Raw genomic sequence first — 54703 nt, 5'->3', positions numbered from 1 at the left:
CTCGGTGCTGCTTCTGGAGGCTGGCGGCGGCGGTGACAGCCCGCTGATCCGCACGCCGGCCGGCGTCATCGGCATGCTGCCGACGCGCATCAACAACTGGGGCTTTGCCACCGTGCCCCAGAAGGGCCTTGGCGGGCGCATCGGCTACCAGCCGCGCGGCCGGGGCCTTGGCGGCTCCTCCGCCATCAATGCCATGATCTATATCCGGGGCCACCGCTCCGACTACGACCACTGGGCAAGCCTCGGCAATGTCGGCTGGGGCTTCTCCGACGTGCTGCCCTATTTCCTGCGCGCCGAGGGCAACGAGCGGCTGTCAGGCCCGCTGCATGGCCGGGACGGGCCCCTCAATGTCGCCGACCTGCGCTCCGACAATCCATTTCCGCAGCGCTTCCTGGAAGCCTGCCGGCAGCTCCAGCTGCGGGAAACGGATGATTTCAACGGCGAGGAGCAGGAGGGTTTCGGGCTCTACCAGGTGACGCAGAAGGACGGCCAGCGCTGGAGCGCGGCCAGGGCCTATCTCCTGCCGCATCTCGGCAAGCGGCCGAACCTGAAGGCCGTGACCCGCGCCCGCACCACGCGCATCCTGTTCGAGGGGCGCCGGGCGGTCGGCGTCGAGTACCGGATGGGCGGCGAAGTCAGGATCGCCCGCGCCCGCCGCGAGGTGCTGCTGTCGGCGGGCGCCTTCCAGTCGCCGCACCTGCTGCTCCTGTCGGGCGTGGGTCCGGGCGCCGCGCTGGCAGACCTCGGCATTCCGGTGGTCGCCGACAGTCCCGCGGTGGGCGCCAATCTTCAGGACCATCCGGACTTCATCTTTTCCTACAAGTCGCGCAACCGGAGCCTCGTCGGGGTGTCGCCCGCCGGTTCGCTCGCCCTGATGCGGGCGTTTGGCCCGTACCGGCGCGAGGGCAGGGGTCTTCTGACCACCAATTATGCCGAGGCGGGCGCGTTCCTGAAAACGCGGCCCGACCTGCCGGCGCCCGACGTGCAACTGCATTTCTGCATCGGGGTGGTCGACGACCATGCCCGCAAGCTGCATCTCGGGCACGGGTTTTCCTGCCATGTCTGCGTGCTGCGGCCGAAGAGCCGCGGAACGGTCACGCTCGGAAGCCCCGATCCGATGGCGGCACCGATCATCGACCCCAATTTCCTCGACGATCCCGACGATATGGCGACCATGGTGGAGGGTTTCCGCCTCACGCGCCGCATCATGGAGACCCAGCCGCTGTCGGTGGAGGTGGCAAAGGACCTCGTCGGGGTCGGCGTCGTCTCGGACGAGGAGATCGCCGCGCTTCTCAGGCGCAAGGTCGACACGGTCTATCATCCGGTCGGCACCTGCCGCATGGGCGCGGACGACGGCGCGGTGGTCGATCCGCAGTTGCGCGTGCGCGGCGTGGGCGGGCTCAGGGTCGTCGATGCCTCGATCATGCCGACGCTGCTGGGCGGCAACACCAATGCGCCCACGATCATGATCGGCGAGAAGGCGGTGGACATGATCCGCGCTGCGTGAGGCCGGCAAGGCTGTCCAGCCATCGACAGCCGGGGTCGCGATTGCCTATGGCTGGTCGCCGATGACCCGCATCGCCCACCTGTCCGACCTGCATCTCTCGCCCGTGCCGTTCCCGGCCGAATGGCCCTGGCGGCTCAAGCCGGTGCTGGGCTGGATCAACTGGCGGCGCCAGCCCGGAGCCCACGACAATGCGATGGCGGCCCGCACCATTGCAGCGGTCGCGGCAGCCGGCGCCGACCATATCGCGGTCACCGGCGACCTGATCGAACTCGGCCTCACGGCCGAATATGCCGCCGCAAAGGCCGCACTGGCCGGGCTCGGTCATCCGGCCCGTGTGGCCTGGGCGCCGGGTAACCATGACTGCTACACCACCGACACACGGAGGAGGATCCGCGCCGCGCTCGGCGACTGGCTGGCGCCCGGGCCGGCCGGCGGCGATCTTCGGGCGCAATTCCCGCGGCTGGACCTCGTTGGCCGGGCGGCTCTGGTGACGCTCTGCTCCGGCACGCCGACCTGGACCTTCTCGGCGGAGGGGGAACTGGGCCCCGCGCAACTCGACCGGCTGGACCGGCTCCTTGCCGGGCTGGACCGCACGCTGGTGCTGCCGGTCATTGCCATCCACCATCCGCCCGAGGCCCCCGGCCTGTCGCGCCTGAAGCGCCTGCGCGACGGATCGGCGCTGCTCGGCCTGCTTGCCCGCCATCGCTGTCCGCTGCTGCTGCACGGCCATCTGCACGAGGCCTGCCGGCGCGAGGTGGTCGTGGACGGCCAAACGGTGACCTGTATCGGCGCGCCGTCGGCGTCAGCCACCGGCCGCCATGGCGAGGATGCGGCCGGCTTCACCATTGTCACGGTCACGGACAGCCTGTCGTGGACCGCCGAGATGATCCCGACCGGCTGAGGCTGCCGGTCTGGCCTGCGCCATTTCAGTTGGCAGGAGGCCGGCTTGGTGCTCTTGATGGCGCCCCCCGGCACATCAACAGAAGAACCCGGCTGCATCGATGAACGCGCCCACGCCTTCCGCCATCAAGCCCGACCTGCTCGAAGCCCTCCGGGCGTTGCTCGGCAACCGGGTTTCGACCTCCGAATCCGATCGTGCGCAGCATGGGCGCGACGAGTCCCGCCATCCGGTTCACCTGCCGGATGCCGTCTGCCGCGCGCTGAGCACGGACGAGGTCTCGGCAATCGTGACGCTGTGTGCCACCCATGACACGCCCCTGGTCGCCTATGGCGCGGGCTCGTCGCTGGAGGGCGCACTGATCCCGGTGAAGGGCGGCGTCTCGCTCGACCTCACCGGCATGAACCAGATCCTCGCCGTGCGGCCGGAGGACCTCGACGCGACCGTGCAGGCCGGCGTCACGCGCAAGCAACTCAACGCGCATCTGCGCGACACCGGGCTGTTCTTTCCCATCGATCCGGGCGCGGATGCCACCATCGGCGGCATGGCGGCCACCCGCGCTTCGGGCACCAATGCGGTGCGCTATGGCACCATGCGCGAGAACGTGGTGAGCCTCACCGTCGTGCTGGCGGACGGGCGCATCATCCGCACGCGCTCCCGGGCCAAGAAGTCCTCGGCGGGCTACGATCTCACCGGGCTGTTCGTCGGCCAGGAGGGCACGCTCGGCATCATCACGGAGGTGACGGTGCGCCTCTACGGCATTCCCGAGGTGATGGCGGCGGCGATCTGCCCGTTCCCGACCGTGGAGGCTGCGGTCACCACCGTCATCCAGACCATCCAGATGGGCATTCCCATCTCCCGCGTGGAACTCATGGACGACCGCGCCATCGAGGCGGTCAATGCCTATTCCAAGCTGACGCTGCCGGTGACGCCGACCCTGTTCTTCGAGTTTGCCGGCAGCCAGTCTGCGGTCGAGGAGCAGGCCGGCATCGTCGAGGAGATCGCCAGAGGCGAGGGCGCGACGGGCTGGACCTGGTCCACCGATGCCGACGAACGCGCGAAGCTCTGGCAGGCCCGCCACGACATCCATTGGGCACTCAGGGCGCTGCGGCCCGGCGCGCGCGGCTGGGGAACCGATGTCTGCGTGCCGATCTCGGCGCTTGCCGAGGTGATCCGTGCCGTGCGCGAGGAGACCAGCCAGCAGAGCTTCTCCACGTCGCTGGTCGGCCATGTCGGCGATGGCAATTTCCACCTCGGCATGCAGATCGACCCGGACGATCCGGACGAGTGGGCCAGGGCCAATGCCATCAACGACCGGATGGTGAAACATGCCATCGCGCTCGGTGGCACCTGCACGGGCGAGCACGGGGTCGGCATCGGCAAGCGCAAGTTCATGCGCGAAGAGCATGGGGAGGCGATCGAGGTCATGCGTCTCATCAAGGATGCACTGGACCCGAAAGGAATCCTCAATCCCGGCAAGGTGCTGCCGGATTGAGATCAGGACGGCCGGGTCAGTCGATCTCGATGGGGCCGATCCGGCGCCGGCGGATCGTGTCCTTGGCGCGGGTCGTCACGTCGTCGATCTCGACCGGCTGAAACTCGGCTCCCAGTTCGTCTTCATTGCGCCAGACGAGCCGGCAAGCCCGCTGGACCGTTCGGGTGCTGGTCAGGGCCAGAACGAATTCTTCGGGCACGATGGTTTCCGGGTCGGTGGCCAGGCGCACCCCCGTGGTCGAAATGTCCAGCACGGAACAGCGGCCGAGCGGAACGGCGTCGACGCCCACCAGGGTTGCCACATAGGTCAGGTCGCGGCGGGCCGCCTTGCGCCTGTTGGGGCCAAGGGTTCGCCCGCGGGCGGGATGTGTCGTCATAGCTGTCGGTCTCGCTCGAGGTGATCGCGCGATGCCGGGCCGTTGCTGCAGCATTCTGTCGTTCGGTTCGGATCCTGCCGGTCAAAGCGGTGTCGCTGGCAGGCCGCGCCCGATACGGCAGGCGAGGGGGGTCAGTCAGAGGTCAGGCATGCACGATGCGATCACTCTTGCAGTAGGCCGCCTTAACGTAACGTAATTGTCGATGACGATTCACGGCATGCCGGCCACTACTTTGGTCGTTCACCGCTGTATTGTATCAGGCCTGGTCGCAAACTCTGGCGCGTGATCCATGCCATGTCTTCATCTTGCCCGATGAACGCCGTCGCGCCGTTCACTCGGCCGCCTGAACCGGTCGCAGCCCGCGCCGCCAGGCGTCCAGCGCCAGCGGGTCGCAGGCAAGGCGCGTGTCGAGGCCGCCTGCGAAAGTCTCCCAGGCTTCGGCAAACCGTGCCGGTACCCCGATGACCAGCGGCAGGCCGGCGGCCACGGCCGCGCCGATCTCTGCGTTGAGGCCGTTGCCCTCGGCTTCCATGCGGCCGAACTTGTTGACGATGACCACATCGACATCCTGTGCGAGGGCGGCCCTCAGCGCGCCGGCTGCCTCGGCGAGGCCCGACGGGTTGAGCCGGCAGGAATTGACGCTGCCCGAACCCAGATCCTGGCAGATGTTGAAGCGCCGGCCGCTTTCAACGGCCTCAAGCTCCATCTCCATGGTCTCGCAGCTTGCATCCCGGCCGTTGATCTGAACGAGGCCGACCACCTTCACGCCCTCCTTCAGCCAATCGTGGGCGAGGTCGGCCAGCATGCCGTCACAGTCCTCCTGCGGGCCGTAGATGATGGCGGCAATGCGCGACGTGACCATGAATTCTCCCGTTCGGACCGGCCCGGATCAGTCCCGTTGCAGAAGATGGGGCAGCGGCCGGCCAAGGTAAAGGCAGTGAATGGTAAGGCCTGGCGCGTAGAAGGGGGTGGGCAGGGTCGGCATCGGCGGTCCTGCCGTGCTTCAATGTCGGCCGTTTCACTGATTCCGGAGATCGTCCATGTTCAGGCTTGTCCTGCCGGCCACTGTCATGGCCACTGCCCTGCTTCTCGCGCTGCCCGAGCCGGCGGAGGCCAGACATGCCCGTTCCATGCACGGATGGTGTCGTGCGGATGCGGCCCAGATGATGGGAATCAGCCGAAGGGTCGTGTCGCTCGAGCGCCGCGTGGTGAGGATCGAAGGCGGCCGGCGGATCCTGCGCGGAATGGCCAGCCATGGTGCACTGGGCGTGCGGCCCTTCGCCTGCCATTTCGACCGGCGCGGCGTGCTCCAGGGCGCGGTCTAGGTCTCATCCAACCTTGCGGATGCGGAACACGAGCGACCCGCCCGCCTTGTCCTGGCTCTCCAGCACGTCGCCCGTCTCGCGGACGAGATTGGGAATGTCGATGGCCGCCATCGGATCGGTGCAGGTAACGACAAACAGGGTTCCGGCCGGTGCCCGCGACAGCGCCTTGCGCGTCTTCAGCGCGGGAAGGGGGCATTTCAGGCCCTTCAGATCGAGGGGCGTCTCGGTCATTGTCAGCATCCGGCCTTGATTGGGGCGGTCATTCCGCCACTTTGTGCTGACGATATAGAGCCGCACCCCGTTCCGTCCAAACCTGCCGCCAGATCCTGCCCCACGAACCCCCGCTGACCATGATCGCACGCCTGTTCCGCGCCATCGGCCTCGTCGCCTGCTGCCTTGCCGCCCCCTCGGCAGCCCAGGAGCTGCGCGGCCATGGCGGCCCGGTCCGGGCACTTGCCATATCTGCTGACGGCCGCATCGCCCTGTCGGGGTCCTTCGATACCTCCGCCATCCTCTGGGGCATCGAGACAGGTACGGCGCTGACGGTCCTGCGCCACCACGACGGTTCGGTGAACGCCGTGGCGGCGCTGCCGGGCGGGCTGTTCGCAACCGCCGGAGAGGAGGGGCGCATCGCCATCTGGCGCATGGGCAGGCCCGAGCCCGAGCGCGTGATCGAAGGCCATCGCGGTTCGGTCGCTGGCCTTGCCCTCTCGCCCGATGGCCGGTTTCTGGCCTCTGCATCCTGGGATGGAACGGCGCGGCTGATCCCGCTCGCAGGCGGTGAGGCGCGCGTCTTTTCCGGCCATCGCGGGCCGGTCAATGCCGTTGCCTTCACGCCGGACGGGCGCGCCATCGTCACCGGCGGTCATGACGCGACCCTGCGCATCAGCCCCGTCGACGGTGGCCCGGAACGCCAGGTGATGCTCGGCACGCCGGTGAACGGCCTGATCGTGGCGCCGGACGGCGAGATCGCCGCATCGGGCGCTGACGGCCGTGTCCACCTCCTCTCGCCCGAAGGCGAGGCGCGCGGCGCAGTTGCGGCCTCGGAGACGCCGATCGTCTCGCTCGCCATCTCCTCCGATGGCGCGATGCTGGCGGCTGCCGGTATCCGCGGCTCGGTGGCGATCATCGACCGGACGGCACGCCGCGTGGAGCGGGTGCTGGTGGGACCGGGCCTGCCGGTCTGGTCGGTCGCCTTCCGGCCGGGGGCTGAGGAACTCATGACGGGCGGCGGCGACCGCCTCGTGCGCCGGTGGCGCGTGGCCACGGGCGAACATCTCGGGGCCGTGGTCATGAGCCGGCCTAACGATGCCCTGACCCGCTTTGCTGATCATCCGGGCGCGGAGGTGTTCCGCGCCTGCATCGCCTGTCACACCCTGGATTCCGAAGGCGGCAACCGGGCAGGCCCCACCCTGCACGGGGTCATCGGCCGGCGCATCGCCACGGTGCCGGGCTACGACTATTCGCCTGCGCTGCGCGGCATGACCATCGTCTGGTCGAAGGAGACCATCGCCCGACTGTTCGAGGTCGGCCCGAATGCCTACACACCCGGCACCAAGATGCCCGAACAGCGGGTGACCGATCCGCAGGACCTGCAGGCACTGGTCGAGTTCATCGAGAAGGCCAGCCGGCCGAACTGATCGCCGGCCCGGTGCTCAGTTGAGCGGGTCCTTGCCCTTGGCTGCAGCCTCGGCGAGGTAATCCGCCGCGGTCCGCACCGGCGGCCGGCCCGGCGCGCCGTGGGGGTCGAAGCTCTCGTTGACGACCTTTTCCACGCGGCAGTCCTCGCACATGAACAGCGCATCACGGCGATGGGCATTGTCGCCGGTGAACATCCAGTGACCCTCCAGCCGCGCGGCCACCCGATCGATGGTGGATTTGGTGCCGAATGCCTTGCCGCAATGGGTGCAAAGCGCCGGCTCCTCGTCCTTGACGACGCGCTTCGGCTGGTCCCAGGCGGCGAAATCGACCTGCGCCTTCAGTGTGATGGCATCCTCCGGGCAGGTCGCCTCGCACAGACCGCACTGGACGCACAGGCTCTCGGTGAAGCGCAGCATGGGCCGGTCGGGATTGTCGGACAGCGCGCCCGTCGGGCAGGCCGAGACGCAGGCGAGGCACAACGTGCAGGCTCCCACATCCACGGCGGCGGTGCCGAAGGGCGCTCCCTTGTCCAGTGCCACGACATCGACCGGTGCGGGGGCCGCCCGATGCAATTCGCGGAACGACAGTTCCAGAAGCCCGCGCTTGGCACCCATGGGCATGAAGGTGGACGGCTTCTGGCTCGCCGTGCCGGCCGGCCCATCAGCCAGGGCTGCGGCGAGCGTGTCGGGATCATCGGTCTCGATAAGCCGGACGGGTCCCTGGCCGTAGCCCAGCCCCGCGGCGAGGGCGTTCGCCGTCCACAGGGTCGCGACAAGGCCGGCCGGGTCGTGCTTCGGCTTCGCCCTCCCCAGCATGGTGACACCCGCAGCGCCATAGGCGAGGGCGGCCGCGAAGAACTCGGGGCCGACCTGCGTGATCTCGTTCACCTGCAGCGGCAGGACATGGGCCGGCAGGCCGCTGCCGAACCGCGCCAGTGCGTCGATAAGCGGGCGGCCGTGGTCGCCATCGTGAACCAGCACCACGCCGTTGCGTCCGCCAGCCTCGCGCCATGTGGTGAGCAGCGCGCGCAGGCGTAACATCAGGGCATCGGCCGGCGGCAGGGCATAGGCAGCCGCACCCGTCGGACAGACCGCGGCGCACTGGCCGCAGCCGGCGCAGATTCCCGGATCGATCGCCACCGTCTCGCCGGCCGGCGTGATCGCGCCTGTCGGGCACAGGTCGAGGCAGCGCGTGCAGCCGGTGATCTTCGAGCGCGAATGGGCGCAAAGCTCGGCATGAAACTGGACATATTTCGGCTTGTCGAAGGTGCCGACCATGCTGCCGGCCTCGCCGATCAGCTTTTCCACCGCCGCGCGGTCGGCCGGATCGGCGCGGAAATATCCGGGCCGCAGGTCGGCGGCAGGGAACAGGGCCGGCCCGCCGGTGAGGTCGATCACCAGATCCGATGCTGACGAGGCCCCGTTGCGCGGGACCTGCCAGCGATAGGCGCGGCGCGAGGATGGCGATGGCAGGGCATAGTCGTCGATCGCGAGGTCAAAGGCGCCGAGAAGGCCGGTCGCACCGGTGATCGTGCCTTTCACGACCGGAAAATCCGTGGTCGCAGCCGGCGTCACGTCGCCGGGCCGCGTCAGCAGAACGGTGACGTCGAGGCTGTCGGCAAGCCGGCTCGCAACCTCGATCGCCGTCTCGTCGCGACCATAGATGAGGGCGACGCCCTTCGATTCCAGACTGGCGATCTGGATCGGCGGCATTTCGACTGACGCCGCGGCGATCAGCGCGGCGGTCTTGGGGCCGGCCTTGTCGGCCTCCGTCGACCAGCCGGCCAGTTCCCGGGTGTTGGCGAAAACCAGGCGACCGGCATAGCCCATATCCTCCGCCGTTTCCTGAAACAGCGGAGCCTCCTGCGTGCAGGCTACGGTCACCTGGGCTTCCTGGCCGAGGATGGCCCGGAACAGGTCAAGTTCCTTGCGGCAGAGGTGGTCGGCCGTACGCACCTTGGTGCGGCAGGCCTTCGCCACCGTCTCGCCATGCAGCGGCATGGTCTCCTCACAGGAACAGACGATGGTGGTGCCGCCGGCCATGCGTTTCTCCCGCCGGCGGGGTTTGGTCTTTCCGCCGGTTATCGTCCACATATATTGGAACGGATCGAAAGAACCAGACTTCGGCCTGCATCAGGGCCGGCTGACGCGGGAACGCCATGCCACTTGTCACATTCCGATCGCCTGCAACGCTCGACCTGCCGCCGGGGCTGAGGACGGTGGCGCTGCGCGAATCGGGCGATGCCTTTGCCCATGCCTGCCGGACCGCGGCGGAGGAGGGGGCCGGCGCCATCGTCTGGGTGCGGCGTTTCGACGTGGCCGAGTTTGCCGTGATCCTCGAGCCCGAGGATCCGCTGGCGGTGGCGCGCAAGGCCTTCTTCCTCGGCATGAACGCGCTGGCGGACGCCGTCGCGGCCCACACGCCGCCAGACCGCGGGGTCTCCATCGCCTATCCCGATACGTTGCGCTTCGATGGCGGGCTGGTCGGCGGGGGACGTCTCGGCTGGCCGAAGCGGGCCGCCGAGGACGCGCCACCGGACTGGCTGGTCTTCGCCGGCATCGTGCGGGTGGCCTTTTCCGATCAGGTGGAGCCCGGCAAGGTGCCCAATGCCGCGGCGCTCGACGAGGAGGGCTTCGAGGGCGGCGGCCCGGCCCTCATCGTGGAGGCGTTTGCCCGCCACATGATGCGGCAGGTGGACATCTGGCAGCATCAGGGCTTCGGTCCCGTGGCCGCGGACTATGTGGCACGGCTCGACAAGGAGAGGGCCGGCGACCGGCTGAGCCTCGACGATGACGGAAACCTCGTCACGCGCCGGATCGTCGGCGGCACCGAGATGCGCGCGGACCTGCTGGCCGGCCTGAGACAGGTCAACTGGCTGGATCGCGAGACAGGGGCGCCCAGGCTGTGAAGCTGCTGCGCACCATCCGGCTCGACCCCTCGGACGGATTCGTGTTCCCGCACGCGGCCGAACCCGGTGAATGGGCGGTGACCGGCACGTTCCTGTTCATGGGCCGCGACGTGGCGGCGCTGGAAGGCAAGGAGCGGGTCGCCTTCCGGTCCGGTTTCGTCGGCGTGGCGAGCCTCGGCTTCTCGACGCTGGTGGTGGCCCAGCCGGCACGCCAGGACGAGGTTTCGGCGGCAATCGCGAGCCTTGCCGGGCACCTTGTCGAACGCCTCGGCGCCCCCTCGATCGCGGCTGCACGGGCCGCTGCCGAAGAAGAAATCACCTTTTCCGCCTCGCTGGCCGATCATGACGAGGGCACATTGGTGGCGCTTCATCGCCGGTTCGAGGACGGCACGATCCGCGAACAGTTCCGAACCCTCAGACGGCGGGAGACGGCCCCCGGCGCCGATGCGCTCCATGCGGGCGCGCGCGCCTTCACTTTTCACGAGACCGTCGGCGAGGACGAGCCCGAGGAGCGGGTCGACCTCATCGGCCTGATGGACAAGCGCCCATGACCGCATCGCCGGCTCTGCCAACCCGTACGGCCAAGGAGTTCTGGGTCTCTTCGGGCCACCACATGACGCGCCCGACGGAGGGCGGCGGCCTGGCCGTGACCGACGAACTGATCCTCGCCTATCTCGCCCGTCCCGAGCTTGTGCCTCCGGCCGAGGCCTGCCAGGCCGAACGCGACCTCCATGCGCTGCTGATGGCGGAGCCGCGCCGACCGGTGACGGCTGCGATGATCGCGGCGATCGCCGACGAGGATGCCCGCGAGAACTGGCGGTTCATGCTCGGCTTCCGCGACCGGCTTCTCGCCCATCCGAGCATCGAGGCAGCCTATCTCGCCATCGTGCGGCAGGGGTCCGGCAGCCTGCCGCCGCTTTTTCTGGCGCAACTGGTTCACCTGATCCTGCGCAATGCCCTGGACGGCTGCGAGGATCCCCATGTGCTGCGCGCTGCGGAACTGTTCTTCCGGCCGCAGAAGGCATCGCTCCGGGACGAGACGCTGCTGCTCGCCGATGCCGAACTGGTCGAAGGCTTCGAAGACGAGCGGCGCGCGCTGATGCATTCCTCGCCGCTCGCGGCCATGATGGGCAACGATCCGGTCGCAGACCTCGAAGTGATGACCGATGAGAATGCCGGCACCTACTGGTCCAGGTCCGATGCCTTCTCGATGGTGATGAACCTTGGCGGCAGCCCTCGGGCCCGGGAGGCGCTGGCCCGTGTGATCGAGACCTTTGTCGGCCATCTTCTGGGCGTGACGGTCGCGGTCGAGCCGATCGAGCGCATCGACGATGCCGACTGGCGCTGGTTTGTCGGCCTCGATGCCGAGGCGACCGCGATCGGCAACCGGCTGTGGAAGGGCGAGACAGTCGGCCCGGAGGATACCGCCCGGATCTGCGCGCTGTTCCGGCTCACCTTTGCCGATCCGCGCGATGCGGATCCCAAAATGGCCGGCAAGCCCGTCTATCTCATCGCGGCCCTGAGCGACGACATGATGCTGAGGATGAAGCCGCAAAACCTCGTCGCAGGCCTGCCGCTCGCCGCCCGGCGCGCGGCCTGAGGAGAAGCCGATGCCCGTAGCCCATCTGCAGGTCGGCGTGGTCGCAGTGAAACGGCGGCTGACCAATCCCTGGATCGACCACGAATGGGTGCCCTCGGCCGTGCTGCCCGGCGTGCCCGACACACCGCCGCGCACGCTGATCGGGCGGGAGGACGAGAGCGAGATCTGGTACCTCGGCCCCGAGACGATCACGCTGCATTCGGGCGAGACGGCGCATTACCGCGACAATCTCACCTCCGCGCGGCCATCGGTCTGGGTGGCGTTGCGCGAGGATGGCGAGGGGCTCTGGCGGGTGGCGGGCGTGACGGTCGACCCCTACGAGGGCGAGGCCTATGTCGACCAGATCGGCGACCGGGTGGAAGCGCTGACGATGCCTTCGGAGATCGCGGCCGAGATGCAGGCGTTTTTCGAGATCCACCACGTCGAGCAGACGTTCTTCAAGCGCAAGCGTGACCGGCAGGACCCGGACAGCCTGGGCACGCGCGGCATCGGCCATCCGCTGAACCGGCGCGGCGGGCCGGGCAGGGGCGGGGCGGAGGGAGACGGGCGATGAGCGGCGGTGAGGGGGGATTCCTGTCACGCTGGTCGCGGCTCAAGCGGGAACAGGCGGAACAGGAGGCGACGCAAGCGGATTCAGCGGGATCAACCCCGTCCGATCCGGACGCGGGGGCGGCCGGGCCGGACCCGGAGCGGGCAGGGGAAAACCTGGCACCGCAGACGCCGCTCGAGGACCTGATCGAAAGCCTTCCGAAGATCGAGGACCTGGTTCCCGGGCAGGACGTGTCGGCCTTCATGCAGGCCTGGGTCCCTTCCGACCTGCGCCATGCCGCGCTCCGGCGTATGTGGCTCGTCGACCCGGCGATCCGCGATTATGTCAGCCCGGCGCTCGACTATGCCTATGACTACAACAACCCGTCATCGATTGCCGGGTTCGGCCCGATGGAAACCAGCGCCGACCAGATTCGCGAGGTCATGGACATGTTCGACCGCGCGGTTGCCGGCAAGGGTGCCGACGAATCGCAGGACCCCGATCCCAAATCGCCGGAAGTGGATGAAACTAAAGTCGTAGAAGCGGTGTCGCAGGCTGACGCCGCAACGGGCGATGCTGCCGCACCTGCCTCGCCGCCCATTCGATCTGTTGCTGCGTTGCGGGAGGGTGATCCGCCCGACGATGAGACCGAACCAGCCCCGACAGGGACAGGTTCCGCGGAACGCCGTCAGGAAGCCGGAATCCCAGTCGATGGACGCCCGCCATCACAGCCGCGTGATGCTGCACCGCACGAGAAGATGCCTGACACATCAGAGATTTCTTCGCGCCGTCGGCGGCATGGCGGCGCTCTTCCCGGCTGAGGCCTGCGACGCCGTCGACCCTTGCCAAGCCATAGCTTGTAGCTATTCTAAGGCAAAAGAAGCATCACAGCATCCGGCTATGGACGCAGCCGAAGCGTCCGGGGCCTGGGGAGATCAAGTCGGCATCATGCGCGAATGGGGACTGGAAGAAGCGATCAAGGCGGTCGGCGGGGTTGGCGCCCTGGCGAAGGGCCTTGGCATTTCCCAGCCCTCGGTATCGAACTGGCGCAAGGTGCCACCCGAGCGGGTGATCGCGGTGGAGCATCTCACCGGTGTCGGACGCCACATCCTGCGGCCCGATCTCTATCCGGAAGCTCGCTCGTCCATCGCCATGGCCATGGAATCCGCGCGCGAGGACAAGGCGCAGCGCGAGGCCGGAAAGGCCGGTCCCGACGAAATGGACCGGCTGCGTGCCGCCGAATATGGCTTGCTTGCTCTCCTCCTGTTCAAGGCCCCGACCGCTTCCGTGCTGGACGAGGTTGCCTCGCTGAAGGGCGATGCCTCTCCACTGGGCATGGCCCATGTGGAGCTTGCTGCGGCAGCCGAGGCCGCGACTGAGGAGGCTGTTGGCCGTGAGTTTTTTGACCTCTTCATCGGGGTCGGCCGGTCCGAACTGCTCCCTTACGCGTCCTACTATCTCACCGGCTTCCTGCATGAGCGGCCGTTGGCGGATATCCGCGCCGATTTTGTGAAGCTCGGCATCGTGCGCGAGGACGACACCCGCGTCTCCGAGGATCATGTCGCCCTGCTGTTCGACGTGATGGCCAATCTTGCCCTTGGCGAGATAGGCGATGGCTATGATAGCGAGAAGCTGTTTTTCGAGACCCATCTCAAGCCCTGGGTCCGACGCTTCTTCGCCGATCTCGAAACGATGGAGACGAGGCCGTTCTACCGGGCTGTTGGCCGGGTGGGCAGCGTCTTCATGGACATTGAATGCGAGGCTTTTTCCTTCGCCGCATGACGGCTGGGAAGAATGGAATTCTGAAGGAGGTTGTCATGCCGACCGACACCAAACAGACGAAGCGCCCGACGCCCCCCGACGCGGATCGCGCCGTGGCCGGTCGCCGTGACTTTCTGAAGGCCATGACGGGCGCATCGGCGGTGGCCGCGGCTGCCGTTGTCGGCGCCGAGCCGGCCGAGGCACAGGCCCAGACCCCGCAGCGCGAGAGCCGGGAGGAGCGCATCAAGGCGCGCTACCAGGCCAATTCCGCGCATGTTCAGGCCTTTTACCGCACCAATCGCTACTGAGGAGCGCGTCCCATGCTGATCAGGCGCAAATCCGCGGAAGCCACCCGCACCCGCCTCGGTGGCCTTGCCGCAGGGCTCACCTCCGGCGTCATGGACCGCCGCACCTTCCTCGCCCGCTCGGGTCTCACGGTCGCCGGCGCCGTTGCCGTCGGCTCGCTGACGCTTGGCGCCGTGCGCAGGGCGGAAGCCGTCTCCCCCCCCCAGCCAGGGGTGGCGATTACCATCCGCAAGAACATCTGCACCCATTGCTCGGTGGGCTGCACGGTGAAGGCCGAGGTGCAGAATGGCGTGTGGACCGGCCAGGAGCCGGCCTGGGAGAGCCCGATCAACCGCGGCACGCATTGCGCCAAGGGTGCGGCCGTGCGCGAACTCGTCCATGGCGAGCGCCGGGTGAAGCATCCGGTCAAGCTCGTCAACGGCCAGTGGCAGCGGATCTCGTGGGACCAGGCGTTCAACGAGATCGGTGACAAGATGATGGAGATCCGCGGCAAGTCGGGCGCGGACTCGGTCTATCTGCTCGGTTCGGCCAAGTTCACCAACGAAGCGGCCTATCTGTTCCGCAAGTTCGCGGCCTTCTGGGGTACGAACAACGTCGATCATCAGGCCCGCATCTGCCACTCCACCACGGTGGCCGGCGTGGCGAACACCTGGGGCTACGGCGCCCAGACCAATTCCTACAACGATATCCGCAACTCGAAGACCGTCTTCTTCTTCGGCTCCAATGCGGCCGAGGCGCATCCGGTGTCGCTGCAGCACATCCTCTCCGGCAAGGAGCAGCAGCGCGCCAATGTCGTGGTCTTCGACCCGCGCTTCACCCGTACCGCCGCCCATGCCACCGAATATGTCCGTTTCCGGTCGGGCACCGACATCGCGGTGATCTGGGGCCTGATGTGGCACATCGTGAAGAATGGCTGGGAGGACAAGGACTTCCTCGCCAAGCGCGTCTACGGCATGCCGGAGGTGCTGAAGGAGGTCGAGAAATACGACCCCAAGACCGTTGAGGACATTTCCGGCATTTCGGGTGCCCAGATGGAGCGGGTCGCCAAGCAGTTCGCCACCGAGAAGCCCTCGACCTTCATCTGGTGCATGGGCGGCACGCAGCACTCGGTGGGTACTGCCAATGTCCGCGCCTATTGTGCGCTGCTCCTGCTCACCGGCAATGTCGGCGCCCAGGGCACCGGCGCCAACATCTTCCGCGGCCACTGCAACGTGCAGGGGGCGACCGACTTCGGCGTCGATGTCGGCAATCTGCCGCTCTATTACGGGCTGGTGGAGGGTGCCTGGCGTCACTGGGGTCGTGTCTGGGAGGTGCCGTACGACTATTTTGTCGACCGCTTCGACGAAGTGCCTGCCAAGGGCGGGCGTGCGGCCCGCACGAAAAAGCAGAACATGGAGGCCTCGGGCCTGCCATCGACCCGCTGGTTCGACGCGACCGTCCTGCCGACCGAACAGGTCGATCAGAAGGACAATCTCAAGGCCATGTTCGTCATGGGCCATGGCGGCAACACGATCCCGCGCATTCCGGGCGCTGTCGAAGGCCTTGGAAAGCTGGAACTGCTGGTGGTCGTCGATCCGCATCCCACCAATTTCGTTTCGCTGGGCAACCGGCAGAACGGCACCTATGTGCTGCCGGCCTGCACGAGCTTCGAGACGACCGGATCGCGAACGGCCTCGAACCGGTCGGTCCAGTGGGGCGAGAAGGTGGTCGAACCGATCTTCGAGTCGGCCAACGACTACTGGATCATGTACAAGCTCGCCCAGAAGCTCGGCTTCGCCGACCAGATGTTCAAGAATATCCGGATGGTGAAGGGCAAGTATGGCGACGAGCCGGAGCCGGAGTCCCTGCTGCGCGAGATCAATCGCGGCGCCTGGTCGACGGGCTATACCGGCCAGTCCCCCGAGCGCCTCAAGGCGCATATGGCGAACCAGGACAAGTTCGATCTGGTCACGCTCCGTGCTGCGAAAGAGGTGGCCGATGTCGGCGGCGACTATTACGGCCTGCCCTGGCCGTGCTGGGGCAAGCCGGAGGTTCGCCACCCCGGATCGCCGATCCTCTACAACACCAACCTTCGGATGATGGATGGCGGCGGCGCCTTCCGCCCGCGCTTCGGCCTGGAGCGCAACGGACAGACGCTGCTCGCCCAGAACTCCTGGAACGAGGGGTCGCCGATCCAGGACGGCTATCCGGAGTTCACCTATGCCGTCTTCCAGCGGCTGGGCTGGGATGCCGACCTGACGGCCGAGGAAAAGGCACAGATCGAGCGGCAGGGCGGCGCCAATCCCGGCGCGGTCAGCTGGGCGACCGATCTGTCGGGCGGCATCCAGCGGGTGTGCCTCGAGAAGAACGTCTGTCCGTTCGGCAACGGCAAGGCCCGCGCCTATGCGTGGAACCTGCCGGACCCGGTGCCGACCCACCGCGAGCCGATCTATTCGCCGCGCCCCGATCTGGTCGCAGCCTGGCCGGCCCGCGCGGATGAGCGGTCGCTGCGCATGCCAAACCTCCACACCACCTACCAGAAGGGTGCCGTGGAGAAGGGCGTCGCCCGCAACTTCCCGATCGTGCTCACCTCCGGACGTCTGGTGGAATACGAGGGCGGCGGCGAGGAAACGCGCTCCAACAAGTGGCTGGCCGAGCTGCAGCAGGACATGTTCGTGGAGATCAATCCGCGGGATGCCGGGCAGCGCGGCATTGCCGATGGCCAGGTGGTCTGGGTCTCCGGGCCGGAAGGGGGCCGCGCACGGGTGAAGGCGCTTGTGACCGAGCGCGTCGGACCGGGTGTCGCCTTCATGCCGTTCCACTTCGGTGGCTGGTATCAGGGCGCCGATCAGCGCGGCAATTATCCGCCCGGCACCGATCCGATCGTGCTCGGCGAGAGCGTCAACACAGTGACCACCTACGGCTATGACCCGGTGACGGGCATGCACGAAGGCAAGGCCACGCTCTGCCAGATCGCGGCAGCGTGAGAGGGAGGACCTGAACAATGGCCCGCATGAAGTTCCTCTGCGATGCCGACCGTTGCATCGAGTGCAACGCCTGCGTCACCGCCTGCAAGAACGAGCACGACGTGCCCTGGGGCATCAATCGCCGGCGCGTCGTGACCATCAACGATGGCAAGCCCGGAGAGAGATCCATCTCCATGGCCTGCATGCACTGCACCGACGCGCCCTGCGCGGCGGTGTGCCCGGTGAGTTGCTTCTACACGACCGCTGATGCGGTGGTGCTGCACTCCAAGGAGCTGTGCATCGGCTGCGGCTACTGCTTCTACGCCTGCCCCTTCGGAGCGCCGCAATATCCGCGCGTGAGCAACTTCTCCTCGCGCGGCAAGATGGACAAGTGCACCTACTGCGCCGGCGGCCCCGAGGCTGACGGAACGCGGGCGGAATATGCCTCCTACGGCGCCAACCGCCTCGCCGAGGGCAAGCTGCCCATCTGCGCGGAAATGTGCTCCACCAAGGCCCTGCTTGCCGGCGACAGCGAGATGATCACCACGATCTACAAGGAGCGGGTGCTCAAGCGCGGCTATGGCTCCGGTGCCTGGGGCTGGCAGACGGCGTACAAAGAGACCATCGCCATCTGAGCCATCGATTCATGCGGCGGCGGGCTCGTCCTGCCGCCGACCTGATCACATCCGGACGGGTTGCCCGAGGGCCCCGTCTGCAGGAGGACCCTCCGATGCGCGTCTCGCTTCGGTCTTTTGCCTCGCTCCTTGGCCTGTTTGCTCTGGCACTGGTGTTGCTCGTCGCTCCGGCGGCCCATGCCCAGCAGCCGGCAACGGTCAATCCGACCGCATCGGCTGCGCAGGAACGCCAGCTGATGGAGGCGCTCAGGGCGGGAACGCCGGGCGCCGGCACGACGCTGTCCGGCCGGATCACAATCCCCGACGCCAGCGCTGGCAACCTCATCCAGCCGCAAGGACAGGCGTGGCGGGTCTTCCACCAGGGCACCATGCTCTGGCTCGGCGCCATCGCTATCCTCGGTATGACGGCGGTTCTGGCGCTGTTCTATCTGATGCGTGGCCGGATCATGATCGAGGCCGGCCGTTCGGGCGCGACGATCCTGCGCTTCTCGGCCGTCGAGCGAATGATCCACTGGCTGACCGCCGGCTGCTTCATCATCCTCGCCCTGTCCGGCCTCAACGTCACGTTCGGCAAGTTCATCCTTCTGCCGATCATCGGGGAATCGTCGTTCGCCGTCCTCTCGCAATGGGCCAAGTTCGCCCACAACTATCTTGCCTGGCCGTTCATGCTTGGCCTTGCCTTCATGTTCGTGGTCTGGGTGATCCACAACATTCCGACCGGAACGGACATCCGCTGGTTCATGCAGGGCGGCGGCCTGTTCAGCAAGGGCGTCCATCCGCCGGCACGCAAGTTCAACGGCGGCCAGAAGATGATCTTCTGGTCGGTGATTATCGGCGGCGCCCTGCTGTCGATATCCGGCGTCTACATGCTGTTCCCGGCTGCGGCCGGCGGCGTGCTGGCTCTGCAGTTCTGGAACATCGTCCACGGCGTGGTTTCGGTGCTGCTGATCGCCATCATGCTCGCACACATCTATATCGGCTCGGTCGGCATGGAGGGCGCGGCTGATGCCATGACCACCGGCGAGGTCGATCTCAACTGGGCCAGGGAGCACCACTCGCTCTGGGTCGAGGAAGAGAGGGGCAAGGGTATGACCCACCCGCATGCGGCCGGCCAGCCCGCGGAATAGGACTGTTTCTCCGTCAGAGTATCGTGTCGGGTCCGGCCGAGGTCGGACCCGATTGCATTTCAGTGCGGGGCCGTCACGATCGAGCCGGCGCTGCGGAGCAAGCATTATGAAGATCATCGGCCTCGCCGGCTGGAGCGGGGCAGGCAAGACGACGCTGCTGACCCGGGTCATTCCGGAACTTGTCCGCCGTCGCCTGACGGTGTCGACGGTGAAACATGCCCACCATGCCTTCGAGGTCGATCACCCCGGCAAGGACAGCTACGAGCATCGCATGGCCGGGGCAACCGAGGTCATGGCGGCGTCCGCCGGCCGCTGGGCCCTGATCCGCGAATTGCGGGACGAGCCCGAGCCAGGCCTGGGCGACCTGCTTCAGCGCATGTCCGCGGTCGATCTCGTCATCGTCGAGGGCTTCAAGACCTCCGCTCATCCGAAGGTCGAGGTTCATCGCGCCGCCAACGGCAAGCCGTTCCTGTTCTCGCAGGTTCCGAATGTGCGGGCGGTCGCGGCAGACGGCCCCGTCGCCGGCTGGTCGGGCCCCGTTGCCGATATCGACGACATTGCCGCGCTGACCGATCTGCTCCTTGCCCATGCCGAGCCGCGGTCTGCCGTTGTCGCCATTCTGGCGGCTGCCGGCCGACCGGAGCGGCTTGTCCCGCCCGGACCGGCCTGATGGTTTCGCCTGGGCGCGAAATGCTCTAGCAACAGCCCATGGCGCAGCTCTCGTCCGACCAGTTCGCCTTCGGTGGCAACCTCCTGACGGTGGAGGAGGCGCTGGAGCGCGTCACGGCAAGGCTTGCGCCGGTGGCAGAGACGGAGCGCGTATCGCTTTCGCAGGCCGATGGCCGCATCCTTGCCGAAGACCTGCTGGCGCCTGTCGATCTGCCCCCGTTCTTCAACTCGGCCGTGGATGGCTATGCCGTCCGCTTCGCCGACCTGCGGCCGGGCGCCGAGACCTTGCTGCCGGTCGGCGGACGGGTGGCAGCCGGAGCGGGGCCGGGTGGCAGCGAGGCCGGGCAGGCTGTCCGCATCTTCACCGGAGCCGCGATGCCGGACGGCACCGACACGGTCTTCATGCAGGAGGACGTCCGCCTGGACGGTGCGCGCGTGATCCTGCCGCCAGGCCTTGCGGTCGGCGCCAATTGCCGGCCGGCGGGCGAGGATCTGGCACGCGGGGCGCTGGCGCTCGCAGCGGGCCGGCGGATCACGCCGGAGGCCGTGGCGCTGGCGGCCGCCCTCGGTCTCGGCCACCTCACCGTGCGCCGGCGCCTGAAGGTCGCGGTCTTTTCCACCGGTGACGAACTGGTCTCGCCGGGGGCACCGCTCGGTCCGGCCCAGCTCTACGATTCCAACCGGTTCACGCTGGCTGCGCTGATCCGCCGGCTCGGGGCGGACGTGACCGATCTCGGCATCCTGAGGGACCGCCACGAGGCGGTGCGCGATGCGCTGGTTGCGGCCGCGCCCGGCCACGACCTCATCCTTACCTCCGGCGGCGTGTCGACCGGCGAGGAGGATCATGTGAAGGCCGCCGTGGAAGCTGCCGGCACGCTGTCCCTGTGGCGGCTCGCCATCAAGCCCGGGCGTCCGGTTGCCATGGGTGTCATCAATACGGGTAGGGAGGGGCAGGGAACGGCCTTCATCGGTCTGCCCGGCAACCCGGTCGCCGTTTTCGTCACATTCGCCCATGTGGTCAGGCCGTTTCTGACAGCGCTCGCCGGCGGCACGGTCGAGCGGCCGCTGGCGCTGCCCGTGCGCGCAGCCTTCGCCTATTCCAAGAAGCAGGGGCGCCGCGAATATGTGCGCGTCATCCTGCGCCGCGGCGCCGATGGCATGATCGAGGCGCGGAAATATCCACGGGACGGCGCAGGCGTGATCACCTCGCTCACGGCCACGCACGGCCTGGTCGAGCTGCCGGAACCCGTCACCCGGATCGAGCCGGGCGACAGTGTCGGCTACCTCGCCTACGAGATGCTGCGCTGAGCAGGCGGCTCAGTTCGGCCGCGCCGTACCGGACCAGTCCTGGCCGACGAGGTTGGAGCCTGCCTCGCTTCCGCGCAGCTGGGTTCCAGAGCCGACGAAGCTTGAACTGGCGGTCTGGAGATAGGACTGGTTGAGCACCCAGCCGGCGCCGATGGCGATCACGATGGCGGCAGCAAATGCCAGGATCATCGACTTCATGGTGTCCCCCGTTTGTCTGAAGCTCTTGTTATCACTTCAACCTAGCACTGCTTCAGAACCATTCAAGCGTGCGGATGGTCGCGCAGGACGGCCTCGGCTGCTGCCAGGTCATCCGGGGCATTGGCGTTGAAGAAGGGATCGTAGGGCTCGGCCGGCCACTCGGCATGGGCAATGCCGTGCCGGGCCGTCCAGCGGTCAATCTTGCGCATGTCTTCCACCACCAGCGCGTGGCGCAGGTCGTCGGCCAGGTCGACCCGCCAGAGGCCGATGACCGGGTGGGTCTGGCCGTCCGACAGCGCGCAGGCGAGCGGCGTCCCCGCCGCCTGCCGGGCGGCATGCAGGCCGGCGGCAAGGTCGTGCGGCAGAAACGGCGAATCGGTTGCCACCGACATCACCCATTCGCAGCCGGGCCGGCTGGCGCGGGCCCAGTCGAGCGCGGCGAGAACACCGGCGAGCGGTCCGGCAAAGCCCGGCACGCTGTCAGCCACCACCGGCAGGCCGAGAAAGCCGAAGCGGGCAGGGTCGCCATTGGCATTGACGACCAGGCCGTCGCATTGCGGCGCGACGCGTTCCACGACGCGGTCGAGGATGGTGCGGGCACCGACCGCGCGCAGCGGCTTGTCACCGCCGCCCATGCGGCGGGCGAGGCCGCCGGCAAGCAGCACGCCGAGTGTCGCGGGATAGGCCCTGTCCGTCATCGCGCTCTCCCCGGCAGGTGGCCGGTCAATCGTCCGCGCCCTTGCGGCGGTGGCGGGCGCTCTCGTCTTCGACGAAGGACAGATCCTGATCGAAGACGATGCGGTCCTCGCCGGCGAGGGCTACGAATCGCTTGCCTCGGGCGCGGCCGATGAGGGTGAGGCCGAGATCGCGGGCCAGTTGCACGCCCCAGGCGGTGAAGCCCGAGCGCGAGACGAGGATGGGAATGCCCATGCGCACCGTCTTGATGACCATTTCGGAGGTCAGCCGGCCGGTCGTGTAGAAGATCTTGTCGGCGCCGGTCTCGCCATGGCGGAACATCCAGCCGGCGATCTTATCGACGGCATTGTGGCGGCCGACATCCTCCATGTAGACGAGCGGCCGGTCCTGACGGCACAGGACGCAGCCGTGAATGGCGCCGGCCTCCAAATAGAGCGAGGGCATGGTGTTGATGGCGTGGGTCAGGCGGTAGAGCCAGGACGTGCGGAACTCCGCCTGCGGCAACCGCGTGTCCGACAAGGCCTCCATCAGGTCGCCGAATGCCGTCCCCTGGGCACAGCCCGACGTCTGGGTCTTCTTCTTCAGCTTGGTCTCGAAATTGGTGTGCGTTTCGGTTCGGACCACCACCACCTGCAGGTCTTCGTCGTAGTCGACGCCGGTGACCGTATCGGTCGGCTTCAGCATGTTCTGATTCAGCAGGTAGCCGATGGCCAGATAGTCCGGATAGTCGCCGATCGTCATCATGGTGACGATCTCCTGGGCGTTCAGGTAGAGCGTCAAGGGTCGCTCGACCGTCACGGACGTTTCCAGCCTCTCGCCACGCTCGTTGATGCCGGTGACGCGCTCGGTCAGCCGCGGATCGGAGGGATCGGGGACGATGAGGGGAGCTCCAGCCACGATGCTCACTCGATCACGATCTTCGGCGGCGTCCTGATCGTCACATCGCCGGTGCCGGTCAGGCTTGCCCAGATCTGCCGGGCAATCTCGCGATAGACGGCCGAATGCGGGCTGTCCGGGTCTGTCGCGACGATCGGGCGGCCGGCGTCTGACCGCTCGCGCAGATCCATGTCGAGCGGCACTTCGCCGAGGAAGGGCACACCCAGCCGGTCCGCTTCCCTCCGGGCGCCGCCATGACCGAAGATGTCGTAGCGCCGGCCGGTGTCGGGAGCGATGAAAAAGCTCATGTTCTCGACGATGCCGAGGATCGGGACCTCGGTCTTGCGGAACATGGCGACGCCGCGGCGGGCATCGATCAGGGCAAGGTCCTGCGGGGTGGAGACGATGACGGCGCCCGACAGGGGCGTTGCCTGCGCCATGGTGAGCTGGGCATCGCCCGTGCCCGGCGGCATGTCGACCACCAGCACATCCAGGCCGCTGCCTGGCGTCGCCCACTGCACCTCGCGGAGCATCTGCGTGATGGCGCTCATGACCATGGGCCCGCGCCAGATCATCGGCGTCTCTTCCTCGACCATGAAGCCGATGGACATGACCTTGACGCCAAAGCCGTCGAGCGGAGCCAGCGTGCGCCCCGACACCACGCGCGGCTTGCCATGCAGGCCGAACAGCTTCGGCAGGCTCGGGCCGTAGATATCGGCATCGAGGATGCCGACCTTCTGCCCGTTGGCCGCCAGCGCCAGCGCCAGATTGCAGGCGGTGGTCGACTTGCCGACACCACCCTTGCCGGAGGCAACCGCGATGACGTGCTTCACACCCTCGATGGCGGCCGCCTTCGGGGAGGGGGGCTGCTGGGGGCGGCCAGGCGGCACATTCGGGCGGGTTGAAGGAGGCGGGGGGCGGTCCGGTGCCCGGCTGGCCGGCCGGTCCGCTGTCAGCGAGACCAGAGCACCGGTCACGCCGGGAATGCCGCCGATGGCCGACTGCGCTGCCGCCCGCACCGGCTCCATGGGGCCGGCCTCGGCCGGATCGATGGCGATCGCCACCATCACCTTGCCGCTGTCGACCACGATGTCGGAGAGCCGACCCGAGCCGGCAAGCGTCTTTCCGTCGGGGAGTTCCACGCGCTCGAGCGCGCGCGTCACCTCGTCTCGCGTTACCATCATCACCATCCCATGCACGGCTCACATAGGCCATGCCGGGCGCGGGCGGAAGGGCAGGCGGGCTTCAGGGGGTCAGCGTGAGCCGCAGCACATGGGCGTCGAGCCCCGGGCGCCGATTGCCGCTGGACATGTCGCGCGGCGGCATGACGAGTTCACCGAAGGCGAGGAAGCGGCCCTGGACGGGCACGACCGGCGCGCCAAGATGAGCGGCGGACGACAGGCGATAGACCTGCGAGCGACCGCCCGCGAACTCGGCCCTGATCTCCACCACGGGGGCGGAGGGGCGGCAGGCCCGGGCGCGGGGGGCACAGGTGCCGTCGCTGATGACACGGCTGAAGGTCAGTCGAACCGGACGCCCGAGCGAGTCGGTCATGTCCGCGCTTGCGCCGCCGCGGATCTCGATTCGGCGCTGGTCGGCGGCCCCTGCGACAGCCTGTGGCGCCGACGCCACCGCGGCAGGCGCTGCCGCCTGCGGGCGCGGCATGTCCTCGCCACGCGCCGGGGCCGGGCCGGTGACGGCCACAAGCGCCGCGCTGGCGGCCAGGAACAGAAGGGTTGGTGCGACGGTCATGGTGACGGCGGCGATCAGGTAAGGGAGAGTGAACTGCGTGCGGTTCGTGACCATGACGGGCTCCGGGCAAGGCCGTCCGGAGCCGGGCTCCGTTCGCACCTCACACGGTGGGTCGCCGCAGCGCCCCGTCAGGTTCAAACCGTCATGTAGCGTGCGGGACGCGCGGCCGTCCGAACCGGGCGGTCACGATGCCGCGACCGGGGACGGTTTCGCCTCCGGTCTGCGAAACACCTTGAACGGACTGCATTTCAGGCGCGTGTCAGCATTCGCGGCGTCGCACGAAAAGATTCTGCCCGCCCTGACGCAAAGGCGTGTTGGAGGTGTCGGCGAGTCGTGCTAGCAGGCATCGCCAACCCGAAACCCGCCGCAACCGCTCCTCTTGCGTATCGAGAGGGCCGGACCGGCTTTACCCGATGCTGGAGTTGGCCATGGCCCGTCTGACCTCCCTCGAGGAAGCGCTGACCTTCGACGATGTGCTGCTGAGGCCCGGGCTCTCGGATGTCATGCCGGGCGACGTGGATGTGCGGACACGGATCACGCGGTCCATCACGCTCAACATCCCGGTCATCTCGTCGGCGATGGATACGGTGACCGAATACCGCATGGCCATTGCCATGGCGCAGGCCGGCGGCATCGGAGTCATCCACCGCAATCTCGATCCCAACGTGCAGGCCGACCATGTGCGACAGGTCAAGCGCTTCGAGAGCGGCATGGTGCTCAACCCGATCACCATCCATCCCGACGAGACGCTGGCGGATGCCCAGGCACTGATGAAGAAGCACGGCTTTTCCGGCTTCCCGGTGGTCGAGCGCGGGCCGAACGGCAAGGCCGGCAAGCTGGTCGGCATCCTGACCAATCGTGACGTGCGGTTCGCCACCCGACCCGACCAGCCGATCTCCGAACTGATGACCAAGGACCGGCTCATCACGGTAGGCGAGGGCGTCACCCAGGAAGAGGCCAAACGCCTCCTGCACCAGTTCCGCATCGAGAAGCTGCTGGTCGTGGACGAGCATTATCGCTGCACCGGGCTGATCACCGTGAAGGACATCGAGAAGCAGGTGGCCAATCCGCATGCCTGCAAGGACGAGCAGGGGCGGCTGCGCGTCGCCGCCGCGACCACTGTCGGCGAGCAGGGCTACGAGCGCACCGAGATGCTGATCGATGCCGGTGTCGACCTCGTCGTGGTCGATACGGCCCATGGCCATTCGCAGATGGTTCTCGATCAGGTGACGCGCATCAAGCGGCTGTCCAACAAGGTGCAGGTGGTCGCCGGCAATGTCGCGACCGGCGCGGGCACCCGTGCCCTCATCGATGCGGGTGCGGACGCCATCAAGGTCGGCATCGGCCCCGGCTCGATCTGCACGACGCGAATCGTCGCCGGCGTCGGCGTGCCACAGCTCACCGCCATCATGGAAAGCGTCGAGGCCGCGCAGGCGACCGGCACGCCGGTGATCGCCGACGGCGGCATCAAGTTCTCCGGCGATCTCGCCAAGGCGCTGGCCGCAGGCGCGGAGGTGGCCATGATCGGCGGCCTGCTCGCCGGCACGGACGAGGCGCCGGGCGAGGTCTATCTGTGGCAGGGACGCTCCTACAAGAGCTATCGCGGGATGGGCTCGGTGGGCGCCATGGCGCGCGGCTCGGCCGACCGCTACTTCCAGGCCGAAGTGAAGGATGCGCTGAAGCTTGTGCCGGAGGGCATCGAGGGGCAGGTGGCCTACAAGGGGCCGGTCTCAACGGTGGTTCACCAGCTGGTAGGCGGTCTGCGGGCTGCCATGGGCTACACGGGAGCGAAGGATCTCGCCGCCTTCCGGGCCGATGCCCAGTTCGTGCGCATTTCCGGTGCGGGCCTGCGCGAGAGCCATGTCCACGACGTGACGATTACCCGCGAGAGCCCGAACTATCCGAATGGCGGGCGGGTCTGAGGACGGCAGCTTCTGCCCCGATCCCGTCGGAGCAACAAAAAAGGCGGCCCGAAGGCCGCCTTTCCTGATTCTCTGAACGGTCTGATCAATCGCAGACGCGAACCCGGCGACGCTCCGGACCGTACGGGGTGTCAACCCAGCGACGCTCGATCCAGCACTCGCGCGGGTCGCGGTTCGCGGAGGCCGCCGCAGCTGCACCACCGATGATCAGCGCAGCCGCGCCGAGGCCGAGAGCGGCACCCGGACCGAAGCCACGACCGCCGCCACGACGACCGGGACCCGGACGCGGACCGCGGAAGCCGCCGCCACGGAAACCACCGCCGCGGCGCTGCATTTCCATCGGCTGAACGGAATCAATCGCCGAACCCACGCCGGCGCGATCCATGGCGGATGCCGCCTGGGCTCCGGTGACCGGAACAAGAGCGAAGCCAAGCGCAACTGCGCCGGCGAAGAGCGAGGCGCGAAGCCCCTTGGTGGAAAGACGCATGACAGGATCTCCCAGATCGTTTGAGCGGGTCGCCCCCCGCAAAATTCTGGCCCTTCGGCCGCAATCGTCGTCGGCGTTGTCTGACGGACTGACCATATCCTTGACCAACGTGGCAGCAGCATGATCGGTTCCGTAGCGATAGGCCAGCGAAAAATGTGGTCTGGCCGGTTCGGGAGGACATTGTGATGGGTAACGTAAATCCGGCCGTGAGCGCGCTGGTCTGGCCAATGCTGGCGCAGGTCGTCCTGGCCTTCGCCGTCATGCTGGTGATGGGCTACCGCAGGCGCCGGGCGTTGTACTCGCGCGAGGTCCGTCTGAAGGACATCGCCCTGTCCGGCGAGGCCTGGCCCACCGGAGCCCGCCAGGCCGCCAACAATTTTTCCAACCAGTTCGAGGTGCCGGTGCTGTTCTATGCCCTGGTGCTGGCCGCTATCGTGACCGGGGCGACCGGCTGGCTCACCGTGACGCTGGCCTGGGCCTTCGTGGCGTCGCGCTTCGCGCATTCGTTCGTTCACGTCACGTCGAACGACCTGCGCCTGCGAGCAGCCGTCTTCTTTGTCGGCTGCATCATCCTGATGGTTCTGACGGGACGGATCGCCGTCGCCCTGCTCTGAACCCTCATCGTTCCTGTACCCCGAGAAAGTTCCTGTATCCCAAGAAAAAAGCCCCGGTGCTGGCACCGGGGCGAAGTGGGGAAACGGGAGGGCATGCACGGCATGGAAGCCGGTCCGCGGGACCGGGCGGAAGAGCCTTGCGGCGCCTTCCTCGCTTCATGGGTCGCGCCAGCGCGGGAAAAGGTTCAAGACGGGGACGCGATATCCGGTTGTCGCCGCCTTTGCTGAACGAACAAGCCCCGGCCAGTTGGCCGGGGCTTGCGTCGTTGAGGGCTTGGCGGAGGTGAGAGGCCCCGCGATCCCCGATCAGTAGGCGCAGATGTTCACGAGGCGGCGAACCGCGCCGTAGGGCGTCTGGATCCACTGGTAGCGGTAGCAGCTGGCGCCGACACCGACCACGCCGAGACCGATCCAGCGGCCGTGCCGCCAGATGCCGCGGCGCGGGCCGAGATGGAGGCGATGCAGACCGCCATGACGGTGGAAGCCGAGATGGCGGCCGCCGAAATGGCGCATGCCACCGAGATGCATTCCGCCGCCGCGGTGGAAGCCGCCACCGCCGCCACGGAAGCCGCGGGCTTCGGCGTCGGCAGTCGCGTACATGCTGACGCCGGCGACAGCGACGGCGGCGAGGGCGAGGGTCTTGAGCGAAGTCATGATGGCGTTCCTTGTGCTCGGGATGGGCTGTGCATGTCACCCCTTCGCAGTGTCGGTCGCTCCCACGCGGAAAAAGGTTCAACCGGATCGCACCCGCGTCTGCGTTTCCGGTTGGGCGCCGAGGACCACGCCGCATGGCAGGGGCAAAGGTCGCCGACTTTTGAGAGGTTTCGATAAGGTCTCGTCCACCGTTTTTCCCGCAAATTGTGTGCATCGCGGCCGGTGCGGCGCGCAATTATCCAACGATTCATGTCTGGCGCGCATCCTTGTCGCATCTCTGCCACAAGGCCCTTCGCGCAATGACGCAGGAGATCAAGGTCAGTCTCGAGGACATCGGGCGCGCCCAGGCGGCGCGCCAGTGGAACCTCGTCTTCCCTGAACCGGTGGAAAGCCGCTTCGAGGTGGATATCGCGCACCGGCGGGCAAAGCTCCTGCGTATCGTCATCGTGCGCACGGTTGTCGTCTACAATCTGTTCCTGATCGGCGACTGGCTGCTGGCGCGCGATGCCTTCAATCTGGCGCTGGTGGTGCATTTCGGCCTGGTGACGCCCTGGCTGCTCGCGGCCAGCTACATGGTCCATCGCTCTCCCGGCCCGGCCGTCCGCAATCTGCTGATGATCAGCGTGCCATTGGCGATGGTGGCGGGAGTGCTCGCCGTGTTCGCGGTGTCGCGCGACCCCCTTGCCAGCCACTATCAGTATTTCGTCGTGATCGTGCTCATCTACGCCAATGCCGTTCTGAGACCCTCGTTCACGGCTGCAGTGATCCTGTCTGCGGTGACCATCGTCGCCCACGGCGTCATCTGCGCGCTTCATCCGACGATGCCGTTCGAGGCGGCGATCACCTCGTCCTACGGGCTGATCATCGCGGCCTGGGTCTCGCTGATGGCGAACTACTACATCGAGCGCGACGTGCGCCGGTCGTTCCTGATGCGCCTGAAGGACAATCTGGCGGCCCGCGACCTGCAGCGCACCGCCGATGACCTCCAGCGCATCTCCCATGTCGATGCCCTGACGGGCCTTGCCAACCGGCGTGGGGTGGATACGCGGGCGGCCGCGCTGTTCGCCGGAGCCGAGGCGCGCCGACAGCCCTTCGCCGTGCTGATGATCGATGTGGATCACTTCAAGGGTTTCAATGACCGCTACGGCCACCTGGAGGGAGATCGTTGCCTGTCGCTGACCGGCGGGGCGATCCGCAGCGCGGTGCGCGGCGGCGGCGACATCGTCGGCCGCTATGGTGGCGAGGAATTCGTTGTCATCCTGCCGGAGGCCGACATGCTGGACGGGGTCCAGGTTGCCGAGCGCATGCGCCGGGCGGTGGAGGCCCTTGCCATCCCGCACGACCGGTCGCATGCCGGCGTCGTGACCATTTCGGCGGGTGTCGGCGTCGGGCGGATCGACAGCCCGGACAGCCTCAGCGAGGCCATTGCAGAGGCGGACGCCGCGCTCTATGCGGCGAAGGCCGCCGGGCGGAACCGCGTTCATCCGCCGGTTCCGGTCGACCGGCACGAGCACAATGTGGTGCGGTTCGGCTGAGACGCCCGGACCGTGCGGACTTTGCGGCCGCGCCCAATCCGTCTAACAGGAAGCTCCCTTGCCCGTCTGGCGCTCCGGTTCCGCCGGGCGCCGCGCCCGGAGCCTGTCCGTGACGCCCGCAGCCCGCCTTTCCGCCGCCATCGAGGTGCTCGCCGATATCGCGGAGCGCCGCAGGCCCGCGCCCGATGCCTTGAAGGACTGGGGTCTTGCCCATCGCTTTGCTGGCTCGAAGGACCGTGCGGCCATTGCCAGCCTCGTCTATGACGCGCTGCGCCGGAGGGCGTCGGCAGCTCATGTGATGGGCGATGCCGGCCCCCGTGCGATCCTTCTGGGGACCCTGGTTCTCGCCCGCGGCATGGACGCTGCCGGGATCGCCCTCCTGTGCACGGGCGAGCGTTTTGCTCCGGAGCCGCTGAGTGCGGAAGAGGCGGCGCGTCTTGCCGCGCCGTCGCTCGCCGATGCGCCGCCCCATGTTGCCGGCGATTTTCCGGATTGGCTGTCGGAAGACCTTGCCGCGGCCTTTGGCGATGGGCTGGTCGAGGAGATGCAGGCGCTGGCCACCCGTGCCCCCATCGACATTCGCGTCAACACCCTCAAGGCCGAGCGTCAGCGGCTCATCCCGGCGCTTGCGCACCTGAACCCCGCGATAACGCCCCATGCGCCGACGGGCCTGCGCTTCGCCGCCGGAGAGGATGGCCGCGGGCCGACCTTGCAGGCGACACCCGAGTTCATCAAGGGCCTGTTCGAAATTCAGGACGAGGGGTCGCAGGTGGTGGCCGCCCTGGCCGGGGCAGCGCCTGGCCTTCAGGTGGTGGACCTGTGTGCCGGCGGTGGCGGCAAGACGCTCGAACTTGCGGCGCTGATGGACAATTCCGGCCAGATCTACGCGACCGACGCCGATGCGCGGCGTCTTGCGCCGATCCACGAGCGACTGACCCGTGCCGGTGCCCGCAACGTGCAGGTGCGCACGCCGAGAGGCCGGGGCGACGAACCGCTTGCCGATCTCGCCGGGCGGATGGACCTCGTGCTGGTCGATGCACCCTGCACCGGCATCGGAACCTGGCGGCGCAACCCCGACACCAAGTGGCGCGTGCGCCCCGGCGCGCTCGATGAACGGATGAAGGAGCAGGACCTGGTGCTGGACCGCGCGGCAAGGCTGGTGAAGCCGGGCGGGCGGATCGCCTACATCACCTGCTCGGTCATCCCGCGCGAGAATGACCACCGAATCGCTGCCTTCCTCGAAATCAATGCGGATTTCGAACCGGTTGATCCGGGCGAGGTTCTGGCGCTTGCCCCCGACACGCTGTCGGAGCGCGACGACCTTGTCTCGGCGCCCGGCCTTGGCGTTCAGCTGTCACCGTTGCGGACAGGAACGGACGGGTTTTACCTGGCGATCTTGCAGCGGAACAGTTGATCGACTACGGGCTGTCCATGACCCAGCACGACACCATCCTGATCATCGATTTCGGTTCGCAGGTGACGCAGCTCATCGCGCGCCGCGTGCGCGAGGCGGGGGTCTACTGCGAGATCCATCCCTTCCAGTCGGCGGAGGCCGCCTACCGCAGGCTGAAGCCGAAGGGCGTGATCCTGTCCGGCTCCCCGGCTTCGGTGACCGAGGATTTCTCGCCCCGCGCGCCGCAGCTGATCTTCGACGAGAGGTTGCCCGTCTTCGGCATCTGCTACGGCGAGCAGACCATGGCCGAGCAGCTTGGCGGCAAGGTGGAGGCCGGGCATCACCGCGAGTTCGGCCGCGCTTTCCTCGACGTCCACAAGTCGTCAAAACTGTTCGAGGGGGTCTGGGAGCCGGGTACGCGCCATCAGGTCTGGATGAGCCACGGCGACCGCGTCACGCAACTCCCCGAGGGTTTCGAGGTGGTCGCGACCTCCGACAATGCTCCCTTCGCGGCCATCGCCGACGAGGCTCGCAACTACTACGCCGTGCAGTTCCACCCGGAAGTTGTGCATACGCCCGACGGCGCAAAGCTCATCCAGAATTTCGTCCACAGGATTGCCGGGGCCCGGTCCGACTGGACCATGTCGGCCTACCGGCAGGAGATGATCGCCAAGATCCGTGCGCAGGTCGGCAAGGGCAAGGTGATCTGCGGCCTGTCGGGCGGCGTCGACTCGTCGGTGGCGGCCGTCCTGATCCATGAGGCGGTCGGCTCGCAGCTGACCTGCGTCTTCGTCGACCACGGCCTGATGCGCCAGAACGAGGCGAAAGAGGTCGTCGACCTCTTCCGCGGCCACTACAACATCCCGCTGGTCCACGTGGACGCCGCCGACCTCTTCCTTGGCGAGCTTGCCGGCGTCACCGACCCTGAGACGAAGCGCAAGACCATCGGGCGCCTGTTCATCGAGGTGTTCGAGAAGGAGGCGAAGGCCGTTGGCGGTGCCGAATTCCTCGCCCAGGGCACGCTCTATCCGGACGTGATCGAGAGCGTATCGTTCACGGGCGGGCCATCGGTCACCATCAAGAGCCACCACAATGTCGGCGGTCTGCCCGAGCGCATGAACATGAAGCTCGTCGAGCCATTGCGCGAGCTGTTCAAGGACGAGGTGCGCGCCCTCGGCCGCGAACTCGGCCTGCCCGACAGCTTCGTCGGCCGCCATCCCTTCCCGGGACCGGGCCTTGCCATCCGCATCCCCGGCGAGATCACAGCCGAGAAGCTGGACATCCTCCGCAAGGCCGATGCCATCTATCTCGACGAGATCCGGAAGGCCGGCCTCTACGACACGATCTGGCAGGCCTTCGCCGTACTGCTGCCCGTGCGTACCGTCGGTGTCATGGGCGACGGGCGCACCTATGACCATGTCTGCGCCCTGCGCGCCGTGACGTCGGTCGACGGTATGACCGCCGATTTCTACCCCTTCGACATGGGCTTCCTCGGACGCGCCGCCACCCGCATCATCAACGAGGTGCGCGGCATCAACCGGGTGGTCTATGACGTGACGAGCAAGCCGCCCGGCACGATCGAGTGGGAATGATTTTTACCCCTCCGGCAGTATCCGTTTATACGCTGCAGTACGACGCAACCGATTGAAATTTAAGGATAAATATTGCGGCGTCTATCGTCATCTATCGAGGGGCAGTGCTCCGATTTGACGGTATAGCAGACGGTATGGGGGAACTTGTTCGATTGGGGATTTCGCTATACCGTCAAGGCTAAGAGAGCTGATGACGGTATCGTTTTTGGCGGTAACTGGCTGAATCAGAATGGGAATTGCGCTTCCAGCGCCCCCTGTTTTGGCCTGACGGTATAATCGGTGCCTCTCTGCTGTTGTTAGGACAGTTTTGGAGGCACCTATGCTTACTGACACGGCCATTAAGGCACTGAGATCACAAAAGAAATTGTACAAGGTGAGCGATCGTGACGGTATGTACGTCGTGGTCCAGCCGTCGGGGGCGATCGTGTTCCGGTACGACTACCGCCTCAACGGACGTCGCGAGACGCTGACGCTCGGCCGCTACGGCCCAGAGGGCCTTTCACTTGCCAGAGCTCGCGAGAAGCTGATCGATGCGAAGCGGGCCATTTCTGAGGGCCGGTCGCCTGCTCAAGAGAAGCAGCACGACAAGCGGCGACTGAAGGAGGCGAAGAGGTTCGGCGAGTTCGGCGAGAATTGGTTCCAGGAGTCGCGCATGGCGGAAAGCACGCGCGCTATGCGGCGCTCGATCTACGAGCGCGACATCCTGCCGACGTTTCGAAATAGGCTTCTGACGGAGATCACCCCTGACGATCTCCGCATGATGTGCGGGAAGGTGAAGGATCGCGGCGCTCCAGCGACGGCCGTGCATGTACGGGATATCGTGAAGCTAATCTTTGCGTTCGCGATCTTGCACGGCGAGAAGGTCGCCAACCCAGCGGATGAAGTTGGGCCCGCGTCTATCGCGACCTTCGTCCCGAAGGATCGTTCACTGTCACCTGCGGAGATCCGCGTTATGCTCGGTCAGCTCGAGCATGTACCGACCCTGCCGACTATACGGCTGGGAATGAAGCTCTTCCTCCTAACGATGGTCAGGAAAAGCGAGCTGCAGGACGCGACGTGGGATGAAGTCGATTTCGAGAACGCCGTCTGGTCGATACCCAAGGAGCGAATGAAGCGGTCGAAGGCACACAACGTCTACCTGTCACAGCAGGCCGTCGACATCTTCATCGCGCTGAAAACTTGCGCGGGCAATTCGCGCTACGTCCTTCCGTCGCGATATGACGCTGACGCGCCGATGTCGCGGGCAACGTTCAACCGGATCACGACCGCGGTCGTTGTCAGGGCGAAAAAGGAGGGGCTGCCACTCGAACCCTTCACTGTTCACGATCTTCGACGCACAGGCTCTACCCTATTGAATGAGCTCGGTTTCAACAGCGACTGGATCGAAAAGTGCCTAGCCCACGAAGACGGAAGGTCATCGCGTGGTGTCTACAACAAGGCAGAGTACGAGCATCAACGCCGGCATATGATGCAGGAGTGGTCAACTCTGGTGGACGCGTGGGTTTTAGGGCGGAAGTACGTCCCGACTCTGCTCCCCGCAACGATGGAGCTTCTTGAGCTCGAGCCTAGTGTTTGACGGGCCGCGAACGGCGCAATCTCACGTCGGGACTGGGAGCGCGTTTAACAGCGTTAGCCCGACAGGCACGGCGTCGAGCGTCGAGCCAAGCTTCGACCTCTGCCAAGTCCCAGACGACGCAGCGCGAGGTGAGATAGAAGCGCTGCGGGAATTCTCCTCGCTGCTCCATGTCATAGATCGTGCTGTCGGCAAGCGGCACGATCTCTCGTAACTGTTGCCGGCGGATTGTTCTGCGGGCGACATGCGGGGCAGCGCTCATACTGTATCTCCACGTTCTTGCTCTTGTGGAGATAGAAGGCGATAGATCATCCGCTTTGAAGCCCACGCGTGAACGTGTGCGGTGATATCGGGCTATAGCGTGTAAATCGGACAGGTGGTCCCAAAGGACAGGTGTCGTCTAGGAGCGTCGGTCGACCCTTCGACTCTTGTTTGAAGGGCCGCCGCCCGTGAAATTTTAGCTCTGTGGAAACCCGCGATTCACTTCAAAATCCAGTTCCGAGAGGAGTGCCGGTTCCACCCCCCCGGCCAGCCGCACTACCTTGTGTCTTAACGAAAGAAAGATTGGCTGGTCACACAATCGTTCTACGCTGTCGGGAATGCGAGCCTCGTAACCAGCTTCACAAACGCTTCAACCGTCTTGGGGCGTGGGTGTGTTCCGCTGGCGAGATTGAACGCACAGATCCTGCCTGATCGGTCGTTAAAGGCGATCCGCCGATACTTTAGCGTTGCGGACGCTATCCCAAATCATGAAGCCCTGCTGCCATGGCGCCGCATGCTTGCCTGTGCAGTTGTTTCCAATGGTGACTTGCAGTCCGTTAACTTTTCGCAGGTTCGTCGCCAGCCGGTCTAACTGGTTCATCGGCACGAGCTGGTCGTCTTCACTTTGATCGGCGACAGCAAGCTGTGGCGCTCGGCCCCTGGAAAGGCGTTCGGCGATCCGATCAGGATCAAACCGAGCTGGGCTGTATCCGGGCCACTTGCTTTCATCCGCGCCAAATGCATTCGACAGCATGATTTTGTAGTCCGTGCTGAGAATGTCATGCGCCGGACCGAGATCGTGGACCAACGACGGAAGGTCATAGAGCCCGTTCAAGCCGATGAGGGCGACCGGCGTCGGCATTTCAAGGGCGTCGTCGAGACCGTGATAGCTCGGTGCCTCAAGCGCGGCTTGGAAGGCGATGGTCGCGCCACAACTATGCCCGGTCAGAATGTAGGACTGATCGGTTAGGCCGATCGATCGAAGCTGAGGTGACCCCTGAAACTCCTCCAGAAATAACTAGAGTCCGCCCCAGGATTGAACCGCTCCCAAACGTTGGACCGCCGGAGGTTAGAGTTTTCCGGCTTGTTTCAGGGAGGCGGACTGGTTGCGCCCCCTGAATTCACCAACGAGATCGGAACCTTGTTGCCGATCGCACCATGAGGTCGCTCCTCATTGTAGTATCTACGCCAATCCTCCATCTTTTCGCGGGCATCCGCAAGGGTCAGGAACCAATGCTGGTTCAGGCATTCCGCTCGGAAGCGACCGTTGAAGGCCTCAATGAAGGCATTGTCGGTCGGCTTTCCCGGCCGTGAGAAGTCCAGGACGACGCCTTTTGCGTAGGCCCAAAGGTCAAGATCGCGGGACACGAACTCCGTCCCCTGGTCCACACGGATCGTCTTCGGATAGCCGACTTTCCGGCACACCCGTTCCAAGGTTTGCACAACGTCCTCACCTCGATAGCTGTGACGCGGATCAAGCACCGGCACATAGCGTGAGAAGGTGTCGACCACGGTCAGAACCCGCAATTTCTTGCCGGTGGCCAGTTGATCATGCACGAAGTCCATCGCCCACACATCGTTTGGACCAACCGCCGTCTGACGATCTTCCCGAAGCTTCGCCCTGACCCTGCGCTTCGGAGTCTTGTTCCGCAACTGCAGGCCCAAGTCCCTGTAGATGCGATAGGTTCGCTTGATGTTGGTGCCCCAACCCTCGCGTTCGAGCAACACGTGCACACGGCGGTAGCCGTAGCGCACACGTGTCTCGCAGATCTCGCGGATACGACGTTCCAGACCGGCCTGATCGGGACGGCGAGAGGTGTAGTGGTAGGTCGACCGATCAAAGTTCAACGCTCCACAGGCACGCCGGATCGAGATCATCCAATCCCGACACATGCCCTTCACCACCTCCCGCTTCCGAGCAGGCCTCAGAGCTTTCGCCGAATGACATCCTGCAGCATCTCGCGGTCCAGCGTCAGATCCGCGACGATCTTCTTCAATCGCGCGTTCTCATCCTCGAGCTGCTTCAGCTTCTTCATCTCCGGCGGCAACATGCCGGCATACTTTTTCTTCCAATTGAAGTAGGTCGCCTGGCTGATCCCCGCCTTCCGGCAGATCTCCGCAACCGACACCCCTTCATCACCCTGCTTCAGAATAAACGCCTTCTGGGCGTCCGAAAACTGCGATGCCTTCATCGTCTTCCGTTCCTTTCCCAGCCAGGAAAAATCACCGGAAAACTCTAACCAAAATCGGTCCAGTTTGAAGGGTTCAGATCAAGGAAAGGGACGGACGAATGAAGCGATCACGATTCACGGAAGAACAAATCATCGGGATCCTGCGCGAGCAGGAGGCGGGCGTGCCGGTGGCGGACCTGTGCCGCAAGCACGGGCTGAGCTCGCTGACCTTCTACAAGTGGAAGGCCAAATACGGCGGACTATCTGAGTTGGACCGCCATATGGTCTCCGGCCAATGCGAACTCAGCTTTGAGGCGCCTGCTGGATCTGGCCGGCGAATTTCGGCCTCCCGAGGGCCTGGGTCGGGTTCGAGCCGCATTCCCAGACATCTTTCGTGGGCTCTAGATGCTATTGCGGATTCCATGATTGCCAAGGTACTGGCAGTCCGGCGTGGTGATGGATCGATGACCCCTCGGTCGGCCACCCTGCGTTCGAAGGATCATCGCTGGCCGTTGCGGGCTTTTACGAATCCCCGATCTGACGCAATGAAACGCTGCAACATCGGGACAATAAGGCGCACCGGATCGGTGACAGGCAGTGCGCTCTCTCTCGCTAGAATTTCGGCATAGGCCGCTAGATCGCGGTGGAGCGAAGCAGGCAGATCGACGGTCACTTTCACTGGCTTGTCGTCGGGCAGCGGCCCCAGCTTCAGCTTAGCCATCATTATCCTCCGTAGGGTTCGAGCGCCAAATCCCGCGTTACGATGACCCTGACGGGGAAACCCGGTCGGATCGTCAGCGTCGGCGTAACGTTTAGCTGACGGCGCACGATTTGCTGGCCGGCGTCATTAATCGTGTCCTGCCCGCCGTTGCGGATCGCCTGAATCAGACGATCGTCATCGTCCACGGCGAGTTCGGCAGCGACGCTGAGCAGCGTTGAGAGACCGGCCGCCTTGGCGAGGTCCCACCAGTGATAATCGACGCCGTCCTGCAGGCCGGCGTAGCCTTCAGCGTCAGCGCCCGGCTGACGCTCGAGGACGATCGACCGGCCGTTCGGGAAAATCAGCCGGTTCCAGACCAACAGCACCCGGCTCTGCCCGAACTGCACATTATTGTCGTACTGGCCGACGACACGCGTGCCCTGCGGCACCAGAAGTATCCGGCCTGTCGGGCTGTCGTAGATGTTCTCGGTTACCTGGGCGGTAATCTGGCCGGGGAGATCCGAACGGATACCGGTGATCAGTGCGGCGGAAATCACAGCGCCCGCCTGGAGGACGTTCGGAGATGCCGGCGCAGCGATGCGATCGGGAGCTACTGTTCGCCGATCGGCAGCGGCGTTGAGGAAGGCATTCTGCCGGTCCTGCGCCGTCGGCGTCGTGGGCGGCGGCGCCAAGCCAAGGCCGGTGAGATCGGGTATCGGTTGCGCGCCGGGCGTCGACTGGGACGGCGTCGCGGTGGCCATCCGCGTTTCTGTGGCGGCGAACAGCCGCGCGGTGCGGGCCGATTCCAGCTCCTGAATGCGGCGCTGCTCTTCCGGGCTGAGACCCGGATTGGGTGCCACGCCGGGCGTCGGTACGGGTTGGCCGCGGTTTTGCGCCCCAAGGATTGGGCGGCCGAGGTCGCCCGGAAGTGGTGGGCCCAGCTGAGGCACAGCGCTGTAGTCGCGCGGCAATCCAGCAATTCCGTCTGCCGTCGAGCGGTTCTCGGTAGAGTAGAGCTCTTCGTTCGGCCGCCCCGCATCGCGGGTCTGAAGGGCATAGATAAGCGCGCCGCCGATCCCGACGCTCGCGAGCAGGCCGAGACCCGCCAGCACCTTTCGCGACAGCCGCGTGACGCGCGGCGGCTCGGCGCGCAGCCGCATCGGCGACGGACCGACGGGCTCGCCGGTCAATGGCCGAGCCTCCTCGTCCGGCCCTTCCTCTTTCCGGGGCTCCGTCTCGCTCACGACGCCGGCCTCCCATCAGTACGCACGATGCGGACGCGCTTCTGGCGATTGCCGGAGCCGTACCGCAACTCGGCGGCGGCGAAGAGCCGATCGACGATCATGTGATGGCCTCGCACCCGGTAGTTCACCAGCTCCGAGGTGTTGCCCTCGGGACCGACCACGAACAGCGGCGGCATCTCTCCCTGGCCGATGCCGCGCGGGAATTCGATGAAGACCTGGCGGCCGTCGTCGAAGGCTCGCAGCGGCCGCCAGGGCGCGCGATCGCCGTCGATCGCGTAGCGGAAGTTGACGTTGGCGAGGTCGACACCGGATGCGACCGGCTGCGCGGCCTCGGCTTGGCTGTTCTGCCGGTGTAGTGCGATGAGCTGGTCCTGCGGATACTGCCACGAAACCGAGGCCATGTAGGTCCGCTCGGTCGAGCGCAGCTCCATGTGATAGGTGCGCAGGTTGGTGTTGATGACAAGGTTGGTCATCAGATCCGGCCGGGTCGGCTTGACCAGGATGTGGACCTGCAGGGTGGCCCCGGCGCCGCTCTGCGTGTCGCCGATGATCCAGCGCACCGTATCACCGGCGGCGACCGGGCCCGAGCCGACAAGCTGCTCCCCCGGCTGCAATGCGATGTCCGTGATTTGCCCGACGGCGGTGTAGACCTGATAGAGCGCGCCCTGCGTGAATGGGTAGACCTGCATCGAGTTGATGAAGCCGTTCCGCACAGGCTGGATGCGCGCAGCGGCGTTGGCCTGGTTCACGCGCGCCGTCGGGTCGGTCGGCTCCGGTGTGCTTCGAGACGGTTCGACGCGTTGCATCTGCCCAGGCAGCGGAAGCGGTCGCGGGATCTCGACCACGGTGACCGGCGCCGGTGGGTCGACCGTCTGCACGGCAGGCGCCGCATTGTCGTAGGAGATTTCCGGAGGCGGAGTGCTGGTGGTGCAGCCGGCCAGCGCGGACGTCGCCAGCATCAGGAGCGGAAATGCGCTTCGGCGCAGAGCCGGGAATGCGGAATCGTGTGAAGCCGGCTTTCCGGCTTTACGGAAAGACGGCTTCATTGACCAAGCTCCCGTGACCAGTTGATGGCGTTGACGTAGATGCCGAGCGGGTTCGCCCTGAGCCGATCGGCATTGCGCGGGAACTGCACGACGATCGTCAGGATCGCGGTCCAGCGCTCGGTCGTGGCAAGCTGACCGTTCTCGTAACGGCGCTCGACCCAGGCGACGCGGAAGCTGTCCGGTGAGGCGCGGATGACGCTGGAGACTTCGACCGCGATCTGCTGGCGGCCGACCTTGGTGAACGGGTCGTTGGCGCGCGCATAGTCGTTGAGCGCCGCCGCGCCGCGGTCGGTCGTGAAGTCGTAGGCGCGCAGCCAGTTCTGCCGCACGATGATGGCGTCGGCCGGTATCGAGCGGACCTGCTCGATGAAGCGCGCCAGGTGGAAGGCGATCTGCGGGTCGGTCGGGCGATAGTCGGCAACCGCTGGCGCTACGGCCTGCGCTTGGCCGAGCCGGTCGACCTGCACCACCCAGGGCACGATCGTGCCGCGCGCCGATTGCCAGACCAGCGCGGTTGCGAAGCCGGCGGAGAGGATCAGCGAGCCGAAGGCCATCAGCCGCCAGTTCCTCGCCTGGACGCGCGAGGAGCCGATCCGCTCGTCCCATACCTGTGTGGCGCGCTGATAGGGTGTCTCGGGTTCGGGGGCTTTGCCATAGTGGGTGGAGGGTCGTTTGAACATCAGCGGTCGCCTTCGGAAAGATTGACGGAAGAGCCGCCGCCATGGGCATCACCGGAGCGCACGGCGTGGGCGGTCGCCTGGACGGCGTGGGTCATGCGTTGGGAGCGGCGCATGCGCTGCGCCCATGCGGGCGGTCCGCTGGCGGTTGCCGGTGCGGCCGAGCCGCCGCCATCGCCCGCCGCGTCGCCACCGACCGATCCCATCGTCGAGGAGCCGCCAGTGGCTTCGAACGCGGCCTTGCCGCCGGCATTGAAACTCGAGCGCATGCTCTCGGCGGCGCGTGAGGCGGCACGGCGCAGCGGCGAGACGGCCGCACTGCCGCCAGCGCGGGCGACACCGCCAAGGCCTGACGCGACGCCGCTGGCGCCTGACTGGCCGGCTGCGCCGAGGCTGTAGGCCGTGGATGCGCCGCCCGCCATCGCCGCCCCGCCCCGGGCCGCGGCTGCTGCGCCTCCGGCCAGTGCGGCGCCACCGGATGCAACGACGCCGACCGCGCCGGCTCCGGCGGCGATCATGCCGCCGGCCGCGAGGCCTGTACCCACCGCCGCGCCGGCGCTGAGCTGCGGGCCGCCAGAGACGATGCCGCTGGCGATGCCGGGGCCGAAGATGCCGAGGCCGAGGAGAGACAGGGCGGCGAGCACGATCGCCATGGCTTGGTCGATGGACGGCGTGGCGCCGCCGAAGCCGGCCGTGAATTCAGAGAACAGCGTCGAGCCGATGCCGATGATGACGGCCAGCACCAACACCTTGATGCCGGACGAGATGACGTTGCCGAGCACGCGTTCGGCCATGAAGGCGGACTTGCCGAACAGGCCGAACGGAATGAGCACGAAGCCGGCGAGCGTCGTCAGCTTGAACTCAATGAGCGTGACGAAGAGTTGGATGGCGAGGATGAAGAAGGCGAGCAGCACCAGCGCCCAGGCGAGGAACATGCAGGCGATCTGGATGAAGTTCTCGAAGAACGACCAATAGCCCATCAGGCCGGAGATGGATTCCAGGAGCGGACGTCCGGCATCGAGGCCGGTCTGGGCCACCTTGCCGGGCCGCAGCAGGTCGGCGGTCGTGAAGCCTGTGCCGCTGGCCTTCAGGCCCAAACCCGCGAAGCTCTCGAAGACGATGCGCGCGAGATTGTTCCAGTTGCCGATGATGTAGGCGAACACGCCGACGAACAGGGTCTTCTTCACCAAGCGAGCGAAGATGTCGTCGTCGCCGCCCCATGACCAGAACAACGCCGCCAACGTCACGTCGATCACGATGAGGGTCGTGGCGATGAATGCGACTTCACCGCTCAGCAAGCCGAAGCCTGAATCGATGTACCGGGTGAAGACTTCGAGGAAGTGGTCGATGACGCCGGTGTTGCCCATGACGCTACCGCGTCTCGGTCGGCGGCGACGCCGGCGCCGGCTGGGCCGGGACATCCGCGTCCGCTGGCGGGTGTGGAGCTGGCGCGGCTTCCGGCAGCCGCTCGGCAGGTCGAGCACCCGGCGCGAGGAAGCGGTTGCGGTTCTCCGCCCAGGCCCGCAGGCAGGCAGGATCACGCGGTCCGGCTTCGCCGAGTGCCTGGCACCGGAATAGCTCCTCGCGCAGTGGGTCAGACGGGGCCGTGCTCGGTCGTGACGAAGCCCAGCTCTCCGCCGGCTCCTCATCCCGGCTTAACTCGATCGCCGTCGCGGTGACGGCCACCGCGACGAACACAACCGCGCCAAGTCGGGCGAGCATCTTGCCGTCCATGGCCGCGCCCTCAATTGCCGCTGTTTGGGAACATGCGGGCGTTGCCCGCCTGGTAGCCGGAGCCCGGTGTGAGGAAGCGACGGCGCTGCTCGCGGCCTTGTTCGGCCGCGGCAGCACGCTCGGCTTCGCTAAGCGCCTGTGCTCGGCCATTCGACGCGACGACGGCGGTGAGGTCGGCAAGCTGCTGCGCCTGAAGCGCGAGGAGCTGGTTACCGGCCTGCGTCGCCTGCAGCGCGCCCGTCGCTCCCTGGCTGCGGCCGATCAGCGAGGACATTTCAGACCGGTTGGTGTCGATGTTGCTGACGACGCCGGCCTGCACGCGCATGGCGTCTTGCAGCCCGCCGACGGTGTTCTGCCAACGCTCGCGCGCCTGCGCCACGAGCGCCTGGTCGGAGGCGGACATTGAGGCGTTGCCATAGGTCGTCTGGAACGCCTGATCGATGTTCTGGACATCATAGGCAATGCGCTGCGCCTGTTGCAGCAGCTGCTGGGTGCGCTGGACCGACTGCTGAAGCTGCTGGAGCGACGAATACGGCAGGCTCGCGAGATTGCGGGCCTGGTTGATCAGCATCGTCGCTTCGTTCTGAAGCTGGGTGATCTGCTGGTTGACCTGCTGAAGCGTGCGGGCCGCCGTCATGACGTTCTGCGCATAGTTGGTCGGATCGTAGACGAGCCATTGCGCCGCGGCCGGGTTGCTGAGGATCGGCGACAGCGCCATCGGCGCCGTGAGTAGAACGGCGGCGATGGCGCGCGAGGGGGAATGGACGGAACGGGTCATGGGCGTGCCTCCGGATCGGTTTGGGGGGTGACGTTGGTGAGATCGGCGATGAGGTCGGCCGCCCAGGCGAGCCGGTTTTCAGCAAGCCACTCGGCGAGGAAACCGTCAGTGCCGCTGCGGGCGTGAACCTCGGCGATTAGCGCCTGGTGCTGCTTCGACGAGGCGGCGCAGAGCGCCAGTGCCACGTCCGACAGGCCCAGTTCGAACAACCGGTTGCCGCGCCGCGACTGGCAGTAGTAATCGCGCTTGGGCATCGCCCGCGCGAGGATTTCGATCTGGCGATCGTTGAGGCCGAAGCGGCGATAGATGGCGGTGATCTGCGGCTCGATGGCGCGCTCGTTCGGCAAGAGGATGCGGGTTTGGCAGCTCTCTATGATGGCGGGCGCAATGGCCGAGCCGTCGATGTCGGAGAGCGACTGGGTGGCGAAGATGACGCTGGCGTTCTTCTTGCGCAGCGTTTTCAGCCATTCGCGAAGCTGACCCGCGAAGCCCTCGTCATCGAGGGCGAGCCAGCCTTCGTCAACGATCAGCATCGTTGGCCGCCCGTCGAGACGATCCTCGATACGATGGAAGAGATAGGCGAGGACGGCGGCCGCGGCGCCGGTTCCGATGAGACCCTCAGTCTCGAACGCCTGGACTGAGGCTTCGCCGAGGTGCTCGGCTTCAGCGTCGAGCAGGCGGCCATAGGGGCCGCCGACGCAGTAGGGCCGGAGAGCCTGCTTGAGATCGTTGGACTGCAGCAGGACCGACAGGCCGGTGAGCGTGCGCTCGCCGATCGGCGCGGAGGCAAGCGATGAAAGCGCTGACCAGAGATGCTCCTTGACTTCGGGGGTGATCGAAACGCTCTCGCGTCCCAGAATGGCAGTGAGCCAGTCAGCCGCCCATGCCCGTTCAGCGACGTCGCCAATGCGTGCCAGCGGCTGCAGCGACACGCTGTCCTCGGCGCCATCGGTGAGTCCGCCGCCGAGGTCGTGCCAGTCGCCACGCATGGCGAGCGCTGCGGCCCGTATTGAGCCACCGAAATCGAAGGCGAACACTTGGGACCGCTCGTAGCGGCGGAACTGCAACGCCATCAGCGCGAGCAGCACCGACTTGCCGGCGCCAGTCGGTCCGACGATCAGCGTGTGACCGACGTCGCCAACGTGGATGGAAAGCCGGAACGGGGTAGAGCCTTCGGTCTTGCCGAACAGCAGCGGGGGTGCTGCGAAGTGCTCGTCCCGTTCCGGTCCCGCCCATACCGCCGACAGCGGGATCATATGGGCGAGATTGAGCGTGTTGATGGGCGGCTGCCGGACATTCGCATAGGCGTGGCCGGGCAGGCTGCCGAGCCAGGCGTCGACGGCGTTGATGGTTTCGGGCATGGCGGTGAAATCGCGGCCCTGGATGACCTTCTCGACGAGGCGCAGCTTTTCGGCCGCGATGCGCGGATCCTCGTCCCAGACGGTGATCGTCGCTGTCACATAGGCTTGGCCGGCATAGTCGGCGCCGAGCTCCTGCAGCGCCATGTCGGCATCGGCCGCCTTGTTCGCGGCGTCGGTGTCGACCAGCACCGATGCCTCGTTGGTCATCACCTCCTTGAGGATGGCGGCAATCGACTTGCGCTTGGCGAACCATTGCCGCCGGATCTTGGTCAGCAGCTTCGTCGCGTCGGTCTTGTCGAGCAGAACGGCGCGTGTCGACCAACGGTAGGGGAAGGCCAAGCGGTTCAGTTCGTCGAGGATGCCGGGCGTGGTGGCGGTCGGGAATCCGACGATGGTGAGGATGCGCAGATGCGTGTCGCCAAGGCGCGGCTCGAGCCCGCCGGTGAGAGGCTGATCGGCCAGCAGCGCATCAAGATAGATCGGTGTCTCGGGCACACGGACGCGGTGGCGCTTCGTGGAAACCGTCGAGTGCAAAAAGGTCAGCGTCTCAGTGTCGTCCAGCCAGTCGCATTCCGGCATGAAGGCGTCGATGAGTTGGAGGATGCGATCGGTGCGATCGGTGAAGCCGCGCAGGACTTCGTGGGCATCGACGCCGGCGTGATCGCGTCCTTCGTAGAGCCAGGTTTCGGCGCGTGCGGCGTCCTCAGCCGGCGGCAGATAGAGAAAGGTCAGGAAGTAGCTCGACTCGAAATGCGCACCAGCTTCCTCGAAATCCGCTTTGCGTTCGGCGTCGACCAGCGCGGAGGCGCTGTCGGCGAACATGCTGGCGGGATAGGTGGCGGCTCCGTGCCGCTGCGCCTCGACGAATATCGCCCAACCCGAGCCGAGGCGGCGGAAGGCGTTGTTGAGCCGTCCGGCGACCGCGATCAGCTCGGCCGGCACGGCGCTGTCGAGGTCGGGGCCGCGAAACCGGGCGGTGCGCTGCAGGCTTCCGTCCTTGTTGAGGACAACGCCTTCGCCGACGAGGGCGACCCAGGGGAGGAAGTCGGCGAGCCGGGTGTTGCGGTTGCGATATTCGGCAAGGTTCATCATCGGCGCCGCTCCTCAGACCGACAGGTGGCCGGGAATGCGCAGATGCCGGCGCACGACGTCGACGAACTGCGGATCCCGTTTGGCGGCCCAGACGGCGGCGATGTGGCCGATCGCCCAGAGACCGAGGCCGACCAGCCAGAGGCGCAGGCCGAGGCCGAGCGCCGCCGCCAGCGTCCCGTTCAGAATGGCGATCGAGCGCGGCGCGCCGCCGAGCAGAATGTGCTCTGTTAGCGCCCGGTGAACCGGGACCGAAAAGCCCGGCACTTCGCCTGCCGTCTCCGCCGACGTCGCCATCAGACCAGCGCTCCGCCGCCGAACGAGAAGAACGAGAGGAAGAAGCTGGACGCGGCGAAGGCGATCGACAGGCCGAAGACGATCTGGATCAGGCGCCGGAAGCCGCCTGAGGTGTCGCCGAAGGCGAGCGTGAGGCCAGTCACGATGATGATGATCACCGCGACGATCTTGGCGACAGGCCCCTCGATGGATTCGAGGATGGACTGCAGCGGCGCCTCCCACGGCATCGACGAACCGGACGCGTGAGCGGCGGGCGCGATCGCCAAGGTGAGGAAGGTGACGGAGGCCGCCGTTGCGATATGACGGCGGTTACGCATGGCATGCTGGATCATGACGGATCTCCTGTGGGGTGCGGACAAGCGGGTGTGACGTGGTAATCGCCGTCGGGACCGAGCCCTTCGACGCGAGCGAGTTGGGCGAGCCGGCGCGAGGCGCCGCGGCCGGAGAGCACGGCAACCAGATCGATCGTCTCGGCGATCAGAGCGCGCGGAACGGTGACGACAGCTTCCTGGATGAGCTGCTCGAGGCGGCGGAGCGCGCCGATCGCGGTGCCCGCATGAATGGTGCCGATGCCGCCGGGGTGGCCGGTGCCCCAGGCCTTGAGCAGGTCAAGCGCCTCAGCGCCGCGCACCTCGCCGATCGGGATGCGATCAGGGCGCAGACGCAGCGAGGATCGGACGAGGTCGGAGAGCGAGACGACGCCGTCCTTCGTGCGCATGGCGACGAGGTTCGGGGCGGCGCATTGGAGCTCGCGCGTGTCCTCGATAAGCACCACGCGGTCGGACGTCTTTGACACCTCGGCGAGCAGCGCGTTGGTGAGCGTGGTCTTGCCGGTCGAGGTGCCGCCGGCGACCAGGATATTGCGGCGCTCGGCGACGGCGACGCGTAGCACCTCAGCCCGGTCGGCCGCCATGATGCCGGCCGCGACATAGTCGTCGAGGGTGAAGACGGCGACCGCAGGCTTGCGAATCGCGAAGGCCGGCGCGGCGACGACGGGGGGCAGAAGGCCCTCGAACCGCTCTCCCGTTTCCGGCAACTCGGCAGAGACGCGTGGGCTGCCTGAATGAACCTCGGCGCCGACATGGTGCGCGACGAGGCGAACGATGCGTTCGCCGTCGGCCGGCGACAGCCGTTCACCCGTGTCGGAGAGTCCCTCGGACAGGCGGTCGATCCAGAGCCGCCCATCGGGGTTGAGCATCACCTCGACGATCGCGGGATCTTCCAGAAATTGGGCGATCGCCGGCCCGAGGGCCGTGCGCAGCATGCGTGCGCCGCGAAGGGTTGCCTCCGATTTCTGGTGAGTGGCCGCCACGTCGTCCCCGTTCTCGTGCGGGCCCGCGAAGTGCGGCCCTGGATCGGGGATGAGTAGAAGAGGCAGAAATCAGTCCGTTACAACAACCGAAATGTGGTCGTCGTACTATGGCGTACAAAGACAGGGAAACGGCGGAATATCGAAGCCCGCGTTGCTGGTCGAGCCTGCGGTTTGCTAGCTGCGATGATGCCGGTGTAGCATGATTATTCAATGAACAGACTGCGAGTCATTCACCAGAGCATGTATCTGGAAACGCGCCCGCTATGCAGCTTCTGAACCAGCGTTGGGCCGGGTGCGAGTCATTGCGTCTATGCCACGACATCAGGAACTGCACCGGGTCAAGCTCAAGCGGCGGCTGCAAGACTGCCAGCTTATCCGCATAGCCCGATGCTGTCACGACGCCTGCCATGACGGTGGCGATCATGTCGGATGACGCGACGAGCGCGGGCGCGGCATACATTTGCGGTAGCGTCAGGGCCAAGCGTCGCTTCAGGTCCATTTTTGCCAGCGCTACATCCACCACCCCAAAGCGCTCGTTTTCGGGCGAAACGAGAAGATGAGAGAGGCAAAGAAAGCGCTGGAGATCGAGTTCGCCGAGTGCTGCTGGATGGTCGCTGCGTAAAATGCAGACGAAGCGCTCCTCGAAAAGACGCGTACTGAGAATTCGTCCCGTTGGAGTTGGCTGAACACCAATCGTGATATCGACCTCGCCGCCATCGAGCATGGTAATGGCATCGTCGCGATTGGCGAAGTTCCGGATGTTTAGAGCGATACCCGGCGCCTTCTGTCGAAGGATCGAGACCAGTCGAGGTAGAAGTAGGAAAGTTGGGTGATCGGACAAGCCGACATTCATCGAGACCGTAGAGGTCGAAGGATCGAATTCCTGTGTAAACTCCAGCGTCCGCTGTATCTCGCCAAGAGCGTGAGTGATGGGGTCGGCGAGATCGAGTGCGCGCGGGGTTGGCTGCAATCCGGTTGGGCCACGGACGAACAGTTCATCACGCAGCAGTGTCCGGAGGCGTGCGAGTGCGGCGCTCATCGCCGGCTGGGTCCGACCGATGCGCGTGCCCGCACGCGTTACACTTCGCTCCGCCATCAGAGCATCAAACGCAACCAGCAGGTTCAAATCGATGCCATGTAAATCCATGGCGTTGATGTTCGCACATATCGCATATCGATTTCAAGTATGTGTAGCCACAGTTTAAAGATTGGGGGTCAACGAAAAAAGGACTCCCTGATGACGATAACCAACGAGACGGAGGTGATCGGCCTTTCGCCTGAAGAGTGCACCGCCGTCGAGACCTTCTATAAAGCCTTCGCGGGCCAGCTCGAGCTGCTGGATGACGCCGTGACCGAAGATTGGCAGGACATCCCCCTCGCTCCGCATCAGCAGCCGGGTCGCGAGGGCATGAAGCCTCTGATCGATGGCTTCAGGGCTGCGTTTCCAGATGCGGCAGTCACGATCCACGAGATCATTGGAGCAGGCGGTCGCGTCGCTGTGCGTGCGTCAATTTCGGGGACGCACCTCGGAGAATGGTTCGGCGTAGCTCCGACAGGCAAATCGTTCGAAATGCCGATCCATGAATTTCATCACATCGTCGATGGGAAGCTGACTCACACGTGGCACCTCGAAGACTGGCTGGGCTGGCTCTTCCAAGTCGGTGCATGGCCGTTGGCCGGCAAGCAGGAGAACGCGTGATGAAAGCCGTCCGGATCAGTGGCTACAACGTCGCGCCAGTGCTCGGGGAGATACCGAGACCTGCGGCAGCTGCCGGCGAAGTTCTTGTTCGCGTCGTAGCAGCCGCGCTCAACCCGCTCGATGTCAAGCTTCAGCTCGGATACATGGAGCAGTTCTTCCCGCTCCAGTTTCCGTACACGCTCGGAACTGACTTGGCCGGCGAAATCGAAGAGATCGGACCGGATGTCCAGGGCTGGGCGATCGGCGACAAGATCGTCGCGCGCACTGATCCGACCGCCGGCGGCGCATTTGCCGAGTATGTCGTGGTTCCCTCCAACTACCTGGCGAAAGCGCCCGCGACCATCCCGCTTGAAGATGCCGCCGGCATTGGGACGGCTGCCGGTACCGCCTGGCAGGCGCTCTTCGAAAGCGCCGCGCTGACGAGCGGTCAATCCGTCCTTATTCACGCCGGCGCAGGCGGCGTCGGAAGCTTCGCCATTCAGTTCGCACGGAACGTCGGTGCCCGCGTATTCGCTACAGCATCGGGTGACGGCGTCGATATCGCTCGTCAACTGGGCGCGGATAAGGTGATCGACTACCAGGCCAGCGATTTCGCCCGAGGCGTTTCCGATGTCGATGTCGTGCTCGATACGATCGGCGGCGATATGCAACGGCAGTCTTACAAGGTGCTGCGTGTCGGTGGGCATCTTCTCGCTACCGCACTTCCGCCCGACGAGGCCTTGGCCAGGGCCCACAATGTCGAAGCTGGCTTCGTCTTCCATAGCTCCAATGGGGAACGCCTTCGACGCGTCGTCGAACTAATCGGCGAGCGCGGGATGAAGGTTCTGCTGGATCGGAAGACACCGTTGAGCAACTTTACAGAAGCGTTCGCGCACCAGGCATCTGGCCGGGCTCGCGGCAAAATTATCATCATCTTCGACTGACCCACGAGGCTGCGGCCGGCACCCGGCTGCAGCCTTGATGGCTTTGTCATCAGCAAGCCGGTTCACAAGGGCCGTGCCGATCGACTGCGAGCGCCGACACAGAAGCCGCAGAGCATAGGAGAAGTGTGATGCAGACTTACATTGGCTTGAATTCCGACAGGCGGGATCTACTGAAAATGGCCGTGCTGGCTGGACTGGCCAGTGCGATTTCATCTCCCGCCAGCGCCCAACAGCAAGTGACTTTTGAACCACCGGCGCGGCCTATGCCAACGGTGGATACGCGTTATCCGGCCGAAATGGCGCCGGGGGTGTTCATCATACCCGACAAGCGTATCCCGCTCGTACCGAACATCGGGATCATCGTTGGCACGGAAAGCGTGCTCGTCGTTGATTGCGGGCTCGGTATCGACAGCGCCGAGAACGTCCTCCGCTTAACGCGGGAACTCGCGCCGGGACGCCGGATATTCCTGACTGTCACCCATGCTCATCCGGAGCACGGCTTCGGCGCCCAGGTTTTTAAGAACGACGCGCGCATTTATTACAACCGTTCGCAGGCTGACTATTTCCGGCGTTCAGGCCAGACCTTACTCGACGGTTTCAGATCTGGCGTTTTGCCCGAGTCCCAGAAGCATCTGCTGGATGGGATCGTTCTGACGCCGCCGCACGAAACCTACGATACCCCAGAATCAATGCTTGATCTTGGCGGCCGAGAGGTCCGGCTAAAAACGTGGGGTACCGCCCACTCTCCTGGAGATCAAATCGTCTACCTTCCGCGAGAGGGCGTCTTGTTCGGAGGCGATCTGCTCGAAGAGCGGATGTTCCCGATCGTGCCCTTTTTTCCGCCGATGATACAAGTCGAGGATATCGACCTTGCAAAATGGGAAGTCGCGCTTAACGATATCATTCAATTGCGGCCACGTTTGATCGTCCCGGGCCATGGAAACCTGGGTGGCGTCGAAATCCCTGAGGCGGTACTTGCTTACTTCGGATCCCTCCGTGAGACCGTAGGAAGCCAGGACACTTCGGATGCCGATGCGCAGCGATTTCTCCGAGAGCGCTACGCCACTTGGGAAAACCCCGAGTTCATAGGCCCGGCAGTCAGGTACATCCGGCAGCGGGGATAGGCACGGTGGGATAAGGCCGTGCCGGACCTTTTGCTCGATCTTCGGTATCTAAGATATGCGATTACAGTAGCAGAGCACGGGAGTTTCCGTCGTGCTGCGGATATCCTCAATCTTTCTCAATCAACCGTCAGTCGCCGGATCCAGTTACTGGAACGCCGCCTTGGCGCTCCACTTTTCGACCGCGACAAAAGCGGAGCGCGTCTGACACCTACGGGCGCACGCTTTCTCAGCGACGCGGCTCCTGGCGCTGACGTTCTAGCGCAGGCTGCCGAGAAGCTGATCGCTGCGAAGCAGAGCAAGGTTGGTCGTATTAAGATTGGATTCGTGGGTTCACTAAGCCGCGGACACCTTGCAGAACTCCTGCGGTTATTTCGTGCGAGGTCGGCCGTCAGTGTGGCTGTGGAGGAGTTGTCCTCCGTCCAAGCTATGATGGCGGTGCGGAGCGGGCGGCTCGATGTCGCAATCGTTGCAACCAACTCGACGATTCCGGGGCTCGCCTCCCGGCAACTCTTCAAGGAACGCCTCTACGTTGCGCTCCCGGCGACGCACAGGCTTGCGGCACACCCTCATCTACATTGGAGTGATTTGCGCGACGAGGTCTTGCTTGTGCGCTCCGACGTGGAGGGGCCTCACCTCCAGGAATTGATCGCTCACGAGTGGGCCGCAATGGGCGCTCAAGCCAAGGTGACGGTTCAAAGCGTCGGTCGCGACAATCTTCTCTGCATCGTGGCCGGCGGACTTGGCGTTTCCATCGAACCGAGCTCGACGTTGGGATTGCCGTTTCCTTACGTCACCTTCGTACCTCTCGGTTCAGACGAAGGTCGTCTAACTTGGAATGCGGTATGGCTAGCCTCCAACGAGGAAGCCCCGCTCAAGCTTTTGCTGGAACTAAGCAATCAAATTGCCACATCAGAGTAATAGTGATTGGCAGGGCGTAGGGAGAAGGGCCATGAACAGGTAGGCTGCGGGGTCGGCGACCTCCTCACCGACGCGTAGCAGCGCAAGATGGCTAACGTTATTGCTCGCCGCTCAACTGCCGCGTGGCTCGAACCCAATCCTCGGAATGGTATGTACGGACGACCTTGCCAGCGTCGACCTCGTGAATATCGAGCGTCATGATCCGGAACGATCGGCCTTGGGGATTCACGCCCATGAAGGGGCCAGCCGGGGCGCCAGTCGCCTCACTTCGCACAATGATGCGGTTTCCTGAGACCAGGATTTCCCGGATTTCGAACTTAAAGTCCGGAATGCGAGCAATGCGAGAGCTCCAGCGCGCGATCGTTGCCTCTCGCGTCTCGCACGCGTCGTTGAGGCTGCAATTTTGCCAGTCGGGCGAAGTCGCAGCTTCCAGCCGCGAACGAACGTCTTCGGTGGATGAAGCCGTCAGTGCTTCGTAGAGCGGTCGCACGATAGAGACGACATCGTCTGGACTGGCCGCTTGAAGGCGCGCGGTGTCTGGCTCCTGCGCCGTAAGGGCGGCAAGTGCGCCCACAGCGATCGAAAGATTTCCCATGGCTTGTCTCCAGCGGGTTTGGATTCGTGATCGGGCGGTAGAGTCAGCCCGCCGGTGGAGCGAGATCTGACAAGCTGAATGCCTCGAGGAGGGCGGTCTGGCGGGCGTCTCGCACCGTCAGAATCTCCTCGATCCCCTTCTTTTGGGCGTCGACGACAATGCGGTACGGTCGCTGTCCGACAGGATGGGCGATTGCGTCGCGCAGTGCCTCGCCGACGCTCGCTACATCCAGGGACCCGCCGTTCGCATCATCGATGGATTGAAGGCGATTACCGAGCGTTTCGGCTCGCGCCGGCAAGTCGCCGTATTGGGCGACCACAGCCGGAAACGCGGGCGTGTTGGCGTGTGTGAAATGCTCCGTCCCGGTAGTGAAGGCGCCGGGAATGATGATGATAGTGTCGATGCCGAACGGCCGAGCTTCCATGCCCATCACCTCGGCCAGAACCTCCCCGGCGGCCTTCGCGGCGGCGTAGGGTCCCAGAAAGGGTTCGGAGATGTGGGCGGTCGTGCTGCTGATATAGGCGAGTGTGCCGTGACCCTGACGGCGCATCAGGGGCAGCACCGCACGATTAACCCGCAGCCACGACGTGGCGTTGGTGTCGAAGATCCGTTGGACCTGTTCCGGGTCGAAAGCCTCTGTGACGCCGGTCATCAGCATGCCCGCGTTGTTGACGACAACATCAAGCCGGCCCTGGTCGGCCATGATCTGATCGACAGCCGCCCGGCAGCTAGTCTCGGAAAGGACGTCGAGGTCCACAACCCGTATGTCAAGATTCTCGGTCGCGGCGAGATCGCGGATTGCATTGGCTCGACTGTCCGCTTCTGGCCGTGCCAGACGGAGGCTCGCATAGACGATGTGGCCGGCGCGCGCGAGTACGGTCGCGATGGCGTTGCCGATCCCGGAACCGGCGCCGGTGACGAGTACGACTTGCTTACTCAGGGCTTTGTCGGTCATGCGATGCCACCGTTTGCGCGAATGATCTGGCCGTTGATCCAGGCCGCGTCAGGAGAGGCGAGGAAAGCTATGAGGCTGGCTATGTCCTCCGGCTGGCCGAGCCGCTTCATTGGCGCCATTCCCGCCATGCGCTCGATGTCGGCATCCGACTTGCCGTGGAGGAACAGTTCGGTCTCCACCGGTCCGGGGGCTACGGCGTTGGCTGTGATGCCACGTGATCCAAGCTCCTTGGCAGCGACGCGGATCATGCCTTCCACCGCACCCTTCGTAGCGTTGTAGATGCCGTATCCGGGGGCGTTGAGCGCCAGCGTGGTGCTGGAAAAGCCTATCAGCCGGCCCCCGTCACGTACCCGGCGAGCCGCCTCGCGGAATGCGTTGAACGTGCCACGCACGTTGACTGCGAAGTGGCGGTCGAAATCGTCGTCCGTGGCGTCTGCGAGAGCTGACGGCGTCATGATGCCGGCGCTCGCGACAACGATATCCACGCCGCCATAAGTTTGAGTGGCGGTTTCGAAGAGAGTTCGAACTTCTGCGGCGACCGCAACATCGGCGCGCACGGCTGTCGCACGTCCGCCGGATGTTTCGATCTCGTTAACAGTTTCCTCGGCGTCCTCCGTTGAGTCGGCGAAGTTGACGACGATCGCACAGCCCGCCTTCGCCAACGCTAGGGCACTCGCTCGTCCGATACCCCTCGACCCTCCGGTGATCAAAGCTGTCTTCATTTTCTCCATCCAGCGATTATTCGTCCGGATGAAGACTAGGTGCTGACGCTACATTACAAAAATCGATATTTAATATGGCAATCCATCAATGGGGATGATGCTCAACGATCGTCTATCGCGGGATAGCTGGCGGATGACTATCTTATTGCGCCCTGGAGTAGCTTCGCTCGCGGGCGTCTTGTGTGTGTTTGGGCTAGCGGGAGGCGCCCGCTCGCCTAGCAGGCTGTTGAAGAAGTCGCTCGCCCGACCCGTGTCGGCGTGATTCAATCCCCCTGGCTGGCTTGGGAGGGTTGATTTGCGGGGATCGGACGAGAGCACGGGGGCGCTGTTCAGCTACGTGGACCTGGAGTCTCGGGTGCGGGTGGATCATCCGCTTCGGGCGATCCGGGACCTGGTGAACGAGGCGCTGGCCGCGTTGGGGAGCGACTTCAGGGCGCTCTATTCGGGTCTCGGTCGGCCGTCGATCCCGCCGGAGCGGCTGTTGCGGGCCATGCTCCTGCAGGCTTTCTATTCGATCCGGTCTGAGCGTCAGCTCATGGAGCGGCTGGACTTCGACCTCCTGTTCCGCTGGTTCGTCGGGCTCGGCATCGATGATCCCGCCTGGGATCATTCGACCTTCTCCAAGAACCGCGACCGCTTGCTCGAGGGCGACATCGCCCTCGAGCAAGCTGTGCTGGCGCAGCCACGGGTGAAGCGGCTTGAACCGCCCCGGTTTTGCCGGAGGCAGGTTGTCGTAAGTTATGCGGCCATCGCTGTCTCTGCCAACGAGGCGTAG

Annotated in this window: 56 protein-coding genes and 2 pseudogenes (1 of these 58 cut by a window edge); 29 read left to right on the top strand and 29 right to left on the bottom strand. The window is 65.7% G+C overall.

The annotated features are described in order from the left end of the window. The 3 genes from ACTIFS_RS15840 to ACTIFS_RS15830 all read left to right on the top strand — a co-directional run. A protein-coding gene (locus ACTIFS_RS15840; RefSeq protein ID WP_439575090.1) for a GMC family oxidoreductase crosses the window boundary here: on the top strand, positions 1-1507 show its 3' portion. 89 nt of this gene lie to the left of the window's left edge; only the last 1507 of its 1596 coding nucleotides appear in the window; the start codon falls outside the window, past its left edge; its stop codon occupies positions 1505-1507. Between the two features lie 61 nt (positions 1508-1568). Beyond that, positions 1569-2408 (top strand): metallophosphoesterase family protein, encoded by an 840-nt coding sequence (locus ACTIFS_RS15835; RefSeq protein WP_439575089.1) that lies wholly within the window; start codon positions 1569-1571, stop codon positions 2406-2408. Between the two features lie 100 nt (positions 2409-2508). Further along, entirely contained in the window at positions 2509-3900 is a 1392-nt protein-coding gene (locus ACTIFS_RS15830) for an FAD-binding oxidoreductase (protein WP_439575088.1), read from the top strand. Positions 3901-3916: 16 nt separating this feature from the next. Here the strand turns inward: ACTIFS_RS15830 and ACTIFS_RS15825 are convergent, their stop codons facing one another. Together ACTIFS_RS15825 and ACTIFS_RS15820 are read right to left on the bottom strand one after the other, a co-directional pair. Further along, the gene (locus ACTIFS_RS15825) at positions 3917-4276 is read right to left on the bottom strand and encodes a PilZ domain-containing protein (protein WP_439575087.1); all 360 of its coding nucleotides are present in this window, start codon (positions 4274-4276) and stop codon (positions 3917-3919) included. A gap of 331 nt (positions 4277-4607) precedes the next feature. Next, a complete protein-coding gene (locus tag ACTIFS_RS15820; protein ID WP_439575086.1) occupies positions 4608-5138 on the bottom strand; it encodes a DUF2478 domain-containing protein in 531 nt (176 codons plus the stop codon). Between the two features lie 178 nt (positions 5139-5316). On the opposite strand from ACTIFS_RS15820, the gene ACTIFS_RS15815 reads away from it, so the two are divergent. Next, entirely contained in the window at positions 5317-5601 is a 285-nt protein-coding gene (locus ACTIFS_RS15815; protein ID WP_439575085.1) for a hypothetical protein, read from the top strand. Positions 5602-5604: 3 nt separating this feature from the next. Here the strand turns inward: ACTIFS_RS15815 and ACTIFS_RS15810 are convergent, their stop codons facing one another. Further along, a complete protein-coding gene (locus ACTIFS_RS15810; protein WP_439575084.1) occupies positions 5605-5832 on the bottom strand; it encodes a sulfurtransferase TusA family protein in 228 nt (75 codons plus the stop codon). 119 nt (positions 5833-5951) lie between these two features. On the opposite strand from ACTIFS_RS15810, the gene ACTIFS_RS15805 reads away from it, so the two are divergent. Next, a complete protein-coding gene (locus tag ACTIFS_RS15805; protein ID WP_439575083.1) occupies positions 5952-7241 on the top strand; it encodes a c-type cytochrome in 1290 nt (429 codons plus the stop codon). Positions 7242-7256: 15 nt separating this feature from the next. On the opposite strand, the gene ACTIFS_RS15800 is transcribed toward ACTIFS_RS15805, so the two are convergent. Continuing rightward, the gene (locus tag ACTIFS_RS15800) at positions 7257-9284 is read right to left on the bottom strand and encodes a 4Fe-4S binding protein (RefSeq protein ID WP_439575082.1); all 2028 of its coding nucleotides are present in this window, start codon (positions 9282-9284) and stop codon (positions 7257-7259) included. A gap of 116 nt (positions 9285-9400) precedes the next feature. On the opposite strand from ACTIFS_RS15800, the gene ACTIFS_RS15795 reads away from it, so the two are divergent. The 12 genes from ACTIFS_RS15795 (at position 9401) to ACTIFS_RS15740 (ending at position 21030) form a co-directional block, all read left to right on the top strand. Then, a complete protein-coding gene (locus tag ACTIFS_RS15795) occupies positions 9401-10150 on the top strand; it encodes a biotin/lipoate--protein ligase family protein (RefSeq protein WP_439575081.1) in 750 nt (249 codons plus the stop codon). Further along, positions 10147-10701, top strand: a complete 555-nt coding sequence (locus ACTIFS_RS15790; RefSeq protein WP_439575080.1) for a DUF6505 family protein — start codon at positions 10147-10149, stop codon at positions 10699-10701. Before ACTIFS_RS15795 ends, ACTIFS_RS15790 begins: the two co-directional genes overlap by 4 nt. Next, the gene (locus ACTIFS_RS15785) at positions 10698-11750 is read left to right on the top strand and encodes a DUF6352 family protein (protein ID WP_439575079.1); all 1053 of its coding nucleotides are present in this window, start codon (positions 10698-10700) and stop codon (positions 11748-11750) included. Before ACTIFS_RS15790 ends, ACTIFS_RS15785 begins: the two co-directional genes overlap by 4 nt. Before the next feature lie 10 nt (positions 11751-11760). Further along, positions 11761-12303: a DUF3305 domain-containing protein gene (locus ACTIFS_RS15780; protein WP_439575078.1), complete on the top strand. Its 543-nt coding sequence runs from the start codon at positions 11761-11763 to the stop codon at positions 12301-12303. Beyond that, complete coding sequence (locus ACTIFS_RS15775) at positions 12300-13100, top strand: DUF3306 domain-containing protein (RefSeq protein ID WP_439575077.1); 801 nt, start codon at positions 12300-12302, stop codon at positions 13098-13100. The genes ACTIFS_RS15780 and ACTIFS_RS15775 overlap by 4 nt, the downstream gene beginning before the upstream one ends. 127 nt (positions 13101-13227) lie before the next feature. Next, positions 13228-14061, top strand: coding sequence for a Cro/CI family transcriptional regulator (locus ACTIFS_RS15770; RefSeq protein WP_439575232.1), 834 nt, complete (start codon positions 13228-13230; stop codon positions 14059-14061). 35 nt (positions 14062-14096) lie between these two features. Next, on the top strand, positions 14097-14348 hold the full coding sequence (locus tag ACTIFS_RS15765; RefSeq protein WP_439575076.1) for a twin-arginine translocation signal domain-containing protein: 252 nt from the start codon (positions 14097-14099) through the stop codon (positions 14346-14348). Between the two features lie 12 nt (positions 14349-14360). Further along, positions 14361-17312: a formate dehydrogenase subunit alpha gene (locus tag ACTIFS_RS15760; protein ID WP_439575075.1), complete on the top strand. Its 2952-nt coding sequence runs from the start codon at positions 14361-14363 to the stop codon at positions 17310-17312. 17 nt (positions 17313-17329) lie between these two features. After that, positions 17330-17926: a formate dehydrogenase FDH3 subunit beta gene (fdh3B, locus tag ACTIFS_RS15755; protein WP_439575074.1), complete on the top strand. Its 597-nt coding sequence runs from the start codon at positions 17330-17332 to the stop codon at positions 17924-17926. 95 nt (positions 17927-18021) lie between these two features. Then, entirely contained in the window at positions 18022-19053 is a 1032-nt protein-coding gene (locus ACTIFS_RS15750; RefSeq protein ID WP_439575073.1) for a formate dehydrogenase subunit gamma, read from the top strand. Between the two features lie 106 nt (positions 19054-19159). Next, the gene (gene mobB / locus ACTIFS_RS15745) at positions 19160-19723 is read left to right on the top strand and encodes a molybdopterin-guanine dinucleotide biosynthesis protein B (protein ID WP_439575072.1); all 564 of its coding nucleotides are present in this window, start codon (positions 19160-19162) and stop codon (positions 19721-19723) included. 38 nt (positions 19724-19761) lie between these two features. Continuing rightward, positions 19762-21030: a molybdopterin molybdotransferase MoeA gene (locus ACTIFS_RS15740; protein ID WP_439575071.1), complete on the top strand. Its 1269-nt coding sequence runs from the start codon at positions 19762-19764 to the stop codon at positions 21028-21030. Positions 21031-21039: 9 nt separating this feature from the next. Here the strand turns inward: ACTIFS_RS15740 and ACTIFS_RS15735 are convergent, their stop codons facing one another. From ACTIFS_RS15735 to ACTIFS_RS15715, 5 genes are all read right to left on the bottom strand, one after another. Next, positions 21040-21228: a hypothetical protein gene (locus tag ACTIFS_RS15735; protein WP_439575070.1), complete on the bottom strand. Its 189-nt coding sequence runs from the start codon at positions 21226-21228 to the stop codon at positions 21040-21042. Between the two features lie 62 nt (positions 21229-21290). Further along, positions 21291-21926, bottom strand: coding sequence for a molybdenum cofactor guanylyltransferase MobA (mobA, locus tag ACTIFS_RS15730; protein WP_439575069.1), 636 nt, complete (start codon positions 21924-21926; stop codon positions 21291-21293). A 25-nt stretch (positions 21927-21951) separates the two neighbouring features. Next, positions 21952-22821: a formate dehydrogenase accessory sulfurtransferase FdhD gene (locus ACTIFS_RS15725; RefSeq protein ID WP_439575068.1), complete on the bottom strand. Its 870-nt coding sequence runs from the start codon at positions 22819-22821 to the stop codon at positions 21952-21954. A 5-nt stretch (positions 22822-22826) separates the two neighbouring features. After that, a complete protein-coding gene (locus ACTIFS_RS15720; protein WP_439575067.1) occupies positions 22827-23984 on the bottom strand; it encodes a P-loop NTPase in 1158 nt (385 codons plus the stop codon). Positions 23985-24045: 61 nt separating this feature from the next. Then, entirely contained in the window at positions 24046-24606 is a 561-nt protein-coding gene (locus tag ACTIFS_RS15715; protein ID WP_439575066.1) for a hypothetical protein, read from the bottom strand. A 374-nt stretch (positions 24607-24980) separates the two neighbouring features. Between ACTIFS_RS15715 and guaB the strand changes: the two genes are divergently transcribed. Continuing rightward, positions 24981-26474 (top strand): IMP dehydrogenase, encoded by a 1494-nt coding sequence (gene guaB, locus ACTIFS_RS15710; protein ID WP_439575065.1) that lies wholly within the window; start codon positions 24981-24983, stop codon positions 26472-26474. Positions 26475-26559: 85 nt separating this feature from the next. Here the strand turns inward: guaB and ACTIFS_RS15705 are convergent, their stop codons facing one another. Then, a complete protein-coding gene (locus ACTIFS_RS15705; RefSeq protein ID WP_439575064.1) occupies positions 26560-26961 on the bottom strand; it encodes a hypothetical protein in 402 nt (133 codons plus the stop codon). A gap of 185 nt (positions 26962-27146) precedes the next feature. Between ACTIFS_RS15705 and ACTIFS_RS15700 the strand changes: the two genes are divergently transcribed. Next, positions 27147-27575: an MAPEG family protein gene (locus ACTIFS_RS15700; protein ID WP_439575063.1), complete on the top strand. Its 429-nt coding sequence runs from the start codon at positions 27147-27149 to the stop codon at positions 27573-27575. Positions 27576-27881: 306 nt separating this feature from the next. On the opposite strand, the gene ACTIFS_RS15695 is transcribed toward ACTIFS_RS15700, so the two are convergent. Next, on the bottom strand, positions 27882-28229 hold the full coding sequence (locus ACTIFS_RS15695; protein ID WP_439575062.1) for a hypothetical protein: 348 nt from the start codon (positions 28227-28229) through the stop codon (positions 27882-27884). Between the two features lie 299 nt (positions 28230-28528). Here ACTIFS_RS15695 and ACTIFS_RS15690 point away from each other — a divergent pair, with 299 nt between their 5' ends. The 4 genes from ACTIFS_RS15690 to ACTIFS_RS15675 all read left to right on the top strand — a co-directional run bounded on the left by ACTIFS_RS15690 (position 28529) and on the right by ACTIFS_RS15675 (position 34325). Then, on the top strand, positions 28529-29764 hold the full coding sequence (locus ACTIFS_RS15690) for a diguanylate cyclase (protein WP_439575061.1): 1236 nt from the start codon (positions 28529-28531) through the stop codon (positions 29762-29764). Between the two features lie 109 nt (positions 29765-29873). After that, positions 29874-31178, top strand: coding sequence for an RsmB/NOP family class I SAM-dependent RNA methyltransferase (locus tag ACTIFS_RS15685; RefSeq protein WP_439575060.1), 1305 nt, complete (start codon positions 29874-29876; stop codon positions 31176-31178). Between the two features lie 17 nt (positions 31179-31195). Next, positions 31196-32749, top strand: coding sequence for a glutamine-hydrolyzing GMP synthase (gene guaA, locus ACTIFS_RS15680; protein ID WP_439575059.1), 1554 nt, complete (start codon positions 31196-31198; stop codon positions 32747-32749). 319 nt (positions 32750-33068) lie between these two features. Then, entirely contained in the window at positions 33069-34325 is a 1257-nt protein-coding gene (locus ACTIFS_RS15675; protein ID WP_439575058.1) for a tyrosine-type recombinase/integrase, read from the top strand. Here ACTIFS_RS15675 and ACTIFS_RS15670 read toward each other — a convergent pair. The 3 genes from ACTIFS_RS15670 to ACTIFS_RS15660 all read right to left on the bottom strand — a co-directional run bounded on the left by ACTIFS_RS15670 (position 34315) and on the right by ACTIFS_RS15660 (position 36775). After that, positions 34315-34584, bottom strand: a complete 270-nt coding sequence (locus ACTIFS_RS15670) for a helix-turn-helix transcriptional regulator (RefSeq protein WP_439575057.1) — start codon at positions 34582-34584, stop codon at positions 34315-34317. The genes ACTIFS_RS15675 and ACTIFS_RS15670 overlap by 11 nt on opposite strands. Before the next feature lie 438 nt (positions 34585-35022). Continuing rightward, positions 35023-35445: a hypothetical protein gene (locus tag ACTIFS_RS15665; protein WP_439575056.1), complete on the bottom strand. Its 423-nt coding sequence runs from the start codon at positions 35443-35445 to the stop codon at positions 35023-35025. A 227-nt stretch (positions 35446-35672) separates the two neighbouring features. After that, positions 35673-36775, bottom strand: a protein-coding gene (locus ACTIFS_RS15660; protein ID WP_439575055.1) for an IS3 family transposase whose coding sequence is annotated in 2 segments (ribosomal slippage) — positions 35673-36514 and positions 36514-36775 — 1104 coding nt in all. Because the reading frame shifts where the segments join, the coding sequence is not laid out codon by codon here. 98 nt (positions 36776-36873) lie between these two features. On the opposite strand from ACTIFS_RS15660, the pseudogene ACTIFS_RS15655 reads away from it, so the two are divergent. Beyond that, positions 36874-37017 (top strand): annotated as a pseudogene (locus ACTIFS_RS15655) (transposase); the annotation flags it as partial. 236 nt (positions 37018-37253) lie between these two features. Here the strand turns inward: ACTIFS_RS15655 and ACTIFS_RS15650 are convergent. The 12 genes from ACTIFS_RS15650 to ACTIFS_RS15595 all read right to left on the bottom strand — a co-directional run bounded on the left by ACTIFS_RS15650 (position 37254) and on the right by ACTIFS_RS15595 (position 48139). Further along, entirely contained in the window at positions 37254-37475 is a 222-nt protein-coding gene (locus tag ACTIFS_RS15650; protein WP_439575054.1) for a DUF2274 domain-containing protein, read from the bottom strand. Between the two features lie 2 nt (positions 37476-37477). Next, positions 37478-38698 (bottom strand): TrbI/VirB10 family protein, encoded by a 1221-nt coding sequence (locus ACTIFS_RS15645; protein WP_439575053.1) that lies wholly within the window; start codon positions 38696-38698, stop codon positions 37478-37480. Next, positions 38695-39744: a P-type conjugative transfer protein TrbG gene (trbG, locus tag ACTIFS_RS15640; RefSeq protein WP_439575052.1), complete on the bottom strand. Its 1050-nt coding sequence runs from the start codon at positions 39742-39744 to the stop codon at positions 38695-38697. Before trbG ends, ACTIFS_RS15645 begins: the two co-directional genes overlap by 4 nt. Beyond that, positions 39741-40424, bottom strand: a complete 684-nt coding sequence (gene trbF, locus ACTIFS_RS15635) for a conjugal transfer protein TrbF (RefSeq protein ID WP_439575051.1) — start codon at positions 40422-40424, stop codon at positions 39741-39743. The genes trbG and trbF overlap by 4 nt, the downstream gene beginning before the upstream one ends. Then, positions 40424-41788: a P-type conjugative transfer protein TrbL gene (trbL, locus tag ACTIFS_RS15630; RefSeq protein WP_439575050.1), complete on the bottom strand. Its 1365-nt coding sequence runs from the start codon at positions 41786-41788 to the stop codon at positions 40424-40426. The genes trbF and trbL overlap by 1 nt, the downstream gene beginning before the upstream one ends. Before the next feature lie 4 nt (positions 41789-41792). Further along, positions 41793-42143: a putative entry exclusion protein TrbK-alt gene (gene trbK-alt, locus ACTIFS_RS15625; RefSeq protein ID WP_439575231.1), complete on the bottom strand. Its 351-nt coding sequence runs from the start codon at positions 42141-42143 to the stop codon at positions 41793-41795. 22 nt (positions 42144-42165) lie between these two features. After that, positions 42166-42933 carry a P-type conjugative transfer protein TrbJ gene (gene trbJ, locus ACTIFS_RS15620; RefSeq protein ID WP_439575049.1) on the bottom strand — a complete coding sequence of 256 codons (768 nt, stop codon included), beginning with the start codon at positions 42931-42933 and terminating at the stop codon, positions 42166-42168. Next, positions 42930-45386 carry a conjugal transfer protein TrbE gene (gene trbE / locus ACTIFS_RS15615; RefSeq protein ID WP_439575048.1) on the bottom strand — a complete coding sequence of 819 codons (2457 nt, stop codon included), beginning with the start codon at positions 45384-45386 and terminating at the stop codon, positions 42930-42932. The genes trbJ and trbE overlap by 4 nt, the downstream gene beginning before the upstream one ends. Before the next feature lie 12 nt (positions 45387-45398). After that, the gene (locus ACTIFS_RS15610) at positions 45399-45680 is read right to left on the bottom strand and encodes a VirB3 family type IV secretion system protein (RefSeq protein WP_439575047.1); all 282 of its coding nucleotides are present in this window, start codon (positions 45678-45680) and stop codon (positions 45399-45401) included. After that, positions 45680-46012, bottom strand: a complete 333-nt coding sequence (locus ACTIFS_RS15605; protein WP_439575046.1) for a TrbC/VirB2 family protein — start codon at positions 46010-46012, stop codon at positions 45680-45682. Before ACTIFS_RS15605 ends, ACTIFS_RS15610 begins: the two co-directional genes overlap by 1 nt. Next, entirely contained in the window at positions 46009-46944 is a 936-nt protein-coding gene (gene trbB / locus ACTIFS_RS15600) for a P-type conjugative transfer ATPase TrbB (RefSeq protein ID WP_439575045.1), read from the bottom strand. Before trbB ends, ACTIFS_RS15605 begins: the two co-directional genes overlap by 4 nt. A gap of 274 nt (positions 46945-47218) precedes the next feature. Then, positions 47219-48139, bottom strand: a complete 921-nt coding sequence (locus ACTIFS_RS15595) for a LysR family transcriptional regulator (protein WP_439575044.1) — start codon at positions 48137-48139, stop codon at positions 47219-47221. A 90-nt stretch (positions 48140-48229) separates the two neighbouring features. Here ACTIFS_RS15595 and ACTIFS_RS15590 point away from each other — a divergent pair, with 90 nt between their 5' ends. The 4 genes from ACTIFS_RS15590 (at position 48230) to ACTIFS_RS15575 (ending at position 51656) form a co-directional block, all read left to right on the top strand. Further along, the gene (locus ACTIFS_RS15590) at positions 48230-48691 is read left to right on the top strand and encodes an ester cyclase (RefSeq protein WP_439575043.1); all 462 of its coding nucleotides are present in this window, start codon (positions 48230-48232) and stop codon (positions 48689-48691) included. Next, positions 48691-49614: an NADP-dependent oxidoreductase gene (locus ACTIFS_RS15585; protein WP_439575230.1), complete on the top strand. Its 924-nt coding sequence runs from the start codon at positions 48691-48693 to the stop codon at positions 49612-49614. Before ACTIFS_RS15590 ends, ACTIFS_RS15585 begins: the two co-directional genes overlap by 1 nt. 128 nt (positions 49615-49742) lie before the next feature. Next, positions 49743-50738, top strand: coding sequence for an MBL fold metallo-hydrolase (locus ACTIFS_RS15580; protein WP_439575042.1), 996 nt, complete (start codon positions 49743-49745; stop codon positions 50736-50738). Between the two features lie 18 nt (positions 50739-50756). Further along, a complete protein-coding gene (locus ACTIFS_RS15575) occupies positions 50757-51656 on the top strand; it encodes a LysR substrate-binding domain-containing protein (protein WP_439575041.1) in 900 nt (299 codons plus the stop codon). A gap of 97 nt (positions 51657-51753) precedes the next feature. On the opposite strand, the gene ACTIFS_RS15570 is transcribed toward ACTIFS_RS15575, so the two are convergent. Genes ACTIFS_RS15570 through ACTIFS_RS15560 form a run of 3 tightly spaced genes read right to left on the bottom strand, consistent with a single transcriptional unit; the run spans position 51754 to position 53937 of the window. After that, a complete protein-coding gene (locus ACTIFS_RS15570) occupies positions 51754-52251 on the bottom strand; it encodes an ester cyclase (protein ID WP_439575040.1) in 498 nt (165 codons plus the stop codon). Between the two features lie 43 nt (positions 52252-52294). Beyond that, entirely contained in the window at positions 52295-53206 is a 912-nt protein-coding gene (locus tag ACTIFS_RS15565) for an SDR family oxidoreductase (RefSeq protein WP_439575039.1), read from the bottom strand. Then, a complete protein-coding gene (locus ACTIFS_RS15560) occupies positions 53203-53937 on the bottom strand; it encodes an SDR family oxidoreductase (protein WP_439575038.1) in 735 nt (244 codons plus the stop codon). The genes ACTIFS_RS15565 and ACTIFS_RS15560 overlap by 4 nt, the downstream gene beginning before the upstream one ends. Before the next feature lie 286 nt (positions 53938-54223). On the opposite strand from ACTIFS_RS15560, the pseudogene ACTIFS_RS15555 reads away from it, so the two are divergent. Beyond that, positions 54224-54628, top strand: a pseudogene (locus tag ACTIFS_RS15555) (transposase); the annotation flags it as partial. Positions 54629-54703: the final 75 nt, after the last annotated feature.

The organism is Phreatobacter sp. (assembly GCF_051860605.1).
GTDB lineage: Bacteria > Pseudomonadota > Alphaproteobacteria > Rhizobiales > Phreatobacteraceae > Phreatobacter.
Note: the sequence above shows the minus strand (reverse complement) of the source record. Positions and strands in the feature narration are given on the sequence as shown.

Bases quoted from the DNA above. Each gene is read 5' to 3' on its own strand.
- ACTIFS_RS15705 (WP_439575064.1), bottom strand. From the start codon at position 26,961: ATGCGTCTTTCCACCAAGGGGCTTCGCGCCTCGCTCTTCGCCGGCGCA.
- ACTIFS_RS15700 (WP_439575063.1), top strand. From the start codon at position 27,147: ATGGGTAACGTAAATCCGGCCGTGAGCGCGCTGGTCTGGCCAATGCTG.
- ACTIFS_RS15830 (WP_439575088.1), top strand. From the start codon at position 2,509: ATGAACGCGCCCACGCCTTCCGCCATCAAGCCCGACCTGCTCGAAGCC.
- mobA (WP_439575069.1), bottom strand. From the start codon at position 21,926: ATGACGGACAGGGCCTATCCCGCGACACTCGGCGTGCTGCTTGCCGGC.
- trbB (WP_439575045.1), bottom strand. From the start codon at position 46,944: ATGCTGCGCACGGCCCTCGGGCCGGCGATCGCCCAATTTCTGGAAGAT.
- ACTIFS_RS15675 (WP_439575058.1), top strand. From the start codon at position 33,069: ATGCTTACTGACACGGCCATTAAGGCACTGAGATCACAAAAGAAATTG.
- ACTIFS_RS15720 (WP_439575067.1), bottom strand. From the start codon at position 23,984: ATGATGGTAACGCGAGACGAGGTGACGCGCGCGCTCGAGCGCGTGGAA.
- ACTIFS_RS15610 (WP_439575047.1), bottom strand. From the start codon at position 45,680: ATGGCGACGTCGGCGGAGACGGCAGGCGAAGTGCCGGGCTTTTCGGTC.
- ACTIFS_RS15580 (WP_439575042.1), top strand. From the start codon at position 49,743: ATGCAGACTTACATTGGCTTGAATTCCGACAGGCGGGATCTACTGAAA.
- trbJ (WP_439575049.1), bottom strand. From the start codon at position 42,933: ATGACCCGTTCCGTCCATTCCCCCTCGCGCGCCATCGCCGCCGTTCTA.
- ACTIFS_RS15805 (WP_439575083.1), top strand. From the start codon at position 5,952: ATGATCGCACGCCTGTTCCGCGCCATCGGCCTCGTCGCCTGCTGCCTT.
- ACTIFS_RS15595 (WP_439575044.1), bottom strand. From the start codon at position 48,139: ATGGATTTACATGGCATCGATTTGAACCTGCTGGTTGCGTTTGATGCT.
- ACTIFS_RS15785 (WP_439575079.1), top strand. From the start codon at position 10,698: ATGACCGCATCGCCGGCTCTGCCAACCCGTACGGCCAAGGAGTTCTGG.
- trbK-alt (WP_439575231.1), bottom strand. From the start codon at position 42,143: ATGCTCGCCCGACTTGGCGCGGTTGTGTTCGTCGCGGTGGCCGTCACC.
- ACTIFS_RS15585 (WP_439575230.1), top strand. From the start codon at position 48,691: ATGAAAGCCGTCCGGATCAGTGGCTACAACGTCGCGCCAGTGCTCGGG.
- ACTIFS_RS15565 (WP_439575039.1), bottom strand. From the start codon at position 53,206: ATGACCGACAAAGCCCTGAGTAAGCAAGTCGTACTCGTCACCGGCGCC.
- trbL (WP_439575050.1), bottom strand. From the start codon at position 41,788: ATGGGCAACACCGGCGTCATCGACCACTTCCTCGAAGTCTTCACCCGG.
- ACTIFS_RS15590 (WP_439575043.1), top strand. From the start codon at position 48,230: ATGACGATAACCAACGAGACGGAGGTGATCGGCCTTTCGCCTGAAGAG.
- ACTIFS_RS15650 (WP_439575054.1), bottom strand. From the start codon at position 37,475: ATGGCTAAGCTGAAGCTGGGGCCGCTGCCCGACGACAAGCCAGTGAAA.
- ACTIFS_RS15780 (WP_439575078.1), top strand. From the start codon at position 11,761: ATGCCCGTAGCCCATCTGCAGGTCGGCGTGGTCGCAGTGAAACGGCGG.
- ACTIFS_RS15560 (WP_439575038.1), bottom strand. From the start codon at position 53,937: ATGGAGAAAATGAAGACAGCTTTGATCACCGGAGGGTCGAGGGGTATC.
- ACTIFS_RS15760 (WP_439575075.1), top strand. From the start codon at position 14,361: ATGCTGATCAGGCGCAAATCCGCGGAAGCCACCCGCACCCGCCTCGGT.
- ACTIFS_RS15740 (WP_439575071.1), top strand. From the start codon at position 19,762: ATGGCGCAGCTCTCGTCCGACCAGTTCGCCTTCGGTGGCAACCTCCTG.
- ACTIFS_RS15735 (WP_439575070.1), bottom strand. From the start codon at position 21,228: ATGAAGTCGATGATCCTGGCATTTGCTGCCGCCATCGTGATCGCCATC.
- ACTIFS_RS15695 (WP_439575062.1), bottom strand. From the start codon at position 28,229: ATGACTTCGCTCAAGACCCTCGCCCTCGCCGCCGTCGCTGTCGCCGGC.
- guaA (WP_439575059.1), top strand. From the start codon at position 31,196: ATGACCCAGCACGACACCATCCTGATCATCGATTTCGGTTCGCAGGTG.
- ACTIFS_RS15765 (WP_439575076.1), top strand. From the start codon at position 14,097: ATGCCGACCGACACCAAACAGACGAAGCGCCCGACGCCCCCCGACGCG.
- ACTIFS_RS15775 (WP_439575077.1), top strand. From the start codon at position 12,300: ATGAGCGGCGGTGAGGGGGGATTCCTGTCACGCTGGTCGCGGCTCAAG.
- ACTIFS_RS15800 (WP_439575082.1), bottom strand. From the start codon at position 9,284: ATGGCCGGCGGCACCACCATCGTCTGTTCCTGTGAGGAGACCATGCCG.
- trbF (WP_439575051.1), bottom strand. From the start codon at position 40,424: ATGTTCAAACGACCCTCCACCCACTATGGCAAAGCCCCCGAACCCGAG.
- trbE (WP_439575048.1), bottom strand. From the start codon at position 45,386: ATGATGAACCTTGCCGAATATCGCAACCGCAACACCCGGCTCGCCGAC.
- ACTIFS_RS15825 (WP_439575087.1), bottom strand. From the start codon at position 4,276: ATGACGACACATCCCGCCCGCGGGCGAACCCTTGGCCCCAACAGGCGC.
- fdh3B (WP_439575074.1), top strand. From the start codon at position 17,330: ATGGCCCGCATGAAGTTCCTCTGCGATGCCGACCGTTGCATCGAGTGC.
- ACTIFS_RS15835 (WP_439575089.1), top strand. From the start codon at position 1,569: ATGACCCGCATCGCCCACCTGTCCGACCTGCATCTCTCGCCCGTGCCG.
- guaB (WP_439575065.1), top strand. From the start codon at position 24,981: ATGGCCCGTCTGACCTCCCTCGAGGAAGCGCTGACCTTCGACGATGTG.
- ACTIFS_RS15770 (WP_439575232.1), top strand. From the start codon at position 13,228: ATGCGCGAATGGGGACTGGAAGAAGCGATCAAGGCGGTCGGCGGGGTT.
- ACTIFS_RS15570 (WP_439575040.1), bottom strand. From the start codon at position 52,251: ATGGGAAATCTTTCGATCGCTGTGGGCGCACTTGCCGCCCTTACGGCG.
- ACTIFS_RS15665 (WP_439575056.1), bottom strand. From the start codon at position 35,445: ATGCCGACGCCGGTCGCCCTCATCGGCTTGAACGGGCTCTATGACCTT.
- ACTIFS_RS15690 (WP_439575061.1), top strand. From the start codon at position 28,529: ATGACGCAGGAGATCAAGGTCAGTCTCGAGGACATCGGGCGCGCCCAG.
- ACTIFS_RS15810 (WP_439575084.1), bottom strand. From the start codon at position 5,832: ATGACCGAGACGCCCCTCGATCTGAAGGGCCTGAAATGCCCCCTTCCC.
- ACTIFS_RS15820 (WP_439575086.1), bottom strand. From the start codon at position 5,138: ATGGTCACGTCGCGCATTGCCGCCATCATCTACGGCCCGCAGGAGGAC.
- mobB (WP_439575072.1), top strand. From the start codon at position 19,160: ATGAAGATCATCGGCCTCGCCGGCTGGAGCGGGGCAGGCAAGACGACG.
- ACTIFS_RS15750 (WP_439575073.1), top strand. From the start codon at position 18,022: ATGCGCGTCTCGCTTCGGTCTTTTGCCTCGCTCCTTGGCCTGTTTGCT.
- ACTIFS_RS15605 (WP_439575046.1), bottom strand. From the start codon at position 46,012: ATGATCCAGCATGCCATGCGTAACCGCCGTCATATCGCAACGGCGGCC.
- ACTIFS_RS15715 (WP_439575066.1), bottom strand. From the start codon at position 24,606: ATGGTCACGAACCGCACGCAGTTCACTCTCCCTTACCTGATCGCCGCC.
- ACTIFS_RS15795 (WP_439575081.1), top strand. From the start codon at position 9,401: ATGCCACTTGTCACATTCCGATCGCCTGCAACGCTCGACCTGCCGCCG.
- ACTIFS_RS15670 (WP_439575057.1), bottom strand. From the start codon at position 34,584: ATGAGCGCTGCCCCGCATGTCGCCCGCAGAACAATCCGCCGGCAACAG.
- trbG (WP_439575052.1), bottom strand. From the start codon at position 39,744: ATGAAGCCGTCTTTCCGTAAAGCCGGAAAGCCGGCTTCACACGATTCC.
- ACTIFS_RS15815 (WP_439575085.1), top strand. From the start codon at position 5,317: ATGTTCAGGCTTGTCCTGCCGGCCACTGTCATGGCCACTGCCCTGCTT.